Here is a 48346-nt window from a genome sequence, read left to right as displayed (position 1 = left end):
CTGATGCTCTATCATGACACCGTACATTTCTCGAAGTACCTGAATGCCAACTTTCTTGGCCTTCCAGTGCTTACATTGTACTAGGCTTAGCTCTCCATCTTTCGTCAACCAAATATCAATGCCGCCGTCAGGCTTTTGTGAAAAAGACTGCTTCACCGCATAGCCTTGATGCTTAAAGTACTCGCCGACATAGGATTCAAACTCTAGCCAGCTTAATTGGTGAAATGGCGTGGTTACTCGTCTCGAACGAATATGTGAAGTGGTCGTCCGATACATCTGCCTTCTCTGAAATTGTTTAAAAAAGGCAATCGGCGCGGGAATGAAAAACAGCAACGCAAAATACGGTGCGAACATGGAAAGGTTTGGGGCTATAGCATTGAAAACAAAGTTGTTACTGCTGGCAGCAAGCCCTGGTAATACGTATGAAAGAGCGACATACACACCTATCGATAAAATCACACTTAACCACCACGGTGCATCCACCAAATGCCAGATGATGCCATCACTTTTCCTTGCCATTAATCTTTCCTTGAATATGCACTAAAGTGCATTTAATCATAGTTTGACTGGCAGGCAAATCATGATGAGCATTAATCGATAAAACAATTCGTTACGGGCTCCAATTGTTATCTTCTACTTTCTACTAATGCAACTTCCCCAAAACATCGTGTCACTCCGAATATTTTTGCCTACTAACGTCACAAAACTGAACTGTTAGAGATAGCCTAAATCCGCTCATATCACTATGCAAAGTGTGAACTTTCAGATTAGAACGTTTAATCTCGCTACCTACTCAACCAAATGCACTATTGAATGCTCAAATTTCCCGTCAAATCACCACAGTGATGAGTATCATAGAGCTTGATACAGTTCGACTATTTAACGTGTGGCGGTGAACCCTTTTCCGCTCATTTCCTCGTTGTTATAAGAGCCGAATGGTATGGTTAATGATGTAAACTTCACCTTTGATGTTTCCGGGTTCTCCGGTGCATTTAAAGTCGAAAGCTTCCGGGTCACGGAAACAGTCTCTTCCCCCTTTGAAATAAACCTGACGGTGTTGTCCGACGACGATGCCATCACGTTTGAAGCCTTAAGTCGAAAAATGGGCGTCCTGAGCCTGTTTGGTCAAGGTGTAGGAACGGCTCGCCAGTTTAACGGCAGTATCTCTGAACTTCGTTACTTAGGCTCTGGCCGCCGCTTCTCGCGTTATCATATTACCTTGGTTCCACACCTCTGGTTTCTCACTCAGCGTCAGGACTGTAGCATCTTTCAGATGCAAGCGGCGCCCGACATCCTTCGTCAGGTATTTGATGATGCAGGCATGAGCGATTACCGCTTTGAACTGTCAGCGCAATATGAAGCGAAAGAGTACGTTCTCCAATATCGTGAGAATGACCAGCACTTTGTGCAGCGATTAATGGCAGAGCATGGGCTTTGGTACTATTTCGAACACAGCGACGCTGGGCATACTATGGTCATTGTAGATAGCAACGATGCGATACCTGAGCTTATCAGTTCACCCACTAATGCTTCTTACCTAGGACCTGTGATTTATCATGCCCAAGGTGGTGGCACGCCAGATCGAGAACATATCTTCGACCTTGAGCAAATCCATCGAACTCGCACTGGGTTAGTGAGCTACGGCGATTACAGCTATCTCACGCCAAAAATTCCGCAAGGTACAAGCGCCGATGAAGGTCCAAACTTTGATTTGCAGCGCTACGACTATCTTGGTCGCTACACAACGCCAGAACTAGGTCAGCAGCGTGCAACAGAGTGGATGTCCGAATACACGGTGGACAGCCATCAGATTGAAGCTGCGAGCGACATCATGCGTCTCACCGCAGGTTACAGCTTCGATATCAGCCAGCATCCTCGTTCCAACATCAACCGTGATTACCTCATGTTGACGGTGATGCACACGGGCTTTAACCCTCGTGTGCACGAAGAAGAATCGAGCGATGAGCCTACGACTTATCACAATCAGTTTGTCTGCTTACCACGAGACGTAACATTCCGTGCACCTAAAATGGCGTCACCTGTCGTTGATGGTCCTCAAACTGCGGTTGTGGTTGGTCCTGCGGGTGAAGAAATCTACACCGATGAATATGGACGCATCAAAGTTCAGTTCCATTGGGACCGCTATGCGCAAAGTGATGAGCATAGTTCATGTTGGCTACGTGTTAGTCAATCAATGGCAGCACCCAACTGGGGAGCAGTCTATCTACCTCGCATTGGGCATGAAGTGATTGTGACCTTCCTAGAGGGTGACCCAGACCGCCCGTTAGTGACGGGCGCGGTGTACAACGGTTTACATACACCACCATACCCATTACCAGAAAACAAAACGCGCACCGTGTTCAGAACCCAAAGCCATAAGGCTGAAGGTTACAACGAAATGTACTTTGAGGATGAGAGTGACCAAGAAGAGGTTCACTTCCGTGCTCAAAAAGACATGAAGACCAAAGTGCTCAATAACCGTTACCGAGATATCGGTAATGATGAAGAGTTAAAAGTCGGCAACAATCAAGAAAACAACATCTTAGGCGACCGTAAAGAAGTCATTGATGGGCATAAAACCTCCATTACTAAGCAAACCTTTATGGAGCAAGTTGAGGAAGATGTTCACGTTACTTACAACGCGAATGAATCCGAGAAAATCGCCAAAAACCGAGATTTATACATCGATGAAAATCGTCAGACCTTGATTGGTAAAGACGATTCATTGGACGTAGGTCAAGACCAAAATACGGTTATAAAAGCATCGCGCTCTATCGATGTAGGCGCAGATGACACGCACAGTGTCGGTAGTAACCTCAGTGTTGAAGTCAACGGCAATACCTCCATCCGCTCTGATGGTGAAACAGCGGTGGTCTCTGCGGATGAAATCAAGGTGCAAGTCGGTGCATCCAGCTTAGTGCTAAAGAGCAGCGGTAATATTCATTTAAACGGCACTTCAATCACGATTGATGGTGCAGGTAACGTTACCGCGACGGGTGGCAAGGTAGACATCAATCCGGGCGGCGCGGCAAACGGCAACAGCAGCGTTTCCACAAGAAGGCCAAAGAAACCATCGTTGGCGATGAAAGCGATGCCTGTGATGTCACCAGCTGCGTATGCCGGATTGGTTGAAGACGGTACGTTACTGCAAGAGATTTGTGATTGTGGGAGTGGAAGAACATGCCAACTGCACAGCTAAACCCTGAATGGGACATACAACTTAACGAGCCGCTATTTCCATCCGCTGATGAAAAGCTTTATGTGCTGCTTGAACCTACGTTGTGGTCGGGCTGGGAGGAAACCCTATCGGAAGGCGAAAGTGTTCCACTTTTTGCTAACACTCGATTCGCAGCCTTGGGGAATGGGCCGGTATTGGCGGAGGTTGTCAGTAAACAAACACTCGAAAGCGTTAAAAGCCACCTAGAAATGACGCCTTCAGGCTCTCTTCTCTTTACCCCTAGCTCGATGGATATGGCGAGTGTGGCCGAGTCCTTGCGCCGACGCCTTGTCGTGCAGCATGGTAAGACACAGGCGATGATGCGTTTTTATGAACCTCGCAAACTGGTCTCCCTCATCGGGTCAATGACAACCCATCAAAGGCAGCAGTTCTTCCCATCGTTGACTCGTGTCCAATGGTTTGACCGCGATTGGCTGGACGCCTCATGGCACATGCCAGAGCAGAGCACGCCATCCATTTGGGATTTAACACCTTCGCAAACTCAACTCATGAACTTAATCTCAGCCCATTGGCAAGGAGTAAACGCCTAATGAGCCAAACTTACACCATCAAATCCGGTGACACATTGCTACAAATTGCGATTGAGCAAGAGGTGGACTTCACCACATTGCTTGAGCTGAATCCTCAATATCAAGCAAACCCTGATTTTATTCGTATCGGTGAGGCGCTTACCTTGCCGGGTGAATCAGCGATTGAACCCGTTGAGCCTACCTACCCGGTAGAGCCTGTATCAGCGATGCGTCCGTGCTCTAACGACGGCACATTGTTTGCGCCTCCGTTGTGTAAGAAGGGAGAGAGTGTTTATGATGTCGTCTTTATTACAGGCGATGGTCCGCTGGAATATTATTTATTAGACGAGAAAGCCAGCAATCAGCTAGAGCATGAAGCAAAGGAAACTGACCGCTTAGTCGAAAGCTATAAAGCGTTGCTAAGCTCTGCCCCTAGCGATAAAGAGACGACCCGAGAAGCACTTGAGCAACATACTTTGAAAAGAACTGCGTGGTTTGAAGATGCCATGCACGCGGGTATCTTCGGCGATAACAGCCGCCCGTTAAGCCCAGCTTCACAACGTGCCGCCGCCATGAGAGCGGCGCAGCCCAAGCCAAACCCGAACCTCGATTTAACTCAAGACAGACTCACTTCACTGCAACAGCGAAAAGCTTTTGTAGAGCAATACCGCTACCGTTGGCTTGAAGAAACCTCGATGGAAACACTGAGAAAAGAAACCCTTCGTCAGTTAGACCGTCAAATTGATGCATTCAAAAAGCTAGAAACGAAAGCAAAACCCAAAGAAGAAAGCCCAACCAAACTTGGCATTGAGGCAGGCAACTTCACCAATGATAAAACTCAGCTTGTAACACAAAAGGCCAAGCGTCATGTCGTTGAAGCCTACTCCATCAATCAAGGTCGTTACGTGTACCTTCGTCACGCCTTTTTTGAACGAGAAAAGCCACGTTGGAGCCAGTCTTACCATCACAGTAATGCCCACGCGGCGCTCAAGCGAGGGGACTTAAATCGTCTGAGTCAGGAGATTGCGAAAGACATCAAAGAGAGCACCAAAGAGTTTAAGGTCGAAGCGAAGTTTGCCGAATGGAAAGCGGACGGCGGTAAATTCCACGAATGGAAGTCCACTCAGAAATACTTAACGGAAAGTGGTGAAACACGATTTGCGATTAGCCCAGAAGCGCAGTTGCTTCGCTGGGGCGCCCAAGCCAGTGTCGCGACAGTGTTTGAACCCACGAACGGGCGAGTCGACATCGGTATTGGCGCAGAGGCCAGTGTATCGCTCGCAGAAGCCAAAGTCGAAGCCAATCTTTACCTTCCGTACGAGAAAGGTTGGCACATCCGACTCACTTACCTCGATGCAAATAAGAAAACGGCGACTCATTCATTTGGTCGCTTCCGTTTTGTCGGCAAAGTGGCAATTGGCTGCTTTACTGGCGCAATGGCGGAAGGCAGAGCAAGCGTCGCCGCGGGTGGGCGTCAACAAAGCAGAGAGGTCAATGAATATGGTGAAAGCGTTGGCGTCATGTATTCACCGAAAGTGAACCTTGCCCAAGGCGCTAAAGGTGACGTCGGTTTTAAGGTGCAAGGGTTTGCTGGTATGCAGGCCAATGGTCAGTTAGTGGGTGGCGTTGAATGGCTACCACCTAAAAATGCCTCTTCTTCAACAGATGAGAAAGGTACTCAAAAGGAAAGCAAAGAGGCTGAGTTTCAAGCATTAGCCGAAGTCAAACCTGAGGGCAATATTGCGTTTGGCGCTGGCGTCAACGCTGAGTTTCAACTGGCTCTAGAGGGCGGTAAATTTTATGTCAAATGCTCAGGGCAGATTGTTTGTGGTTTTGGTGCTGGCGGTGGTTTTGGTGCAATGCTAGACACGACCCAACTCTGGGCATTGACCAAAATTATTTTACAAGGATTGCAGTACGTTGATTATCGGATGCTTAACAATATTAACCCACTTGCTTACGAATATTTAGTGAATTCAACACTGGTTGCATTTGCTAGAGACCTGATTGGCGAACCTTCCCAATCATTTGAAAAAGTATTGACGGCGGGTAAAGATGCTGTGGACGATTGGAGGCAGAGTTATAATGATATTCTTGATCGTCAGGAAAAAGCTAATTCATTAGCTCATCGTATTCTTGATGACTCAACGTTATCCGGTGTGCCATTTGAGCAATTGTTACCCGAGGCTATTGGGGTTATGCTTGATGTCTTGGTTGAAGAGTTTTTGTTTAGTTTTAATGAGCAGCAAGAGAGTGCGATACATAAATTGCTGTGTAAAAGCACTTACAGTTGGCATAAGTTTGAAGAGATTTTGCAACGCATGAACTCAGATGGGCGTGCGATTGCAGGCGAGAAAGCGATGTTTGATAACCTTGCGCGCATAAATGCGATTTTGGACAACATCCAGCAGCATGACTTTAACTTGTGGGTGACGCAGTTAGCAGAGAAAAATAAACTGGATGCTACCAGCATGCCTTACACACCGTTAAGTGGTGAGGATCTTGCACGCAAGAAAGCCCAAATTACCGCGTCTAATGATGAATATCTGCCGTATCGATAAACCTAACAAGCGAGGAAATTGGTTGCTGTGACCGATTTCCTCTTTTTAGGTTAGGCCCATCACTTGGCTGGCACGGTTTGCTGAAGCGCGCAACGAAAGCTTACTGATGGATAATATTTTTTATAGACAGGGAGATGGTGGATACGTGAAAAAACCATGGTCGTTCCTCCTGCATCTCGAAGCGCTTTTTCTGTGCCTGACTCAGGGCCTTGCGGATTATGCTCTGGTGAGACAAGGTAATAATCTTTGGCATACCAATCATTTACCCACTCACTTATTTGGTTCGACATGCCTGCTACACCTAGAGGGTTGGGCGGATACGCATCCACATCTTCGATGCGCTTAGCTGCATTCACCTCTTCATCGGTATACTCAATATAACGATCGGATGCGGGATCAAAGTAATAGCCATCTTGGAGTTGGGCATAGCCATTATTGGTGGCGAAATACACTTTTTTTCCACGACTTCTGGCGGCATACTCCCATTGTGCTTCCGTTGGCAGATCAAATGGTAATGCGCTGACATCACCTAGCCATTGACAATAATCTTTAGCCTCTTGCCATGTTTTCGTTGATGCAGCATTATTTTTTCGCTTAGTTATTAACGCATTATAGAACTTTGTACCTCTCTCAACGTGTCCTCCAGTTTTGGGTAAATTACGTCCAACAGGTAGTCCCGTGAGCTGGCGCATCCACTCCATATCGACAAAACGCGTTTCAAATTTTGCAATCGAGTATGAGTCCAGTGTTACCTTGTGCAGGTTATAAGCACCGGTTTCTCCGGTACTCGGGGAGCTAAAGCACTGTACATCCGGTGACCAATCCATTCGACTTGGTGTGCCGCTTGGAATTTCGCATGGCGCACCAAAGTCCCCCATATCAAAACTTCCACCTTCAACAAATACAAGCTCTTCAATCGCTCGAACGACGGTTTTTGCCGCTCTCAACTTTTGCACTTGAGTTGCTTCTGGATAAAGCTTATTGATGTTCGACACAATCGTATCGATTTGCTTTTGAGATACGGTCTCGCTAGACACTGGGATTGTTGAATTCTCGCTATTGCACGCAACCAATAAAGGAAACACACAAGTCATACCTAACCATCTGTTTTTCATTTGATATCCCTTTTACTTTATGAGCATATTTTACGCAAAAATAAAAGGCGAAAACAGTTTCAAAGACACTGTATGACTAGTTATAACGACTTCGTTCCTGTTTTAGAAAAGACTTTGATGGCTACTAGCAAGAAAGCAAATGTGCGGTCTTGCTCCACTGTATTGTATCGATCCCAAAACTCCCAGTGACTTTGCCTATTGCATCAATTGATGCTTAAATCACACACAGAAACACTGATGTTGGAACGAATATCTGTGTGATTTTGTCCTATACGGGATCGGTTATTGGAGGCTGAAAGTGAAAAAAGTAGAATTAGAGGATGCGCCAAAGATTAATGTGAAAGAAGTCATTGAACAGCGTAGGCTTAGTAAAATAAAGATGGCTAACAAACTCCTCAAGCAGACATCTAGTCAATCTTCTATGACGTACCCAACAGTTACCGTTAAGAAACTGAAATCTTCCTAATACTCGAAATCATGACAAAAGAGTCCGCACTTTTTTAGTGACTAAATCAGGCTCAAGCTCCGGTCTCATTGTTACGCTCACATGCCCTGTAGCCATATCAACAACCGTTATATTCCTATCATTTTTTCCAAAGATAAACGGCTTCGCTGAAAGTAGCGTTCTAAAGTATCAAGATCTGGGTTGGCCTCATAAAACGCTTTGGCTTTTTCTTCTTCTAAAGGTGTTATTGGCATTCCCCGGTTAATCAAGTGAGCATTCTCTATATTTTTGAGTCGTCGGTTTTGTATGTCTTCAACTGTTAGGTAAGTTTCTTTTAATAGTTTATGCGGGGGAAGATAATGTTCGATTTGAAAAAAGCACCCACCCATTTCTTCCAAATAGCGCTCGGCTATTGTTGGTTCGTTTTCAATGTCTGAAATATCTTGATCCCAGCTATGCGAGGCTGATTTGTACGATACACTTTCGTCTGAGTTTTGATTTTGATGATTTGTTCCTCTTTGGAAAGGGGATACAGTAGTGGGTTTTGTTTCTAAAGTATCAACTCTTAAAAATAGCTTGTCGTTAAAATCAACCGAAGAATTAGTTAACTGGTTTCCGGTATTCAATAACATCTGCATCCAGAATACCTCTTTACTGAAGGCCGTTTTTTCATCATGAATGTCCGACTCAAGAACAACCACACTAATCGGCTCATCCGTTTCTGACCAAATCTTCTCTATTCGTTGATGCTTAAGTGAGAAAGTATGCGGCTCATTTAAATGTTCTTTTAATCTGATCCTTACATCGCGTCTTGTGCGTCCAACGTAAAAAATAGTATAGGTCAATGGATCAACTAGTCCATAAACTGTAAACATCGTAACCTCTAACGCTCTGTTAAATAGAATATATTTATCATCCTTCAAGTCTTAACTTCTTGTCAAAAAGATGAGGCTTATGTAAGCTTTGTGCTACGGGGTTCGTGTGTCCCAGTTAGCCACCCAACGGCGAAGGTCGCTTCAGACCAACATCAGACAAGCAAATTCTCTCATTCTTGCAACTTAACTTGAGATGCAGGTGTGTCGGTGGCTACACATTATCCTGTGTTAAGGGGTTAGTTGTGTCTAAATCCAATAAAACCAACCATCTGGTCTTTCCGTCAGGTAGAACAGTGAAAGCCTGCCGTAATGACGTAAAAAAAATTAAGAAAGAAGCTACGTCTTTAGGTTGTAAGCTGAGTACTAGTCGAGCTCTTGATATCATTGCAGAAAAAAATGGGATATCTGGAGGTTGGCACAAGGCTATCAATCAACTGTCCATGGTTGATGCTGTCAATACCTATCCTGTGAATGTATTATATTCCCCCAATGGCAAGGTATATTCCTCAACTATCTACGGTGTGCCCCCATCACTGAAAGATGAGGATGTTAAGAGACTTATATCAAGTAATAATCCTAGTCGCTTATCTGAAAATTTGCGTGCGCGTGTAGGTTTAGACAGAACATTTTTTAGTGCGGTATTGAATGAGAAAGGCCAAGTGTACCGGACAGTAAAAATTGAAAGCTTCGAGGATTCACATGCCTTCCACCATAGTATGCACTCTTTAGGCTACTACCAGTTAGCTGAAGATTTCATCCCGGATAACTACAGACATTACGATATAGTCTTTGCTCCCGAAAGGAGCTTACATTTTCAGTTCCCCGGCTGGAGTAAGCGTCCCATTGATCTAACTGCTTCTCTTCAAATGCGAATGGTACTGTGGCTTGACTATATGGATAGTGAACCACCAATAGATAATAACGAAGATTTTTGCGAACTTAGAAAGTGCCGCCCTAATTGGACGTTTGATATGTGTGCCATTTACTGGAAATTTGCAGTGGAACTGACAGGCCTCCCCTTTAAAGAGACTCCTGATGCAGATATTCAAAAGATCGTTCAGTATGCAACTCTCTCTGCGGTAAAAGGGTTTCATGCCCTTATAGATAAAAGGGAAAAAGTGGCCCAGTCCAACCTTTAACACTTGTTCAAGGGTTCTAATTACATCACTGACAAGCTCAAAGAGGGAGCTGATTACTCATAGACATCGCGTGAAAGTTCCGGGGGCTCCTGCACAATTGGGCAACAATTTGTTGCCCAAATTATTCTTATTGAGGCTTACTGTGTTCGAAATACACTCTGGGGCATTTTTGATTTTGACTGATTTGTGCAACAGGTTGCGCAATTGGGAAACGGCTTGTTTCACTAACACGCGAGTCTGATTTTAGCCAACAGGTTGTTGACCAAACCTTTCATCGGGAAGGTCTTTCTCATCATCGAACATCACAATGCTTCGACGATGCTCCTTTAGAGCAGATAATGCAACTTGAAAACAACTTTCACACATATCAAGGTGGTGGGTAATACCGTCCATTTTTGACCCAAATCCCCAGTTAGCAGTCAGCTCACCAACCTCTTCTAACTTAACGCCATTTGAATCGACCATCACGCTAGTACCACAGATATCACAACATCGATCAACAACGACCTCTATCGTTTTTTGTCCATAAACTTTCATTGTGAACTCCTGTCGCTGATAAGATTAATCATTACTTGGATGTTAACCAGTACCAAATAACAACTAAGCAGTAGCTGAAATTATAGCTGTCCTATAGGCAACTGAGCAATTAACAAAGTCGCTGAATTTTCATTGTTACTCAGCGAAGTATCCTTCTTATGTAAACATGTAAAACGTGTTAGTAAAACTAAGTCATGAGGCAGAGCAACAGGGAACAGGCTCAATTGACGCTGGCACAGAATGGGGCAAAACCTTCTTAGAGTATTCAATATGGAAAACTCACTTAGTGAAGGGTCCAGTTTGGCTGGAGCAGATTACTCCTGATTAGAAATCCAAATTCAGCGCTTTTTTGACGGGTAGCGATAGAATAACGCGCATACCCTCAAGATTTACTTCGCTCAGTTTGTTATTCAGTGCCTCATTCTCTTTTCTGAGCAAACGAACAAGTGCATCAATCTCATCTCTTTTTTTTGCAGCGAGACCATTGGCCTTGTTTTTTCTGTAGGTCTCGACACGGCTCACTTTTCTTTTGGCTAGTTCTCTGTTGCACTTATCCAGAGCCTCACGAAAGTCAGACGACCACTTCACACCGCGCTTTGGGTCTAGGTAGGAAGGCCGAACTCCAATTGTATTAGCAACCTCACTAACCCTAATTTGCCAAAGGCTGTTTTTCTTGAAATCCTCCGGTTTTCGGTGGCTCTTGATGTATGCTTGGCGCTCTTTTTCGAACGTCTTTAGTGCCTGCCAGGCTTCGAGTGATTTATTAGCTGCTGATACCCAAATTGGATGCTCATCTGACTGTCGCTCGAGCTCAGCTTGCAAATGCATTAGGTCTAGACTCATGCTGCGTGCTCCTTCGTGTTTAGCGACGCCTGTAGGGCGTCAATAATCTGCTCGTTCACGGATAGTTTTTTTAGGTGCTTGAGAGCGTTTTTAACTGTTGCGAGTGCAGGCTCACGCCATGCGGCTGGAACACCGGGAGTCTCTAACAGTTTGATGTCATTGCCAATCGCAAGCAAAATACCTTGCACATTGCCCTCTTGAGAGAGGTTGTTCACACAATCAAGGCACAGTCCAGCGCAGGCATTTTGTCTCTGAGGGGCACCTCCAACGGCGCATTTAGCGCGATGCTGGTTACGCTTGAGTAGAATGCAGAAGCCCCACGGATTGGATTTAATGTCTTTGATTTCCTGCTCTGCAAATTGAGCGACTAGGCCATCAATCTTCTCGGTATTAACAACTTGAGTTTTGGCAAAGGCCCTGCGGAGCAGGGTGTTGAGCTTGCCGGCGAAGCCCTTGCCTTTTTTCTTCATATAATTGCTCAGCAGGCTATTGATGGCGCGCCGCTTGACGGTATCATGCTGTCGGCGGTTGTCTTTATTTCGAATGTAAGCAAGCCACATGCTTTGACTGACATGTTTAAATTGTGAACGTATCATCCAGCCCACATCGCCGTCGAAGCGTCGGTATACCGCCTCTGCCCAGATGTGGCGGAGTGCATGGGGGGTAGGATAGAGGCACCCCTCCATCACCTCGTTTACCACTACTTTGGTGTAGCTCGCTGGAAAATCTAAAGATGCTGCGCGAGATTGGATATCTTCTTTTGTTGCATCGCAAAGGTGCTTATCGAGCAGTTGTTGCATTGAGTCTGGCAATTCGCCGCAGCAATAGCGCTCAAGCAGTTTCTGCCGAGAATTTGTTTCAAAAAAGAAAATCACGCGCTCGCGCTCGGCACGTGCTCTGCGATGCGCCTCGATAAGCAGACGGTCATCCAGCAGGCGAGTCCATTCTTCTCTTTCATTTTCCTCAGACAGCTGGGATAGTTGCTGTTGCTCTTCACAAGTTAATACTTGACTTTTCGCTTGCTCGCGCAGTTTGTCGAGTGCTTGCGCTTTGTCTAATTGAACAAAGGGCGGGTAGTAATCAACAAAGTGGCGCCACAGGTTTGAGACACGATACTTGACTGTCTGCGTAGATTTCTCTGCCGCTTTTAGTTTATGACTTGGGTAGAGGGCCGGACAACTGGGGGAAGCTACGACCAACTTGGCCAACTGCTGGGCTGCCAGATAGGTACTTTGAGTAATTTCGCGGTTGAGCTTAGCCTCACCATGTGTCTTTGGTACCACCCATTTTACGCTATAACGAAAAGGCATGGCGTGTTGGTCTAACGCATCACGATTGCGTGTGATGTGGATATCTTGAAGTGACCAACCGTATTCTGATTCACGCCATCCGTTGAGAGCAACCACTTGGGTTAGCCCTGCGTCGGCAACCCTTGCGATAAATTCATGTAAGTAAGTGGATGTTGCCCCCTCTCGTCTCACTAAACCAAGGTATCTAAACCACTCTTCTGTGGGCAAGGCAGTATCGACTTCGTCATGCTGCGCTTTCCAGCGATAGATCAGCCAGTCCTCTAATTTTTTTAAGCCCCCAAGTCGAGGCTCAACGATTTCTGACAGCCATTTGTCGTACAGAGTGATAGTCTCATCCGAGCAAGCGTTATGCTCCGGGTCAAATTTGCACAGAAAAACCATCACAATTTGGCGTAACCAGTCCTGCTCATTGAGCGATGTATCGTCAAGATGGAAATGCTTTGCCATTGCCGCGATTTCCGAGTCACTCAGCATGGCTTCACTGGCCCGAAGAGGGCGAAGGTGACGGTCGTAAATCGTTTGTGTGGTCTGTTGAATCTTGAGTAAGTTGCTGTCGCTCACTCTGCGACGCCCGCTGGTATAGGAGTGAGTGATGCTTCGTGGGAGTTGGGTAACATCTTTGCCTTGCAGAAAGTGGTGGATTGACTGAGTACAGGCAAAGCGGTGAACTCCGCTGAGGTTTATAATGGTATCGACGCTCTCTAAGGTCAGTTTGAGCGCCGTTGCCATCGAGATGTGTTGTGAGAAAAACGTTGTGCAGTGCTCAATGTAGTGGCGGCCGTAATCGAGAGTGAGGTAGTTAAAACTACCTCCTGACTTCCAGTCCGCATACGACAGCTCTCCCCCCGAGACATGTTCAATGACTTCTTTCCAATGTTTGGTTTGTACGTTTTTAGAGAAAGCGCTAGTAAAACCGATAGATTTTAGGCCCAGCTGAGCAAGCGTCCGTCGCCAGTCCCTAATTGCAAAATATTGTTCGACTAAATTAAAACAACAAGGCGTCAAGCGTCGCTCTGGTGCCCCTTCCGCTGACAGCGTATGCATGACAAGGTATCCAAATAATTCTGGGAGGTCATTTTGAGTGATGACGAGCGATCTTTGTTCACGCCCAATGTGTTGTCCGGTATTGTATCGTTCAAACAGCCAGAACAGCCACTTGGCTATTGTATAGAAAGCACTGCGAATTGAAACTGAACTTCTTAAACCACGACACTGTTCAAGGAGTAGTAGCCGAGCCAACCAAGTTGGGCTCATACCTAGCTGAGCGCACCAGTGCTGGTTGTTTTGCTCTAAATGCATTAGCGCTGAAAAATTCAGAGTGGTGCCATCAAAGACCCATTGGCTGGCTGTTATGTCACTAGAGCTTCCGAGGTTTTGGAGCTGTTGTTGCAGCAGCTCGGGCGAAAACTGGTCATGGCTGGCATGCTTTGGTAGCGGTATTATCATGTGCCAACACCTCCGTGTAATTGATTATTAAACAGTGCTGGCAACACGCCACGCAGTCGGTCATATTGCTGACGCCCAGCTCTGACTGTCATTGGACTCAGTCCATTATTCAATAATGAGGACATCCATTCTGCCGTCGGCAAAACCGTGCGTTCAAAGAAAGACAAGGCATGAGCAATAAGCTGATTTGATTGACGCTCGGTTTCTGCTAGGTAATGCAGAAAACACACCACCGTCTCAGGCGTATCCCAGACAATGTATTCATCTGCTTCGCCCACTAACCCTGTATCAGACGGACTCGGTGTGAGAGGCTCTCCCAGCGGGTTAATGCGTACGGATTGTCCTGGTGCTACCTGCATAACCTTGGTTTGCAGACGACGTTCACGTGCCGAAATTACCGCCTGGTCGAGGTTTGGTTTGTAGGCATGATTCTCAATATCAATGAGCACGATGCGCGTTATCCGGCCATTTTGATTCACCCACTCCTTGTTCTGATCAGTCATATAGTGCATTTTTTCAATTGCAGCAGAGTGTGAGTTAACATCCACAAAATCGCCATCACGATACTGGTCGCTGCGCGCTTGAACGGCGCTGGTCTTAATGGCTGAGGCTCCAAAAAGTAATTGTGGTAAAGGTCGAGCGACGGATGCGTGATAGGCGTTGATGCTAGTGGGTTGTTTTAGTTTTTTCTGTCTCGTTTGCCAGGTATTAATGGCTTCACCACCATGGCGTGCACTTGCCATGAACAAACGGCGGAAACGGTCGCTTGCTTTTCGAGTATTCAGCTTTGTTTGAATTTCATGAGAGAGCGTGGTTATTGTCCAGATACGAACTAGACTGCGACAAAAGGTGGTGTATGTACTGTTTGGATGATACTTAACAGTCATTTGGAAATTAGAAAACAAACGTTGATTATCACATGACCATGTGTTGAGAAACTTTATGAGCGCCTTAAATTCGATTTGTTGTGCATCCAGCACTGGTGGCTCTTGGTGGCGACCGCTTCTGCCTTTGTAGTAATTACATTGCAGAGATATAGGGCGGCCTTGCTTGTTGGTGTGGATAGTAAAGTGATGGGGTTTGAGTTTTTTGATATCTGTGACCTGCACGGTCTGCCATGCACAAAGCCAAGCTGCCAGTTGCGACTCGATTTCGCTCGGACTGTCTATGTTTTCAAGTGCAAAGAGAGTTGGTAGAAAGAACGCTTCTTTGTATCGACCGTCTATCCTAGGTGTTAGTGAAACACTCTTGCCTGCCCGTAGAGTACTCCGTAAATACTCGTGTGCCCCAGGCTGGGCAAAATCAGCGAGCAACAAATCAAGGGTACCAGCGGGTAGCGCTGGGTCTCGTGAGGCCAATATCAACAATTCGCGGCAGTAGTGGGCATTACGATCACTTTTGTTCTGTAAATTCTCACCGATGGTGGCGAGGTGAGGATTTTTCTTTACTAACGCTCTGATATCCGACCTGACTTTTTGCACCCACAACAGTGTGCTGGCGATGGTCACGCTAAAGCTTTCCATCAAAAGTTTGGGGCTTTCCATCGCGAGCCAGTCATCATCGCCAACGATTGTGCGTAACCAGTCCATCTGTGAAAACCAGCCAGTGAGTGTATCTGGTATCCGGTTCTCAGTCTCTAGTATCTTAGTGCTGTCAATCAGAGTCTCGATGTAACGATATTGTCCTTCTAATTCACCATGGTCGCAGCCAATTTGTAATAGAGTGAGGATAGGCCGAGCGCCAGTGCTTTGTGGTTTGACATTGCCCTCGTTCACTCTGAAGGCTTGGTAGTCGTTGAGTACGTCAAAGCGGTTACCCTCAGTTAATTGATGGTCTCTCAACCAGTTAAGAAAGGTGGACAGAGAAGATTTATACTGTCTAATACTCTTTTCTGTTAGCATTTCACGCCACCAATCTGAAAGCAGCGCTGTATGAATCGTATGGTAAATCGCTTTTGCATCTCGATGTGGATTGTCCAAGGGGTAGACTTTATCGTCGAGGACCAAGCGAGTCGGTGAGGACAATAGACTTTGTGGCCGCTCAGGTAATGCGATATCGAAGTTATTAGGCGTTTTCTCACTCATGCTGCCCTCCTGTTTCGCGTGATAGCATGACTGTGCGCAGGCGAATATAGCGATGAACGGTTTTACTGCCTTCGGTATGACGAAGTCGCTTACGCACTGTCTCAAGCGCCGCGCTCTCAGAGCGAGTTTCTTGGCCGTTAGAATCGAGCAGTTCTTCATGGAATAGAATGGTGGCAAAGGAGTGGCGAAGGTCGTGGTAACTCAGTGATTGATTGAGGTAAGACAATTGCTTCTTGATGTTCTTGAACATGTTTGACGCATGTTCAACGCTAATACTTTGCCCCTTGCCAGTGTGATCGTATCGAATGAACAGCGTTGTTGCATCAATGCCGGACTCTTCCACCATAGCAGCGCGCTCACCGTCATGATAATCCTTCATTTGCTGAAGTAACTCACGATCAAAATAGATGGCGCCCGTTTTGCTTCCCTTGGTGTATTTTGCGCGAAGAATGTATTCAAATTGCATTTTGCTTGGCGTCGATTCGAGCTCTTCGAACAGTGAGCGTAGGCCTTTGTGCTTTCCGCTGTCATTGAGCTCTAAGCCAATATTTTCAGACGCTCTCAGGCCAACTTCGTAGCCCATTGAAAGGATGAGCTTATCGCGCTTGGAGGTGCATGTGCGCAAGAGATCACTGTATTCATCACTGGTAATATAATTGATTTTCCGAGGCCTGGTATCTTTGTCCGCCATGTATTGTCTTGTTTTGCGGTAAATCGTAGTAGGACGGTTTTGCTCTAGCGGCCAAATCCCGAGGGCGCAAAGAAAGTTACAATACGCAGCAATACCCGCTTGGTGCGCTTTTACAGAGGCGATAGAGTCTAAGCACTCAGGTAAAACATTGTTGAGATAGTCGTTGATGAAACGGGAGGTCAGTTGCTCGGTATAGTGGACGTTAATCAGTGGCTTATCGTTAATGTGGTTTAGTAGCTTGAATACGTGTCCGACGTAGTTGTGAGCAGTATTCTCTGAAATATCACTTTGCGTAAACGCTATCTCTACGTTCTTTGGAGTCCGTTGAGATCTTCTCTTGGTGCCCGTTTTTCGCCAGCCGTATACCGCTTGATTAAGGGACAGATGCAATAGCCATAGATTAGGCAACAATATTGGATCTAAATTATCATCATAGAATGAATGGAGAGTTTCTATCTGGCGACCTTCAAATTCAACGTCGCGACTCAGTATTCTTTTCATGATCATCCATACAGTTGCTGGCAGTATGAATAGCGTAGTAACAGAATTTTGAGTTAGCCAATTTTTCTGTAAAAAAAGTTGCCAATTTTAACGGGTGGGTATTCTGCCGGTGTTCGGCGCGATTTCTGGTTCGTATAGAGCGATATCAAACATGGTATTGAATTAGATTGGTCAAAACAGGCGAGCAGTATATACCCAAGTCACCATGAGAAGCGAGATTCAACACAATGACTGGGTATAGAAGAGGGTAACCTCTCAGCGTGTTGCCCTAATTGTGAGGGATTAACTTAGAGCGCGAGTGTAGTTCTCTTCCACTGCGCGCCAGTTGACCACATTCCACCATGCGTCGATGTATTCGGGACGACGGTTTTGGTAGCTGATGTAGTATGCGTGTTCCCACACATCCAATGCTAGGACTGGTTCACCTTGTACCGCGGCAACGTCCATTAGAGGGTTGTCTTGGTTACTCGTTGACGTAATGTGAATATCGCCATCTTTTACGACCAGCCAAGCAAAGCCAGAGCCGAAAGTATTGATAGCAGCTTGTGCGAACTCATCTTTAAACTTTTCGAAGTCGCCATATTTGTCGTTGATGGCTTGCGCTAGAGCACCTTGAGGTTCACCGCCACCGTTTGGTGACATGCAGTTCCAGTAAATGATGTGATTGTAATAGCCGCCACCGTTGTTGCGGATAGCTGGACTGTGTTGAGAAATGCAAGCGAAGATGTCATCGAGGCTTTGGGTCTCGAGAGCGCTGCCTTTTGCGGCAGCCATGAATTTGTCGTAATAAGTTTTATGGTGTTTGCTGTAGTGAACTTCCATTGTTTTCGCATCGATGTACGGCTCTAACGCATCGTATTCGTATGGAAGCTCTGGGAAAATGTGCGACATTGTAAATCCTCCTTTATGGAGGATTTACTTTAATGTTAATGAAAATCATTATCAACTTTGATCTTTGTAAGGTTATTTGCCTGCGCTGATCAATGGTAGGGTGATGGTGACACGTAAACCGCCGAGTGGGCTACGGCTAGCAACAATCGAACCGCTGTGCTGACGAATCGCACTGTCGGTGATGGTTAATCCTAAGCCAGTACCACCTGAATGGCGATCTCGTGCTGTAGATACACGGTAAAACGGGCGGAAAATTGCTTCCAATTCTTCGTCAGGTACGCCTTCCCCATTGTCGTCAACCACGATGCTGAGGGTATCGAATGAATCCTGAATGTCGATTCTTACTTCATCTTTGCCGTAGTAAATCGCGTTGCGGATGATATTTTCTACCGCGCTCATCAACAATTTAGGATTACCAGAGATACTGCGATCCGGTAAGGTTGAATAGCTAAGGGTTTTACCCATTTGCTCGGCTTCAAACTGCGCGTCTTTGATGATCTCTTCCCATAAGCTGACAATTGGCTGAGTCTCGCGCGTCATGTGACTGTTTACCTGCATGCGCGACAGTTCAAGCAGCTCGGCAATCATCTGCTCTAAGCGCTGCGCTTCGGTATCAATACGAGTTAGCTCTGGGCTTTCACCTTGTTTACGAGTCGCCAACGCACTTGCCATACGCAGGCGAGTGAGTGGGGAACGCAGCTCGTGTGAGATGTCTGAGAGTAAACGCTGCTGACCAGAAATCATTTGATTCACAGCCTCGACCATTTGGTTGAAGCTCGTACCTGCTTGGCGAAACTCGGTGGTGCCTTTCTCTAGATTCGGATCGATGACAAACTCACCTTTAGCAACGCGTTGTGCTGCGGTTTCCAATCGTCGAGCTGGTTGGCTCAATGCCCATGCTAACCATAATAATAGCGGTGTACTCACCAACATAACGGCGAGCAGCAACTGCAATGGGTGGTCAAACAGGCGTAACATGATTGGTGGCGGCTCGTTCCACTTAAAGCCGACGTACATCAGTAGCTCTGAATTAGCGACATTGATTGGCACTGGACCTGCAATCATGTAACGACCGTAGAGTTTTTGTTTCGGCTGTGACTGATCTTCAATACTGGTGACAAAATTTTGCAGTGCACGCAGCTTAAAGTCTTTGTGGCTCGAGGTGCTTAAGACATTCCCTTCGTGATCGGAAAAGAAGATCCTTGGACGTGGGTCATGCTTGCTGCGTCGTTGTCCTTCAAGGCTAAATAAGATTTTGCCGAGGTTATCTTGGTTGCGATACTTCTTCTCAATACCGTCACGTATTTCAAGCATACGTTGATAATGCTCTTTTGGAATGTCGCGCGCTTTCCGTGGATCAAGATGAGGTAGTGACAGCACAGCCATCAGAACCAAAAACATGGTGAACCAGAAGATGGCAAAGATGCGTCCATACAAGCTGTTTATCTTCGGTAGTTTGAAGCGTGGTGCTCGCATTAATCCTCCTCAATCAACATGTAGCCGCGCCCTCGTAGGGTTTTAATGCGTGGCTTACCGTTACTCTGATCTGGCAGTTTCTTCCGTAGGTTGGACACGTGCATATCGATCGCGCGGTCAAAGGCTGCAAGGCGCTTACCAAGCACGTCAAGACTCAGGGTTTCTTTAGTGAGGACTTGCCCCGGATTTTGTACAAAGTGAGTCAACAAGGCGAACTCTGTGGTCGTTAAATCCAGCAGAACCTCTTCACAATAGGCTTCCTGTTTGCCTGGATAGAGTTTGATTTCTTGATACTCAATGCAGTCACCGTTTTTAGTGCTCTTTTGAGTGCTACTTGTGCGGCGTAAAATTGCTCGGATACGTGCCAGTAGTTCGCGGTCGCTGAATGGTTTTGGCAGGTAATCATCCGCACCCAGTTCAAGACCGATCACGCGATCGATTTCTTCGCCTTTAGCTGTCAGCATTAGAACAGGCGTTTCCCAGTTTTCACGCAGGCGCTTTAAGGTTTCCATTCCATTGAGTTTTGGCATCATGACATCGAGCAAAATAAGGTCGATTTCGTCAGTGACTGCCGCGAGACCAGCTTCTCCATCGTTGGCTTCGTTGACGTTAAAACCTTCGAAGCTCAGCACTTCCTTAAGTAGGCTGGTTAGCTCGGTATCGTCATCAATCAAAAGAATGTTCGCCATATGAGTACCTATTTATCATTCGTAGTTGTTTTAATATTACATGGTAATGACGGTGAAGAATGAGTGTAAAAATCACTCTTTACGATTCTTTACGGTCTCTATACGTCGCTTTACCTAGTAGGTCGTATTCTACACTCAAGCGCTGTGAGAACAGCTCAGAAGAATCACTAACCTGTGTAAGGAATCGTATTATGAAAACTGCAAAGAAACTGGTACTAGCGGCTGTTGTTCTACCTCTAACTCTAGGTACAGCGAGTGCATTCGCATTTGGCGGTAAAGACCACAAAGGTCATCGCGGTGAGTGTGGTATGGGTATGGACCGCGGTATCATGCGTCAACTAGACCTAACTGATGCACAAAAAGACCAACTAAAAGAAATGCGTGAAGCGAACAAAGCGGAAATGAAAGCAAAATTCGCGGATGGTAAAGAAGCACGTATGGCTGAGCGTCAAGCGCACCACGAAAAGGTTCAAGCACTGCTATTGGCTGATAACTTCGATGCAGCAGCGGCAAACGACCTAGCAAAAGAGATGGTTGAGAAGCAAACTGAGCGTCGCGTTAAGATGATGGAGAAAAAGCACCAAATGCTGAGTGTTCTGACTCCTGAGCAAAAAACAAAATTTGTTGAGCTACAAAAAGAGCGTCAACAAAAGTGTGGCGAAAAAATGCAAAAACGCATGGAAAAGCACCACAACAGCTAATCGCTGAAAGATAACGTAAGAGAGGTAGCCAGAGTGCTGCCTCTTTTTGATCTTGGCGATTTCATACTCATTAAATCATTCTCAAGGTATACTCAAAGCACGGTTTGAGTTAACTATTTGATTATGAAACAGCAATACGCACGTTTAGTGACGATGGCAGCTTGGACGGCAACCATCGTTGCGACGCTTCTTTTGATTGTCAAAGTCATCACTTGGTGGGTGACGGGGTCAGTCAGCTTACTTGCCTCTTTAATTGACTCCATGCTGGATATTGCCGCTTCGGTGGTGAACCTCATTGTGGTGCGCTATTCCCTACAACCTGCCGACAGAGAACATACTTTTGGTCACGGTAAAGCCGAGTCGTTGGCGGCGCTGGCACAAGCGATGTTTATTTCTGGTTCAGCGGTGTTCTTGATCCTGAACGGTGTCGAGCGCTTCTTCCGCCCACATGAATTAAACGCTCCAGAGCTCGGTGTTTACGTTTCTCTATTTGCTATGGTGGTCACTTTTGGACTTGTGATGTTCCAAAAGCATGTCGTGCGTGTGACGGGCAGTCAGGCGATCGCCGCCGACTCACTGCATTACCAAACAGACCTGTATATGAATGGTGCCATTATGGTGGCATTAGGTTTGAGTTACTTTGGTGTCACGCAAGCCGATGCAGTGTTTGCGGTGGGTATTGGTATCTTTATTTTATACAGCGCATTCAAGATGGTCAGCGAAGCGATTCAGACCTTGTTGGATAGAAAGCTGCCAGATGAAGAGTTGGAACAGATTCGTCAAGAGTGCTTAAAAGTGGAAGGGGTATTGGGTGTGCATCAGTTACGTACACGGATGTCTGGTCCAACGCGCTTTATCCAACTGCACTTAGAATTGGATGATAACTTACGTTTGATCGAGGCCCATCACATTGCCGATAAAGTAGAAGATAATCTACTTGAGCTGTTCCCGGAAGCGGATGTGCTGATCCATCAAGATCCATTGTCAGTGGTGTTTGGTCCAGAAAGAGACCAGAAGGCGCAAGATTGGTAACGGTCGAAAAATCGGGCTGTGCCTGACGACAAATAGGCGCTTATTGACTATCTTTCCATCACTACTTATTAAGAATCGTGATCCTGATGTGAATCAACGAAGTTGCAAAGAGAAACTGTAATACTCTTACATAAGTAGAAAAGTTACATAAAAAAGTGTGTTTTCATTGGTATTCCTGTAGAGGAAATGTAACATAACGCACAGTTCTGGATTATGCAGGTTGCTTGGTAACAAGGGGCCTAAAAGAAAATTAAATAATTGATTGCCAAAGATCGAGGGTGAGCATGATTAAGAAGATCGGTGTTTTAACAAGTGGCGGTGACGCACCTGGTATGAACGCTGCAGTACGCGGCGTAGTTCGTACAGCACTATCTGAGGGATTGGAAGTTTACGGTGTTTACGATGGCTACCTAGGTCTTTACGAAGACCGCATCGAAAGGTTAGATCGTTCTAGCGTTTCTGATGTGATCAACAAGGGTGGTACATTCCTAGGTTCTGCACGTTTCCCTGAATTCAAGGAAGTGGCAGTACGCGAACAAGCGATTGAGAACCTTAAAAAGCACGGTATCGATGCACTAGTTGTTATCGGTGGTGACGGTTCTTACATGGGTGCTAAGAAACTGACTGAGATGGGTTACCCATGTATCGGTCTACCAGGCACAATCGATAACGATATCGCAGGTACAGATTACACAATCGGTTACCTAACAGCGCTAAACACAGTTATCGACGCAATCGACCGTCTACGCGACACGTCTTCTTCTCACCAGCGTATTTCTATCGTAGAAATCATGGGTCGTCACTGTGGTGACCTAACTCTGATGTCTGCAATCGCAGGTGGCTGTGAGTACATCATTACTCCAGAAACTGGTCTAGATAAAGAGAAGCTGATTGGTAACATCCAAGACGGTATCTCTAAAGGTAAGAAGCACGCAATCATCGCGCTAACTGAGCTGATGATGGACGCAAACGAACTAGCGAAAGAGATCGAAGCGGCAACAGGTCGTGAGACTCGTGCAACGGTTCTTGGTCACATCCAACGTGGTGGTCGTCCAACTGCATTTGACCGCGTTCTAGCGTCTCGCATGGGTAACTATGCTGTTCACCTACTAATGGAAGGCCACGGCGGTCGTTGTGTTGGTATCGTGAAAGAGCAACTGGTTCACCACGACATCATCGATGCTATCGAGAACATGAAGCGTCCTGTACGCAACGACCTATACCAAGTTGCTGAAGAGCTATTCTAAGCCTGCTTGATAAAGTCAAAACCTAAAAAAACCGCGGTTATCCGCGGTTTTTTATTATCCGAAACTTGTCTAAGCTGAAGTCCGTCTGAGATTGAAACTGGCTTTATGCGGAACTAAGAGCTCGCGTGCTCTGCTAATGTGATACGACGCTCGCGCAGGGCAAAGAGATACCCTAGCAAACCACCTAGTGTGTTACCCAGAGCAATACCAATGAACAAACCTTCGATGCTATAAAGCTGACTGCCAATCCATGCCGCTGGCAGCGTAAAGACGAACAAGCGCATAAAGCTCCATTGAAAGGCGCGCAGCGGTTTGTGCATCGCGTTATAGCCACTCACCAGCATCATCACAATACCTTGGAAACCATAGCTAAACGGCACGACTAAGAGGTAATGCCACAGCAAGTCTTTTACTGCCGCTTCTTGAGAGAAGAGTGCTGCGAGAGGAATGCTAAGGGGTACCATCATCAAAAAGATAAAGCCTTGGAACACCACCGCAAAGCGCATGCTCAGGAACCAGCCAGCGAATGCACGAGCAGGGTTATTGGCCCCAAAGTTTTGCGCCATAAACGGGGTGAGTGCAGAAGTCAATGACATCAACACCAAAATCAAGATCGACTCAATTCGCTGCGCAGCGCCATAAGCGGCAACCGCTGCGGTGCCATGGTGAGACAAAATCATCATCAGAATCGCACCAGATAGCGGCGTCATCGCATTCGAGAGAGCAGCGGGCGTACCGATCTTGAGCGTTTGTTGCCAATCTTGTTTGATGCACTGCCATTGTGGGGCCGCAAGCAGCTTTTCGCGTTTGATCAATACATAGAAAGAACCGCACAAAGCACCAAACCAACTGAATGCACTAGCAATCGCAGCGCCTTGAATGCCGAGCTCAGGAAAAGGACCGTAGCCAAAGATGAGTAATGGATCGAGTATGCCGTTAATCAATCCAGCGAGCATCATTATCTTCGCCGGAGTCTTGGTATCACCAGTCGCCCGAATAGCGCTATTGCCTGCCATTGGGATCACCAGCAGGGGAATTGTCAGATACCAGACTTGCATGTACTGCTTGATCAGTGGAATGGAATCTTCTTTTGCGCCAAGGAAGCTGAATAATGGCTCGATGGTAAACAAACCTAGCGTTGAAGCAATCGTAACTAGAGCAACTGCCAGTAATAAACCATGGCTAGTAAAACGTGCTGCTTGAGAAGACTCTCCTTGACCCAACAGGCGACCGATATTGGTCGACAGACCCATACCAATGCCCATAGTGATGCAGTTCACCGCAAAGGTTACTGGGAAGGTATAACTGATTGCCGCGAGCGCTTCGGTACCCAATAGCGAGATGAAAAAGGTATCGACCAAGTTAAACATCAAAATCGCGATCATGCCCATGGTCATGGGGACGGTCATTTTGCGTAAGGTGTCAGGAATGGGCGCGGTCAACAAACCATGCTTGTCTTGAGTCTGATTGTCCGGCTTATTCTTTTCCAGCATTTTTGACATCTATCTGGTGAGGGAAGGGCAAGGATACAAGAAAGCCGTTGCCTCGGCGAGTGAGCATTTCGCGCGCAAACCGTTGCTTAGCTGCCGGTTATTTTAACTAAGTCACAAAAAATTCACGTCTACCCCTTGGGATCCTTAGCTTTGCCCCTTATATAGTGATCACGTGCCCCTGCGCGGGCAATTATCAAATAAACATGGAAATTTTCAGGAGAGACGACCGATGAACATTCGTCCATTACATGACCGAGTTATCGTTGAACGTAAAGAAGTTGAATCAAAGTCAGCTGGTGGCATCGTTTTAACTGGTTCTGCTGCGGAAAAATCGACTCGCGGTGTTGTTCTAGCTGTGGGTAAAGGCCGCATCCTAGAGAACGGCACAGTGCTACCGCTGGACGTTAAAGTTGGTGATACTGTTATCTTCGCTGAAGGTTACGGTACTAAAACTGAAAAAATCGACGGTAAAGAAGTGCTAGTAATGTCTGAAAACGACATCATGGCTATTGTCGACTAATAGCAATCGTTGAGTAATTTTTTGCTCTGATTCAAAAACGAAATCGAAAACAGAATTTAGAAAGGAAATCAAAGATGGCTGCTAAAGACGTTAAATTTGGTAATGACGCACGAGTTAAAATGCTAGAAGGCGTAAACGTTCTAGCTGACGCAGTAAAAGTAACACTGGGTCCTAAAGGTCGTAACGTAGTTCTAGACAAATCTTTTGGTGCACCAACGATCACTAAAGATGGTGTATCAGTAGCGCGTGAAATTGAACTGGAAGATAAATTCCAGAACATGGGCGCACAAATGGTTAAAGAAGTTGCGTCTAAAGCAAACGACGCAGCGGGTGACGGTACAACAACAGCAACCGTACTAGCGCAAGCAATCGTAAATGAAGGTCTAAAAGCAGTAGCAGCGGGTATGAACCCAATGGACCTTAAGCGCGGTATCGACAAAGCAGTTATCGCAGCAGTTGAGCAACTAAAAGAGCTATCTGTTGAGTGTAACGACACCAAAGCAATCGCACAGGTTGGTACTATCTCTGCGAACTCTGACTCAAGCGTAGGTAACATCATTGCTGAAGCAATGGAAAAAGTTGGTCGCGACGGTGTTATCACTGTTGAAGAAGGTCAAGCACTACAAGATGAGCTAGATGTAGTTGAAGGTATGCAGTTCGACCGCGGTTACCTATCTCCTTACTTCATCAACAACCAAGAAGCAGGTTCTGTTGATCTAGAAAACCCATTCATCCTTCTGATCGATAAGAAAGTATCGAACATCCGTGAACTTCTTCCAGCACTAGAAGCAGTAGCAAAAGCATCTCGCCCACTACTTATCATCGCTGAAGACGTAGAAGGTGAAGCACTAGCAACACTTGTTGTGAACAACATGCGTGGCATCGTGAAAGTAGCAGCAGTGAAAGCGCCTGGTTTCGGTGACCGTCGTAAAGCAATGCTACAAGACATCGCTATCCTAACTGGCGGTATCGTGATTTCTGAAGAAGTTGGTCTAGAGCTAGAAAAAGTAGCACTAGAAGACCTAGGTCAGGCGAAGCGCGTTGCAATCACAAAAGAAAACACAACCATCATCGATGGCGTGGGTGAAGAAGCAATGATCCAAGGTCGTGTTGCTCAAATCCGTCAGCAAATCGAAGATGCAACTTCAGACTACGACAAAGAGAAACTACAAGAGCGCGTTGCTAAGCTAGCAGGCGGTGTTGCAGTAATCAAAGTTGGTGCAGCAACTGAAGTTGAGATGAAAGAGAAGAAAGACCGCGTAGAAGATGCACTGCATGCAACTCGCGCAGCGGTTGAAGAAGGCGTTGTTGCTGGTGGTGGTGTAGCACTAATCCGTGCAGCATCTAAGATTGTTGACCTAGAAGGCGACAACGAAGAGCAAAACGTTGGTATCCGCGTTGCACTACGTGCAATGGAAGCGCCAATCCGTCAAATCACGAAGAACGCAGGTGATGAAGAGTCAGTAGTAGCGAACAACGTGAAAGCAGGTGAAGGTTCTTACGGCTACAACGCAGCAACAGGCGAGTACGGCGACATGCTAGAGATGGGTATCCTAGATCCAACTAAAGTAACGCGTTCTGCTCTACAATTTGCAGCATCAGTTGCAGGTCTAATGATCACAACTGAAGCGATGGTTACTGACCTACCACAAAAAGAAGGCGCAGGTATGCCTGACATGGGTGGTATGGGCGGTATGGGTGGTATGGGCGGCATGATGTAATTTGCTGCTTGTCTTGTCGCTCTAACGCCTTATAGCTGCATCGAAAGTGCTCATTTACGTGCGTAAACTCCGTGCTTTCTCTTTGCTCTAAGACGTTATAGCTTAAAGACAACCGACCAAACCAAACTAGGAAGCCGAGGTGAATGCCTCGGCTTTTTTATGTTTGTGAATTGAGGCTGTTTGTGGGTGAGATTGAGTTGTAGGGAAATTCTGATTCTTCTTCGTTAGACATAGCAGAGCAAGGTGTTATTGGGTTGAGCTGAGTGCTGAGAACATTGACGGAAACACTCGAAATTGAGTGGTTACTAATCATCAGAGTTTAGGAAAAAAGCGGATAAATAATGTGTGTGAATTATTGGGTTAAATATTCACTCAGTTAAATATGACTTAGCGCTAACATTCATCAACTAAAAATAGCGCAAACTCTGAACACTACACTATGTTGTAAAAGACAAATCCCCATGGAGATGAAAATGAAAAAGCTAATGACGTCACTGGCTGTTGCAGCCGTTATCGCTTCACCTGTTGCTCTTGCTGACAGCTCACCAGTTATGTTCTCTACAATCGACAACACGAACGCGCCTTCTAACTCCTCAGTTGGTGGTGTGCGTCTTGCTGTTCTTCACGGTCAGGTGAACGAAGTGAAAGGTGTCGATTTCTCTCTACTTGGTATGTCTGAAACAGATCGTACAACCGGTGTGAACTTCGGTCTTTTCTTTGGTGCATCAAAAGTAAATCAAGAAATGACAGGCGCTTCTCTGGGTCTATTTAACTGGAACCAAGGTCAGACGAACGGTGTTAACTTGGGTGCAGTGAACGTAACAAACAATGTGAAAGGTTTGAACTGGAGTGCGGTGAACTACTCTGAAGGTTACACAATGGCAGACATTGGTCTGGCAAGTATCTCTAAAAAATCTAACTTCCAGCTTGGTGTCTTCAACATGACTGACCAAATCGATGGTGTTCAAATTGGTCTTCTAAACTGTGCGGACAACGGTTTCTTCAAGTGTTTCCCTATCGTGAACTTTGCGAAATAAGTTCCGCGACCTTCCACGATAAATGCCAGATACAAAAAGACCCCGGCGAGACGTCAGGGTCTTTTTATTGAATGGATTATTTGATCAAACGTGTAGATGTTTTTCGCTGCTGCATTTTCTGGTGCACACCGCGGCGCAAAGCTTTGACGCGGTTTTCTGCCCGGTCTACACCGAGCAAAACGGTCAATGCCAACACGGTAATAATGATCGACTGCGATAAGTAACCTAAGCCAATCATCAAGCCCAAGCCTGCCAATACCCAAATTACTGCTGCTGAAGTCACACCGTGGATTTTGCCGTCTTGAGTCATCATCACACCTGCACCTAAAAAGCCAACACCAGTAATGATCTGCCCAAGAACACGAGCTTGGTCTAATGTGTTCGGTGAGAGCGAAACCGCCATTGACATAAATAGGTAAGTACCTGATATGACGAGAATTGCAGTACGAATACCAACGGGCTTACCTCGAGTTTGACGCTCAATGCCAATCATCAAACCATTGATTGCGCAGCAAAGTAATGCCGCCCAACTGAATGGGCCAAGATCGAAATAGTGTTCAAAAGTTGCTTGCATCTTAACCTCCAAATTTGCGGAGTATGCATAGATAAGACCGCCTGAGCGAACAAAAGCTTTTACTCGTAACGACAATCTTTATACGGCAAGCAACTTACTCTAGATGCAGATCCAGTGGTGTTTTACTTGGTCGACCACCAATTTCACGGGTCAATTTAGGCACTAAATATCCAGACACTCGCGTGATTACGCCACGCATGAGCTCTTTCGCTTCTTCATCGGAAACAAAGTAGTGTGCTGCGCCTTGGACTTTATCTAAAACGTGCAAGTAGTAAGGCAAAATGCCAGCATCAAATAACGCTTCGTTCAGTGCAACTTGTGCTTCAACGCTGTTGTTAACGTCTTTCAGCAGTACCCCCTGGTTTAGCAAGGTAACGCCAGCCTGCTTCAACTTCGCCATTTGAGCGGCAAACTCAGCGTTGATTTCGTTGGCGTGGTTGATATGAGTCACCAAGATGATTTGCAGACGAGAAGCGCGAAGTAGGTGACATAGCTCATCAGTAATACGAGCAGGAATCACGACAGGCAAACGGCTGTGAATACGCAGGCGTTTGATATGTGGAATTTGTGCGATGTGCTCCAATAGCCAGTGGATCTCATCGTCTTTTGCCATCAAAGGATCGCCACCAGAGAAGATCACTTCGTTTAGCTCAGGTTGTTGTGCCATGTACTCAAGGCACTTAGTCCATGCTTGCTTGCCGCTTTTGTTTTCTTGATAAGGGAAGTGGCGGCGGAAGCAGTAACGGCAATTCACCGCGCAGCCGCCTTTCACAATCATCAAGGCGCGGTTGCGATACTTGTGCAGCAATCCCGGAATGTCATTGTCTTGCTCTTCTAGCGGATCATTGGAATACCCTTCATGGACCTCAAATTCTTCGCTCAAAGGTAATACTTGGCGTAAAAGTGGATCGTAAGGATTGCCTTTTTCCATCCTATCGACAAAACTTTGCGGTACACGCTGTGCAAACAGCTTGCGCGCAGCAAACCCGTCCAGCCATGGCGATGGATCAATTTCCAACATTTCCAGCAATTTTGCAGGATCAGAGATCCCATTCGCTAACTGTTTGAGCCAGTTTTGCTCAACAGATTCGACTTTTCGGGTTATTATGTGCGGCATTGAATTTAGCTCTAAGAATGTAAGAGGAAAAAATGGCTACAGTTAGCACCAATGAATTTAAAGGCGGCCTTAAGTTAATGCTTGATAACGAGCCTTGTGTAATTCTGGAAAACGAATACGTTAAACCAGGTAAAGGCCAAGCGTTCAACCGCGTTAAAATTCGTAAACTTCTTTCTGGTAAAGTGCTAGAGAAAACATTCAAGTCTGGTGACACTTGTGAAGTGGCAGACGTAATGGATATCGACCTAGATTATCTATATTCAGACGGCGAATTCTACCACTTTATGAACAACGAAACTTTCGAGCAGATCGCTGCAGACGCGAAAGCAGTTGGCGACAACGCTAAGTGGTTGGTAGAAAACAACACTTGTATGATCACGCTTTGGAACGGTAACCCAATTACTGTTACTCCACCAAACTTCGTTGAGCTAGAAGTTACAGATACAGATCCAGGTCTGAAAGGTGATACTCAAGGTACAGGTGGTAAACCAGCTACGCTATCAACTGGCGCTGTTGTACGTGTTCCACTATTCATCGCAATCGGTGAAGTGATCAAAGTTGACACTCGTACTGCTGAATACGTAGGTCGTGTGAAGTAATTCACTCAAACGTATTTGATGAAAAAGGTCGCTTCGGCGGCCTTTTTTATTGTCTGCAATTCCCCTCCCTTTAATGCTTCTGTGCAAAACATCGATATCCTCCGCAAATTTTTAATGATTTTGTATTATTCGTAAAAATCTTATTTATTTCATGAATCTTTCGATTATTTCTTAATGTCACAATTTGATACATTAGTCCTCGTTGTCAGCGAGTTGTATAGCAATTTGATTTTTATCGATTTAACTCAATGACAACCTAAAAAGGAGAACAAAATGGAAAGCAGAGGCTTAGGAAGAGGTTTAAAAGTGGAAGAGAGACGTCAGTTACTACATAAAGGATTGAAAGCAGCCGTATTTGGTATCCCGCTGCTGGCCATAGGCTTAACAATTAACAGCTCAGTGCTAATGACCGATGCGGGTTACAGCTATGTGCATCAGAACAACATCACCGGTGAATTGGATGTATTCACGGAGCCGGGCATTCATTTTCGTATGCCGTTCCTGTCTAAGATCACCAAGTATGACCAAGTGATCACCGTGTCATTTGGTAACAGCAAGGGCGAGGATTTTTATCAACGCCTTGATGCGGTGCAGGTTCGCTTTGCCGATACCTACATTGGTCAGATTCCGGTGACATTCCGCTTTAAGCTCAGCAATGATCCTGAAGCGGTTAAGAAGATGCACAAAGAGTTCCGCAACAACAGCAACCTTATCGATGCCCTGTTGGTGAAGAACGCACGTAACGTGACAGTGATTACCGCGACCCAGTACACGGGGGAAGAGTTCTTCCAAGGTGGTTTGAACCAGTTCAAATCCAAACTGGGTGATCAACTGCGTGAAGGCATTTATCTGACTGAGCGTCGTCAGGTAGAAGTGGAAGAGCTAGACCTTGCTCCAGTAGGTGCTAACCAATCGAATGCGAACCAACTGCAACGCACTAACCAATTGGTGTGGAAGACGGTTCCGGTTGTGGATGGAACAGGGCAACCAATCCGACAGGATAACCCGCTACAGCAATACGGTATTCAAGTGACGCAGGTGACCATCGGTGACCCGCAGCCAGAGAAACAGCTTGATCAGTTGTTGGCAGATAAAAAGCGTCTAGTTGCCGACCGTATTCGTGCGATTCAGGAGCAAGAGACCTCCAAAGCACAAGCAGAGACTGAGCAGTTACGTAAAGAGATTCAACGTACTCGTGAAGTACAAGATGCTCAGCGTAGCAAAGAGCTCGCGATCATCGCACAGCAAAAAGAAGTCGAAGTTGCGCGTCAAATTGCGGAGCGTGAAATTGTTGAAGTAGAGAAAACTAAGCGACTGGCTGAGGTGGAAAAAGAGAAAGAGCTAGCAGTAGCGGAAGCTAACCTAGCGATTCAAAAAGCCAATGCTTTGTCTGCGGAATTTGAAGCAAAAGCGATTCTTGAAAAAGGTCGTGCAGAAGCGGAAGTCTTGAAAGCGAAGTATGCGGCATTGGGCGCAAACAGAGAAGTGTACTTGGCCGAGTTGAATCGAGACGTGGCGAACTCGCTGTACAACAACCTGCAAAACTTCCAAGTGCAGATGCCACAAAACTACATTGGTGGTGGTGAAGAAACAGGTCTGAAAACCAACCTCGATGTGATTACTGGCTTTGGCGCGTTGGGCTTAATGGACCAAACTAAGAAGGTCACACAGCAATAAGATCATAGATGGTCAAAAGCTCAAAAAGCAAAAAGATCATAGGTGACTAAAAGCTCTGATAACTGTACAAATCAGAGTAATTCAGAGGCTGATACGAGTTATCAGCCTCTCTTTTTTGTTGGTGAAATACGGCTGAATATTTGCACTTTATCTCAATATCACATTGATTTTATGAAGATAAAAAGGCGAGGGTGAAATTTGTGGCTATAGTGAATCAACACCCAACAAGCGCAAGGAAGCACTATGTCGAACCAAGAGCAACACCATCCACTCAATGATTTTGTGGAATACCCTCCGCAAGAAATGGCAGCAAGAGCTGTACATAATCTTGAGCAACTCCAGCGCCGTCATTCCATTCGAAGTTTCTCTGATCGCCCAGTTGCGAAAGAAGTGATTGAGCACTGTATTCGAGCGGCAGGTACGGCACCTAGTGGGGCAAACCATCAACCTTGGCATTTCGTTGCGATTAACAGTGCGGAAGTGAAAGGGCAGATCCGCCAAGCCGCTGAAGAATTAGAACGTTCTTTCTATGAAGGTCGAGCTGGGCAAGAATGGTTAGATGCACTGAAACCACTCGGCACGAATGCCAGTAAGCCGTATTTGGAAAAAGCGCCGTGGCTGATCGCTGTGTTTTCGCAAAAGAAAGGTGGCATGAGCAATGATGGGGAACAAACCAATTATTACGTACACGAGTCAGTAGGGATTGCCACAGGCTTTTTGCTTCAAGCATTGCATAACGCCGGTTTGGGTACCTTGACTCACACGCCAAAGCCGATGAGTTTCTTGAGTAAGATTTGTGGGCGAGACAACGATGTTGACCGTCCGTACATGTTGATTGTGACCGGTTATCCGGAAGAAAACGCAACCATTCCAGAACATGCGATGCACAAAAAGTCGCTGGATGAAATCGCGACCTTTATTGAATAGTGTCTGAAACGAATAGCGCTGACGATAAACACAAATAACAGGCAATAAAAAAGCTGGCGAGGTGCCAGCTTTTTCATTTTCCGTCAGCGTCTTAAATCATGAAGATAAAGACAACAGCCAGTGCAGAGATAAGACCTGCAAACGCGTAACATGCGATCTTACCTACCACACCCGTGTGGAATTTAAGGTCGTGCATGCCGTGGTGTACACGGTGCATTGCATGCCACATTGGCAGTGCTAGCGTACCGATGATGAACAGTGCACCAATGATGCTGGTTGCGAATTCAGATACGCGCTCGTAGCTCATTGCTTCCGCATCAATCACACCTAGTGGAACTAGGATGCCGAGTACGAGTACCGTGATTGGTGTGATCATTGCGAACCAAGTACCACCGGCACCAAATAGACCCCACCAGATTGGCTCATCAGAACGTTTCGGTGCTGTATTAACACTATAATTTGGTTTCATTACTCAAGCTCCTTACATCACGATGAGAACGATCAGTGAGATGAACGCAACTGCTGCCCACTGAGTCAGAACGATGATTTTCTTATCCACTTGTTTGCCTTTCAGACGAATTGGCATAACCTGTGGCATCATGCTGAAGAAAGTTTGTGCGTGGAATAGGCTACCTAGTAGTGCAACGATGTTGATCGCGACCACGATAGGGTTTGCCATGAACTCCAACCAACCTTGCCAAGCTTCAGGACCTTTCACTAGAGAACCTAGACCGAAAGTCAGGAAGATAGTGAACAGGATTAGAGGAAGCACAGTTGCTTCACGTAGCATGTAGAAGCGGTAGAAAGGATGGTTCTTCCACCAAGTGCGTTTTACTTCACGAACGTAAGGTTTACGGTTGCTCATCCTTATGCCTCCACTTTTTTCGGTGAACCATCAGGTTTCAACATAGCAATTACGAAGTCCATAGAAGACTCTACTTTGCCTTGGTTTACTGCCGCTGCAGGATCTACGCTCTTCGGACAAACTTCAGAACAGTAACCTACGAACGTACAACCCCAAGCGCCGTTTTCACCGTTGATCAGCTTCATGCGCTCATCTTTACCGTTGTCACGGCTGTCTAGGTTGTAACGGTGTGCCAGAGTTAGAGCAGCAGGACCGATGAACTCAGGGTTCAAACCAAACTGAGGACATGCTGCGTAGCACAGACCACAGTTGATACAGCCAGCAAACTGCTTGTATTTCGCCATTTGCTCAGGCGTTTGCAGGTTTGTGCCGTCTTCTGGTTTGCGGTCGTTACCAATGATGTAAGGTTTGATAGCTTCTAAGCGCTCGATGAACGGCGTCATGTCCACGATCAAGTCTTTCTCGATTGGGAAGTTTGCTAGTGGCTCGATAGTCACGCCATTCGGGTAATCACGTAGGAAGCTCTTACAAGCTAGCTTAGGCACGTTGTTTACCATGATGCCGCAAGAACCACAGATCGCCATTCGACAAGACCAGCGGTAAGACAGATCTTTGTCTAGGTGATCTTTGATGTAACCAAGCGCATCAAGCACAGACATGGTTTCATCAAAAGGTACTTCGAACGTTTGAGTATATGGTTCTGCGTCCTTCTCTGGGTCGTAACGCAGAATGTCGACTTTTTGAATGCGGTTTGATGACATTATGCTTGCTCCTCTGCCTTCTTCGCTTCTGCTTCAGCAGCTTTTTCAGCTGCTGCTGCTTTCTCTGCTGCTTCACCGTATAGACGCGCTTTAGGCTGTGACTTAGTAATCGTCACGTTGCTGTAGTCGATACTTGGTGCTGCATCTTCTTTGAAGAAAGCAAGCGAGTGTTTCAGGAAGTTCACGTCATCACGCTCTGTACAACCATCGTCTAGACGTTGGTGGGCACCACGAGATTCTTTACGCAGGATTGCAGAGTGAACCATCGCTTCTGCTACCTCTAGACCGTAGCCCACTTCAATAGCGTAAAGAAGGTCAGTGTTGAACACTTTGCCTTTGTCTTTGATGCTGATTTTCTTGTAACGCTCTTTCAGCTCAGTGATTTTCTCGATGGTTGCTTGCATCAAGTCTTCTTGGCGGTAGATACCACAACCTGCTTCCATGGTGTGACCCATTTCAGTACGGATATCTGCCCAGTTTTCATCACCTTCTTGGTTCATTAGAGCGGCAATGCGGTCTTCAACTGCTTTCACCTGAGTCGCGATAGACTCTTCGTTCCAGCCTTTGAATTCTGCAGCACGTTTCACCGCTTGTTCACCCGCAACGCGACCAAATACCACGAACTCAGCCAGCGAGTTAGAACCTAGACGGTTTGCACCGTGAAGACCAACAGACGCACATTCGCCAACCGCGAATAGACCTTTAATGCGAGTTTCACATTCGCCGTTAGTCTCAATACCACCCATGGTGTAGTGAACCGTTGGACGAATTGGAATTGGCTCTTTTGCAGGGTCAACGTTCACGTAAGCTTTCGCTAGCTCACAAATGAATGGTAGACGCTCTTGTAGATACTCTTCACCTAGGTGGCGAAGGTCTAGATGCACCACATCACCAAGAGGGTGTTTGATGGTGTTGCCTTTCTGTTGTTCGTGCCAGAAAGCTTGAGAAACTTTGTCACGAGGACCCAGTTCCATGTATTTGTTCTTAGGTTGACCCACTGGAGTCTCAGGACCCATACCGTAGTCTTGTAGGTAACGGTAACCGTCTTTGTTGACGATGATACCGCCTTCACCACGACAACCTTCAGTCATTAGGATACCTGTGCCAGGAAGACCTGTTGGGTGGTACTGAACGAATTCCATATCACGTAGAGGAACGCCGTGACGGTAAGCCATCGCCATGCCGTCGCCCGTTACGATACCACCGTTGGTGTTACAGTGGTAAACGCGACCTGCGCCACCCGTTGCTAGTACGACAGACTTCGCCTTAATCGTAACCAGTTCACCTTCAGACATGTGGATTGCAATCAGACCTTGTACTTCACCTTCATCAACAAGCAAGTCGACAACAAAGTACTCATCAAAGCGCTTGATGTTGTCGTACTTCATCGACGTCTGGAATAGCGTGTGAAGCATGTGGAAGCCAGTTTTATCTGCAGCGAACCAAGTACGTTCAACCTTCATACCACCAAAGCGGCGTACGTTGACTTCACCGTTCTCTTTACGACTCCATGGGCAACCCCATTGCTCCATTTGGATCATTTCGCGAGTCGCGTTCTCTACAAAGTATTCAACAACGTCCTGTTCACATAGCCAGTCACCACCGCCAACAGTGTCGTTGAAGTGGTTGTCTAAGCTATCTTCATCCTTGATAACTGCTGCTGAGCCACCTTCTGCAGCAACCGTGTGGGAGCGCATTGGGTAAACTTTAGAAATAAGTGCTACTTCTAAGTCCGGGTTTGCTTCAGCCGCTGCAATAGCAGTACGAAGACCAGCGCCGCCTGCGCCGATGACTGCGATATCTGTGGTGATAATTTGCACAGTTATCCTCCAGTGTGTGATTGCGGAAATCCGCTTGTTATTGTGAGTGTGAGGGAAGGGTTTTAAGGCAATCCCTCAAAAGTAGTAGGGTTAGTGTAGGGGAGCCTTATGGCAGAAAAATTGATGTATTTGGGTTTTTTCTCCGGTAATGCACACAAGAGCATAGAAATTCTAGGTTATGTGACTGCTATCACGGCACGAAACGGTTGAGGGATAAACGTAAACTCGGTCAATGTTACATAGGTGTTGCACGACATTACCCTCATTGATAATAGGATTAATTGTGAGTGTTTTTTGTACTGTGGAACGTGAAATGCTTGCTTCAGTTTTAATCGAGTTTTATTCGTATTTAGACGGATGAAATTAAGAGGAATCCCCTATCGATGAACTAGGCAAAGCGTGCCAAAATTGCTATTTTCCTCGCTCACCAATGTATTGAGACTCTTGTTATGCAAACGACCTGGCAACCTACCGCTTCTATGGAACAACTTCGTCAACGTGCTGCGTTGATCACCTCTATTCGTCAATTCTTTGCCGAGCGACAGGTGATGGAAGTTGACACGCCAGCCATGAGCCACGCCACGGTGACCGACATTCATTTGCATACCTTCCAAACAGAGTTTGTTGGACCGGGTTATGCCGACGGCAGCAAACTGTTCTTTATGACCAGCCCTGAATTCCATATGAAGCGCTTACTTGCTGCAGGCAGTGGTTGCATCTACCAAATCAACAAAGCGTTTCGTAATGAAGAGAATGGTCGTCACCACAATCCTGAATTCACTATGTTGGAGTGGTACCGGATTGGTTTTGATCACCATAAGTTGATGGATGAGATGAATGACCTACTTCAACTGGTGCTGAAGTGTGGTGCGGCAGAACGTATGACTTACCAGCAAGCTTTTATTGATGTGCTAGGCGTGTGCCCTTTAGAAGGCTCGATGCAAGAGCTAAAAGTGGTCGCGGCTAAGCTAGGGCTAAGTGATATTGCTGAGCCAGAGGAGGATCGCGATACCTTGCTGCAACTACTTTTCAGTATTGGTGTCGAAGCTAAGATTGGTCAACAAGCGCCTGCATTTGTGTATGACTTCCCTGCATCGCAAGCGGCGCTGGCAAAGATCAATCCGCAAGACAACCGAGTGGCGGATCGTTTCGAGGTGTACTTCAAAGGCATTGAGCTGGCGAACGGTTTCCACGAGCTGGATAACCCGAAAGAGCAATTGGCGCGTTTTGAACAAGATAATGCTAAGCGTCTGGAAATGGGTTTGAAACCACAGCCGATTGATTACCATTTGATTGGCGCATTAGAAGCAGGTTTGCCGGATTGCGCAGGTGTGGCGTTAGGCGTTGATCGCCTGATCATGTTGGCGCTGGGTTGTGACCATATCGACCAAGTGACCGCTTTTCCATTCCCTATTGCTTAAGGATAAATAATGAACCTGACTGCTGGACGTTTGGTGCTGCTTAGTTATGCGACTTTGATTGCGTACTTGTCTCTGAGCTCGGGAGAGTTGCAAGATTGGGGCAACATTGCATATTTGGATAAGATGCAGCATGCGATGGCGTACAGTGGTTTTGGCTTTTTGGGCTGCTTCTGTGTAGCAAGTTGGCGTCAGCGTTGGATTGTGGCACTGAGTATTCTTTTATTCAGCGCTGTGATTGAAGTTTTACAAGGTTATGTGGGGCGCCAAACCTCTTGGCTCGACTTGATTGCGAACTCGATTGGTATTCTAACTGGTCTGCTATGTTACCGTATTTGGAGCCTCTATCGACCTAGGTTGGTGAAGTCGCTATACTCGATTCGTTAATGAAGAGGGAATACGATAACCATGAAAACGCGCGACAAAATAGTCTATGCCGCACTGGAGTTGTTCAACCAACATGGTGAGCGCAATATCACAACCAATCACATTGCTGACCATATTGAAATTAGCCCAGGCAACCTTTACTACCACTTCCGTAATAAGCAGGAAATTGTGCGTGAGATCTTCGCGCTATACTCTGCGGAACTGCTAGAACGCTTTACCCCTATTCAAGGTTCTCAAGAGAGCCTGACCATGCTGAAAAGCTACCTCGACTCGATCTTCACTTTGATGTGGAAGTACCGTTTTTTCTACGCGAATCTTCCCGAAATCCTTTCTCGAGACGAACAACTGCATGATGAATACATTGATGTTCAAGAGAAGCTGCAAGCCAACCTGATCGCGATCATGCAAGAGTTTGTGTCTTTGAAACTATTGAATGTTGATCAAGAGCAGTTGAAATCATTGGTTTGTACACTGCACCTTATCGCGTGTAGTTGGTTAGCTTACCAGTCAGCGATGTCACCAAAGACCGAAATTACCGAGCAAATGGTAAAACAAGGTATGCTGCAAATGCTCAATGTCGTTAAACCAGTGGCAACCGAGCAAGGTATGGAGCAATTGCTACTGCTTGAAGAAGCGGTGAGCCGACTGCACAGTTAATACTATTTTCCCTCCTTATTAAATCTAGAAAATGAGAGTATGGTTCTACGCTTAAAGTTTAGAGCGCAGCTCTCATTTTCAACTCCCTCCTTGAGTTGACTTGCTGTGCTCATTTCGCACAATAGGATTCATGCACCCTAAAAGCATCCGTTGGGGTATGACTCTCGATAAAGGAACTATCGTTCAATGAATTACGACATTTTTAATGGCGATGCCGACGGCATCATCGCATTGCTGCAATTGCGTTTAGCGGATCCTATCAACGCTGAGTTGGTGACGGGCGTAAAGCGCGACATCAAGCTGGTGGAGAAAGTGGATGTGCAAGCGGGTGATGAACTGACGGTGTTGGACATTTCAATGGAAAAGAACATGGTAGGTTTAGAGCAAGCTTTAGCTCAAGGCGCGCATGTTTTCTACGCCGATCACCACAAAGCGGGTGAGATCCCTCAGCATGGTAATTTGGACGCGCACATCGACCTCGATGCTAATATGTGTACTGCTTTGATTGTCGATAAGTTGTTGGAAGGACGTTTCCATACTTGGGCAATCACTGCTGCTTATGGCGATAACTTGATTGCTAAGGCGGATGTGTTGGCGGATAAAGCCGGACTCAATGAAACGCAAAAAGCGCAGTTAAAAGAGCTCGGGACGTTGATTAATTACAACGGTTATGGCTCGAAAGTAGACGACCTTCATTTCCATCCTGCGGACTTGTATCAAGCATTAAAGCAATACGCTTCACCATTCGATGCGATAGCAGATAAAGCGTCACCTTACTATCAATTACAATCGGCTTATCAGCAAGATATGGACGCAGCACTCGCCGTCCCTGCGACTCACGAAAGCACTAAGCTCAAGCTGTTTGAACTGCCAGACAATGCGGCATCACGCCGAATCAGTGGTGTTTATGGCAACTGGCTTGCAAACCAAACTCCAGACTCTGCGCATGCGGTGTTAACGGAAAACGCTGACGGCACTTACACTGTTTCTCTTCGTGCGCCACTGAATAACAAGCAAGGTGCGGTGGCAGTGTGTGGGCAGTTCCCAACAGGTGGGGGGCGAGAAGCCGCAGCAGGCATTAATGCATTAAGCAAAGACGATGTCAGTGCTTTCATCGACGCAGTAGAGACTTACTACGCCTAGCATTTTTCTGAATGCGAATACGACAAAGGAGCCGAGTGGCTCCTTTGTTTTTTGTGTCGCGATAGTGCAGTTTAAAACTGCGATGATAAACGGCAGTTATAAACGCTTTAACCAAGATTTCGGGTTTTGCGCTTCACTGTTACGGCGAATTTCGAAGTACAGTGAAGGTCTGTCTTGACCACCGGTATCACCTGCAAGTGCAATCACTTCACCTGCGGTCACCTTATCACCTTCTTTCTTGGTCAAAGCTTGGTTGTAACCGTAAAGCGTCATGTCGCCTTTCCCGTGATCAAGCAGCACGACTAAGCCGTAGCCTCGCAGGTATTCAGCAAATACCACGGTGCCTGGGTAAACGGCTTTGACTTGCTGACCGTATCTGGCAGACAACACCATGCCTTTCCAGTTTACCTGTCCTGTTTGTTTGGTACCGAAGCTGTGCAGTACGCGACCTTTCAACGGCCACGGTAGTTTTCCACGTTGTTTTGCAATACCGTCCATCGGTACTGCATTACGTTTTGCTGCTTTCGCTATCTCGGCCTTTAGACGGGTTTCGTTACGTTGCAGTTCTGCTAAGTAACGTTTGTCATCTTTGATGCTCTTTTGAATCTTGCTCAGCGTACCTTTACGTTTCGACTGCGTGCTTGCTAAAGACGAACGTTTTTCTGATTGCTGTTTGAGCAAGGTTTCAATTTGGTCTTTTTCCAGTTCGAGTTGGTTCTTGTTGTGCGCCAACTCTTGAGTGGTTTTGGTAATCGCATCAATGACTTCCGCGCGAGCTTTGGCAAGATGTTGAAAGTATTGGCTGATGCGATCTTCTTCTACGCCTTCGTTAAGGAGATGCCCATTGGCTTTCGCACGCTCCGTGACGTAGTAGGTTTGAATCAGTTGTTTGAGCTCTTCTTCTTGTGCTTGGCGTTGAGCTTCTTGCAGCGCAATCTTCTCTTCCAACTTACTGATGTTTTGATCCGCTTGTGCCAAGTCTGCTTTGGTTTGTTTGATCTCGCGTTCTAACTTGGAGATACCGAGTTCTTGGCTTTTCAGCGATTTTTGCAGATCGTTGAGCTGTTTTTCTTGAGAAGTTAGCGATTTTTTCTGGCGATTGATTTCGCTAGATACGCCTTTGAGCTCTTGTTGGCTTGCGGCGAAAGAGGTGAGGGGATATGTGGCAGATAAAGCACAAGTTAATAAAATAGCCGAGCGTAGCACTGGGTGATTTTGTTTTCGCACTTGAGAGTTACCTACCACATTATTGTCAAAGGATCAGATGACGATTAAATACCATCCCCATGGATAAAGCTTTGCGATTTACCGTTAAAGCCTTGATCCATATCGAGAGAAGGTTTGTCCGTTTTCGGACGACCAACAATTTTTGCAGGCACACCAGCCACGGTTGTGTGTGGCGGCACTGCTTGCAATACCACAGAGCAAGAGCCAATTTTTGCGCCTTCGCCCACTTCGATATTGCCAAGAATTTTAGCACCAGCTCCGATCATTACACCTTCACGAATTTTCGGGTGACGGTCACCGCATTCTTTACCGGTACCACCTAGAGTGACATCTTGCAGAATAGATACGTCGTTTTCGACAACGGCGGTTTCACCAATCACGATGCCAGTTGCATGGTCTAGCATGATACCACTACCAATACGCGCTGCAGGGTGAATATCGACCTGACATGCTACAGAAATCTGATTTTGCAGGTAAGTCGCAAGAGCGTGACGACCTTGCTTCCATAACCAGTTTGCCACTCGGTACCCTTGCAGAGCATGGTAGCCTTTCAGGTACAACAATGGCATTGAGTACATTGAAACAGCAGGGTCGCGATTAACCGTGGCACAAATGTCACAAGCCGCGCCGTCGGTGATGGTTGGATCGGCGGCAAAGGCTTCTTCAACCACTTCACGCACTGCCATTGCTGGCATGGAAGCGGTGTTCAATTTGTTGGCCAGAATGTAGCTCAATGCGGCACATAGACTTTCATGCTTGATGATGGTCGCATGATAAAAGCTCGCCAGCATAGGCTCTTGCTCTGACATCTCACGGGCTTCTGAAACAATTTTGTTCCAGACTTTTTGTTTTTCGCAGTGTTTCATTCTCAATATCCTGAGTGGTTCTTCCGTGACCCGACAACTTCTATTCTTCTCAGATGAGGTGCAAAAGGCGGTAGATTGCTACTTTCCTTCGGCTTTTTTGTCACGAGCAAGTAAATCTTGCGCTGCCAGGCGTGCATCCTTTCCTTGATACAATACTTGATAAATTTGGTCAACAATTGGCATCTCTACGCCCATGCGCTGAGAGAGCATCCAAACTTCTTTGGTGTTGCGGTAGCCTTCAACGACTTGACCGATTTCTTCTTGCGCAGTGTCGACGTCTTTACCTTGACCTAGTGCCAAACCAAAACGGCGGTTACGTGATTGGTTATCGGTACAAGTTAAGACGAGGTCGCCCAAGCCAGCCATACCCATAAAGGTTTCTGGTTGTGCGCCTAGTGCGGCACCAAGACGGCTCATTTCTGCCAAACCACGTGTAATCAGTGCTGTACGGGCATTGGCACCAAAACCGATACCATCAGACATACCTGCACCAATGGCAATAACGTTCTTCACCGCACCGCCCAATTGCATGCCGATAAAGTCGTTGTTTGCGTAGACACGGAAGGTTTTGCTGCAGTGGATTTTCTCTTGCAGATCAGCAACAAAGTTCGCATCTGGAGAAGCTACAGAAATTGCTGTTGGCATTCCCATCGCAAGCTCTTTAGCAAATGTAGGACCGGATAGAACTGCCAACGAGTAGCTGTCACCGATGATATCGAATGCTACTTCTTTTAGTAGACGACCCGTTTCTGGCTCAAGACCTTTGGTTGCCCAACAAATACGAGAATCTTCACGTAAGAAAGGCTTACAGCTGTTCAGTACGATGCCAAAAACGTGGCTAGGAACCACAACTAACAAGTCACGGCTTGCTTGAACGGCTTTTTCTAAATCCGATTCAATAATCAAGCTCTCTGGGAAATCAATACCAGGTAGGAATTCGTGGTTGGCACGGTCTGCTTCAAGGCGTGCCATATGCTCTGGCTCGTGACCCCATAGGATGACGTTTGCGCCGTTACGAGCAAGGGAGATTGCCAAAGAAGTGCCGTATGAGCCTGCACCAATCACAGTCATTGCGATGTCTTTACCGTAAGCATTGTTTGTATTTGCTTGTGTCATGCTACCGCCTAATTGCCTTTCTACTAGTAGAATCTAGTTCATAATCGCCAGAGTTTACGCTCTCTAGGGGTTAGGAACTAGGAACTTTTATCAGAAATAAAAAATGCACATTGCATCGCAGAGAGGACGCTTTGTGCATTTTCTTCAGGTATATGACGTGAGCTCGTTCTTAGGAAGGGCAACACGTCACTTACAAAACGTGAATTACGCTTCAGCTTCGCCTTGTTGAGCTTGCTGTTGTAGGTAGTTCATGAATAGCGCGTCGAAGTTAACTGGTGCTAGGTTCAGTTGAGGGAACGTACCTTTAACTACTAGGCTAGAGATAGTTTCACGAGCGTATGGGAATAGGATGTTCGGGCAGAATGCGCCTAGGCAATGTGCAAGTTGACCTGCTTCCATTTGCTCAGCTGTGAAGATACCACCTTGTTGAACTTCACATAGGAACGCTGTTTCTTCTTCGTTCTTAACAGTAACTGTTAGACGTAGAACAACTTCGTAAACACCTTCACCAAGCTCACGGCTTTGAGTGTCTAGGTCTAGTTTAACGTCTGGGTTCCACTCTTTTTGGAAGATTACTGGAGAGTTAGGCGCTTCGAAAGAAACGTCTTTTAGGAAGATGCGTTGAATTGCAAAGTTTTGTTGTGCGTCTTGTGGTGCTGCTTCAGCCATTTTTAAATCCTTAATAAACATTTGTTGGGTCTAGGATTTTCTAAACCCAGAAATATGGTTTGTCCTGAGACTAACTGAGCAAATCTACCTTGACTAGATGAAGCGCGTATTACGTGCAAAGCATCACAACTTAGTGCTTCAACTGCTTTCTATTTGCTCAGTTTATATAAACGAGGCTGGCAAAATTGTTTTACCGCGACCTTATTTCTTACCACGTACTAGTGGAAGGTTCGCTTCGTTCCATGCAATCAAACCGTTCTTCAGTAGGCTTACGTTTTCGAAGCCTGCTTTCGCTAGTAGGTTTGCACTTTCTTGAGCGGTTTGACCCGTTTTGCATACCACAATGATTGGGTCTGATTTACGGTTTTCAAGGCTACCAAAGTTACCTGCTTTGATATCAGACGGCAAAATGTGAAGTGCGTCGGTGATGTGACCTTGTTTGAACTCATCTTTAGAGCGGATATCCACCACAACGCCGTTTTCACGGTTCATAAGGTGAGTCAATTGGTTTACGTTAATCTCTTTGTATGCTGCCGTCGCAGATTTCACGATGTTCATGATGAATGCGACAAGAAGACCTACCCAAACCAAAGATAGAATCATGTTCTGTTGGAAAAAATCAATGTACTCTTGCATGTCCTGAGCTCTTACACTGTTGGCGGAAAAATAAAGCAGGAGTATAGCGGGGATAGCCGCCTTAGGCGAGAGGGTTAAAATTTTCTAACGAATAATTGAGATCTAAGCGCTCCCAGCAAACTGGTTGAAGCTAGTCATTCATGCAATCTTATTATCACTTCCTCCTATCAATTCAATCGGCGTAATTGACTTCACTTCTGGTCGAAAAAGCGCACAATGGGTTACAACAAAAAGTTTTTCACCAAAGTATTTCGGTGGTCGTACAAAGCATCTTGAAAGTGACTATGCTTGTGGAACACGTTTGCTGACTAGGTCGGATTGCTTGCTAACTTGTAAGATAGCAACAATAAATCGCAAACATTATTTGATCTTAACCTACAGTTTTGGTTAAAAAGTGTAGTAAAATTACGCTAGTTTTGTTTCAAGGTTAGATGGAGCAGCGAAGCTCTACACCGAAAGTTACTTAAATTTGATGAGGTCATCACTATGTCTGCTAAGAAGCCATTGGCTCTAGTTATCCTTGACGGTTACGGTTACCGTGAAGACACAGCAAGTAACGCAATTGCAAATGCTAAAACACCAGTAATGGATGCACTGATTGCGAATAACCCACACACTCTTATCTCTGCTTCAGGCATGGACGTTGGCCTACCTGATGGTCAAATGGGTAACTCAGAAGTTGGTCACACCAACATCGGTGCAGGTCGCGTTGTATACCAAGATCTAACTCGCATCACTAAGTCTATCGCTGATGGTGAATTTGCTGAGACAGCTGCACTAGTAGAAGCTATCGATTCTGCAGTAAAAGCTGAAAAAGCAGTACACATCATGGGTCTTATGTCTCCAGGTGGTGTTCACTCTCACGAAGACCACATCTACGCAGCCGTTGAAATGGCAGCAGCTCGTGGCGCTGAAAAGATCTACCTACACTGCTTCCTAGACGGTCGTGATACGCCACCACGTAGTGCCGAAAACTCACTACAACGTTTCCAAGATCTATTTGCGAAACTAGGTAAAGGTCGTGTTGCTTCTCTAGTAGGTCGTTACTACGCAATGGACCGTGACAACAACTGGGATCGTGTTCAAGTTGCTTACGATCTTCTAACTCAAGCGAAAGCTGAGTTCACTGCAGAAACAGCGGTTGCTGGTCTAGAAGCGGCTTACGCTCGTGACGAAAACGATGAGTTCGTTAAAGCAACAGCTATTAAAGCGGAAGGTCAAGAAGACGCAATCATGCAAGATGGCGATGCAGTTATCTTCATGAACTACCGTGCTGACCGTGCGCGTCAAATCACGCGTGCATTCGTTCCTGCATTTGACGGCTTCGAGCGTGCTGCATTCCCAGCAATCAACTTTGTAATGCTGACTCAATACGCGGCTGATATCCCTCTAGCAATCGCATTCCCACCTGCGTCTCTAGAAAACACTTACGGTGAGTGGCTATCTAAGCAAGGTCAAACTCAGCTACGTATCTCTGAAACAGAGAAATACGCACACGTGACTTTCTTCTTCAACGGTGGTGTTGAGAACGAATTTGAAGGTGAAGAGCGTCAACTTGTTGCTTCTCCAAAAGTAGCAACTTACGACATGCAGCCAGAAATGAGCTCTCCAGAGCTAACAGAGAAGATGGTTGCTGCTATCAAGTCTGGTAAGTTCGATACTATCATCTGTAACTACCCGAACGCAGATATGGTTGGTCACACTGGTGTTTACGAAGCTGCAGAGAAAGCAATCGAAGCTCTAGATGAAAGCGTTGGTAAAGTGGTTGAAGCGATCAAAGAAGTTGGCGGTCAACTGTTGATCACGGCAGACCACGGTAACGCGGAAATGATGATCGACCCTGAAACTGGCGGCATCCACACTGCTCACACTAACCTACCAGTACCTCTAATCTACGTAGGTGACAAAGCGGTTGAGTTCAAAGAAGGCGGTAAACTGTCTGACCTTGCGCCAACAATGCTTTCTCTAGCAGGTCTAGAAATCCCTGCAGAAATGTCTGGTGAAGTGCTAGTTAAGTAATTAACTGACGATTCAGAATGATAAAAGCCCGAGTTTGACTCGGGCTTTTTTGTGTCTGCGATCCTGTGTTGAGTAAGGCGAAGAGTTATTAAGGTCAATAGACCCTAATTGAACCTGAACTATTGCACTAGGATGCCCGTACCAATAACCGCTAGTGCAGCACCTAACCAAGCAAATCGATTTGGGCGTTTCTTGGTATAAATCCACAGTAGTGGCAACAACATGATAGGTGTTGTTGAAGAAAGCAGCGCTACCATTCCCACGTTACCCTCACGCAGGGCGTAAAGAATCAATGTCATACCAATCGCCATAGCCAAAAAGCCATTTAATGCTGTAATGCCAAAGACTTTCCATGTGATGGTTTGAGTCGCGCGAGCGACTTTGGCGCCAATTAACCAAAGTGCACAATGTGCGACGAAAGCACTGATCATACGAATGGCAGAGGCGGCGACAGGGTCAACAGTGGTTTGCATGACAGGTTTAGCGATGATGCCTCCCAGAGCCTGACACATAGCGGCGGTTAAACCGAGCCCGATACCAATCCAAACGTTGCCTTTGATCTCTTCTAGCGCGTTGCTAGCTTGCCCGCGTCGACCATAGAAAATCGCCATTACGACACCGCTGAAGACTAAGGTTGCACCAATCAACTCCGTGCCAGTCATGCTTTCGCTAAATAGGAAGTAACCCAAGATGGCAGAGAACACCGCATGGCAAGAAAACAACAAGCCTGCTTGGCGTGGTCCCATGCGATTCAAACAGGCGAACAACGCGGTATCGCCAATAAAGATGCCAATTAAACCGGACGCCATCATTGGCGTAATATGTTCGGTGGAGACACTTAGCCAGCCCCCCGTGATCCACGCCATCGTGGAGAGGATGACCGCGGTACAGCCCATACGCCATCGACTATAAGCAAACGCCCCAAGATGTTGAGCGGGAACAACAGAAATTAAGCTAGAAACAGCCCATAAGAAAGCAGCGCACAGCGCCAGCCATTCATAACCCATGATTGCGAGACATCCTTGTAGAGCAGGGGAGAGGCTTTAATATGCATGAATTTATAAAGATCTAAAAGCGCATATTTATGCCAATAAAAAAGCAGCTCGTTGAGCTGCTTTTGATGGGGAGGATTACACTTTAAAGCGACTGATGTTTTCACGCATCGTATTGGCGGTATCGTACATCTGACGTGAACCTTCACTGCTCTTAAGTGATTGCTCGGCAATCATATCGGCATCGTCTTTAATGCCTTGCGTGTTACGGCTGATGTCTTCGCTTACCGCGCGTTGCTCTTCTGCTGCGCTTGCGATTTGCATTGCCATGTCGTTGATCTCAGTGATCGAGTTAGTAATGCTGGTTAAGCTGTCGTGTGCTTGCTGAGCATAATCCACGCTAGTATCTGCCAAACTGGTACTGGTTTGCATGCTATTTACTGCCAGTTTGGTGTTGTTTTGCAACGTTTCGATCATGGTGCGGATTTCTTCCGTCGAACCATGGGTGCGTTGGCTAAGTACGCGTACTTCATCGGCAACCACGGCAAAGCCGCGACCTTGCTCACCAGCACGAGCCGCTTCAATGGCTGCATTAAGTGCCAACAAGTTAGTTTGTTCGGCAATACCTTGGATCGTCGATAGGATTTGGTTGATGCTTTGCGTGTTTGCTTCTAGCTCCGAAATTACGCTGGCGGCATCGCTAACTTGCTCTGCGAGCTCTACGATCGCTTCACGATTCTTCTGGATGACGTTTTGTCCTTCCATACAAGCAGAC

General features: G+C 46.2%; 44 protein-coding genes (1 of these 44 running past the window's edge). 19 read left to right on the top strand and 25 right to left on the bottom strand.

Going from position 1 to position 48346, the window contains the following annotated elements:
• The coding region (locus OH459_RS20060) for a restriction endonuclease (protein ID WP_269988335.1) at positions 1-519 on the bottom strand (519 nt) is incomplete at its 3' end.
• 421 nt (positions 520-940) lie between these two features.
• On the opposite strand from OH459_RS20060, the gene tssI reads away from it, so the two are divergent.
• Genes tssI through OH459_RS20045 form a run of 3 tightly spaced genes read left to right on the top strand, consistent with a single transcriptional unit; the run spans position 941 to position 6308 of the window.
• Positions 941-3199, top strand: a complete 2259-nt coding sequence (tssI, locus tag OH459_RS20055; RefSeq protein WP_269988334.1) for a type VI secretion system Vgr family protein — start codon at positions 941-943, stop codon at positions 3197-3199.
• Positions 3181-3768, top strand: coding sequence for a DUF4123 domain-containing protein (locus tag OH459_RS20050; protein WP_269988332.1), 588 nt, complete (start codon positions 3181-3183; stop codon positions 3766-3768). The genes tssI and OH459_RS20050 overlap by 19 nt, the downstream gene beginning before the upstream one ends.
• Complete coding sequence (locus tag OH459_RS20045; protein ID WP_269988330.1) at positions 3768-6308, top strand: LysM peptidoglycan-binding domain-containing protein; 2541 nt, start codon at positions 3768-3770, stop codon at positions 6306-6308. The genes OH459_RS20050 and OH459_RS20045 overlap by 1 nt, the downstream gene beginning before the upstream one ends.
• A 59-nt stretch (positions 6309-6367) precedes the next feature.
• On the opposite strand, the gene OH459_RS20040 is transcribed toward OH459_RS20045, so the two are convergent.
• Positions 6368-7423: a formylglycine-generating enzyme family protein gene (locus OH459_RS20040; RefSeq protein WP_258476967.1), complete on the bottom strand. Its 1056-nt coding sequence runs from the start codon at positions 7421-7423 to the stop codon at positions 6368-6370.
• Between the two features lie 298 nt (positions 7424-7721).
• Between OH459_RS20040 and OH459_RS20035 the strand changes: the two genes are divergently transcribed.
• Complete coding sequence (locus OH459_RS20035; RefSeq protein ID WP_153645163.1) at positions 7722-7889, top strand: hypothetical protein; 168 nt, start codon at positions 7722-7724, stop codon at positions 7887-7889.
• 107 nt (positions 7890-7996) lie between these two features.
• Here OH459_RS20035 and OH459_RS20030 read toward each other — a convergent pair whose 3' ends face one another.
• Entirely contained in the window at positions 7997-8743 is a 747-nt protein-coding gene (locus OH459_RS20030) for a hypothetical protein (protein ID WP_122045075.1), read from the bottom strand.
• 242 nt (positions 8744-8985) lie between these two features.
• Between OH459_RS20030 and OH459_RS20025 the strand changes: the two genes are divergently transcribed.
• Complete coding sequence (locus OH459_RS20025) at positions 8986-9882, top strand: hypothetical protein (RefSeq protein ID WP_269988325.1); 897 nt, start codon at positions 8986-8988, stop codon at positions 9880-9882.
• A gap of 243 nt (positions 9883-10125) precedes the next feature.
• Here OH459_RS20025 and OH459_RS20020 read toward each other — a convergent pair whose 3' ends face one another.
• From OH459_RS20020 to OH459_RS19985, 8 genes are all read right to left on the bottom strand, one after another.
• A complete protein-coding gene (locus tag OH459_RS20020) occupies positions 10126-10419 on the bottom strand; it encodes a hypothetical protein (protein WP_269988323.1) in 294 nt (97 codons plus the stop codon).
• Positions 10420-10743: 324 nt separating this feature from the next.
• Complete coding sequence (locus OH459_RS20015) at positions 10744-11262, bottom strand: hypothetical protein (protein WP_269988321.1); 519 nt, start codon at positions 11260-11262, stop codon at positions 10744-10746.
• Positions 11259-14018 carry a hypothetical protein gene (locus tag OH459_RS20010; protein WP_269988320.1) on the bottom strand — a complete coding sequence of 920 codons (2760 nt, stop codon included), beginning with the start codon at positions 14016-14018 and terminating at the stop codon, positions 11259-11261. Before OH459_RS20010 ends, OH459_RS20015 begins: the two co-directional genes overlap by 4 nt.
• Complete coding sequence (locus tag OH459_RS20005; RefSeq protein ID WP_269988318.1) at positions 14015-16102, bottom strand: hypothetical protein; 2088 nt, start codon at positions 16100-16102, stop codon at positions 14015-14017. The genes OH459_RS20010 and OH459_RS20005 overlap by 4 nt, the downstream gene beginning before the upstream one ends.
• The gene (locus tag OH459_RS20000) at positions 16095-17294 is read right to left on the bottom strand and encodes a tyrosine-type recombinase/integrase (protein ID WP_258476975.1); all 1200 of its coding nucleotides are present in this window, start codon (positions 17292-17294) and stop codon (positions 16095-16097) included. Before OH459_RS20000 ends, OH459_RS20005 begins: the two co-directional genes overlap by 8 nt.
• 282 nt (positions 17295-17576) lie before the next feature.
• Positions 17577-18185, bottom strand: coding sequence for a superoxide dismutase (locus OH459_RS19995; protein ID WP_047517344.1), 609 nt, complete (start codon positions 18183-18185; stop codon positions 17577-17579).
• 72 nt (positions 18186-18257) lie between these two features.
• Complete coding sequence (gene cpxA / locus OH459_RS19990; RefSeq protein ID WP_029789519.1) at positions 18258-19661, bottom strand: envelope stress sensor histidine kinase CpxA; 1404 nt, start codon at positions 19659-19661, stop codon at positions 18258-18260.
• Positions 19661-20350 carry a response regulator gene (locus OH459_RS19985; protein ID WP_005448283.1) on the bottom strand — a complete coding sequence of 230 codons (690 nt, stop codon included), beginning with the start codon at positions 20348-20350 and terminating at the stop codon, positions 19661-19663. The genes cpxA and OH459_RS19985 overlap by 1 nt, the downstream gene beginning before the upstream one ends.
• Positions 20351-20541: 191 nt before the next feature.
• On the opposite strand from OH459_RS19985, the gene OH459_RS19980 reads away from it, so the two are divergent.
• The 3 genes from OH459_RS19980 to pfkA all read left to right on the top strand — a co-directional run bounded on the left by OH459_RS19980 (position 20542) and on the right by pfkA (position 23330).
• Positions 20542-21051, top strand: coding sequence for a CpxP family protein (locus OH459_RS19980; protein WP_005448285.1), 510 nt, complete (start codon positions 20542-20544; stop codon positions 21049-21051).
• A gap of 123 nt (positions 21052-21174) precedes the next feature.
• Positions 21175-22083 (top strand): CDF family cation-efflux transporter FieF, encoded by a 909-nt coding sequence (gene fieF, locus OH459_RS19975; RefSeq protein WP_005448287.1) that lies wholly within the window; start codon positions 21175-21177, stop codon positions 22081-22083.
• A gap of 284 nt (positions 22084-22367) precedes the next feature.
• Positions 22368-23330 carry a 6-phosphofructokinase gene (pfkA, locus tag OH459_RS19970; RefSeq protein ID WP_005448288.1) on the top strand — a complete coding sequence of 321 codons (963 nt, stop codon included), beginning with the start codon at positions 22368-22370 and terminating at the stop codon, positions 23328-23330.
• Between the two features lie 113 nt (positions 23331-23443).
• Here pfkA and OH459_RS19965 read toward each other — a convergent pair whose 3' ends face one another.
• The gene (locus tag OH459_RS19965) at positions 23444-24823 is read right to left on the bottom strand and encodes an MATE family efflux transporter (RefSeq protein WP_005448289.1); all 1380 of its coding nucleotides are present in this window, start codon (positions 24821-24823) and stop codon (positions 23444-23446) included.
• Between the two features lie 229 nt (positions 24824-25052).
• Between OH459_RS19965 and OH459_RS19960 the strand changes: the two genes are divergently transcribed.
• From OH459_RS19960 to OH459_RS19950, 3 genes are all read left to right on the top strand, one after another.
• Positions 25053-25343 (top strand): co-chaperone GroES, encoded by a 291-nt coding sequence (locus tag OH459_RS19960; protein WP_005448290.1) that lies wholly within the window; start codon positions 25053-25055, stop codon positions 25341-25343.
• Between the two features lie 74 nt (positions 25344-25417).
• Positions 25418-27064: a chaperonin GroEL gene (groL, locus tag OH459_RS19955; RefSeq protein ID WP_009698895.1), complete on the top strand. Its 1647-nt coding sequence runs from the start codon at positions 25418-25420 to the stop codon at positions 27062-27064.
• A gap of 473 nt (positions 27065-27537) precedes the next feature.
• Entirely contained in the window at positions 27538-28101 is a 564-nt protein-coding gene (locus tag OH459_RS19950; protein WP_005448292.1) for a VC2662 family protein, read from the top strand.
• Between the two features lie 76 nt (positions 28102-28177).
• On the opposite strand, the gene OH459_RS19945 is transcribed toward OH459_RS19950, so the two are convergent.
• Both OH459_RS19945 and epmB read right to left on the bottom strand, forming a co-directional pair.
• On the bottom strand, positions 28178-28675 hold the full coding sequence (locus OH459_RS19945; protein ID WP_005425045.1) for an MgtC/SapB family protein: 498 nt from the start codon (positions 28673-28675) through the stop codon (positions 28178-28180).
• A gap of 94 nt (positions 28676-28769) precedes the next feature.
• Entirely contained in the window at positions 28770-29792 is a 1023-nt protein-coding gene (gene epmB / locus OH459_RS19940) for an EF-P beta-lysylation protein EpmB (protein WP_009698894.1), read from the bottom strand.
• A gap of 32 nt (positions 29793-29824) precedes the next feature.
• On the opposite strand from epmB, the gene efp reads away from it, so the two are divergent.
• The 3 genes from efp to OH459_RS19925 all read left to right on the top strand — a co-directional run bounded on the left by efp (position 29825) and on the right by OH459_RS19925 (position 32995).
• Complete coding sequence (gene efp / locus OH459_RS19935; protein WP_005425036.1) at positions 29825-30391, top strand: elongation factor P; 567 nt, start codon at positions 29825-29827, stop codon at positions 30389-30391.
• A 273-nt stretch (positions 30392-30664) separates the two neighbouring features.
• Complete coding sequence (locus OH459_RS19930; RefSeq protein ID WP_005425046.1) at positions 30665-32068, top strand: SPFH domain-containing protein; 1404 nt, start codon at positions 30665-30667, stop codon at positions 32066-32068.
• A 243-nt stretch (positions 32069-32311) separates the two neighbouring features.
• On the top strand, positions 32312-32995 hold the full coding sequence (locus OH459_RS19925; RefSeq protein WP_187992649.1) for a nitroreductase family protein: 684 nt from the start codon (positions 32312-32314) through the stop codon (positions 32993-32995).
• A gap of 91 nt (positions 32996-33086) precedes the next feature.
• On the opposite strand, the gene frdD is transcribed toward OH459_RS19925, so the two are convergent.
• From frdD to frdA, 4 genes are read right to left on the bottom strand one after another with little or no spacing between them, the layout of a single operon-like run.
• Entirely contained in the window at positions 33087-33464 is a 378-nt protein-coding gene (gene frdD, locus OH459_RS19920) for a fumarate reductase subunit FrdD (RefSeq protein WP_005425034.1), read from the bottom strand.
• 12 nt (positions 33465-33476) lie between these two features.
• Entirely contained in the window at positions 33477-33860 is a 384-nt protein-coding gene (gene frdC / locus OH459_RS19915) for a fumarate reductase subunit FrdC (RefSeq protein ID WP_269988306.1), read from the bottom strand.
• Positions 33861-33862: 2 nt separating this feature from the next.
• Positions 33863-34621, bottom strand: coding sequence for a succinate dehydrogenase/fumarate reductase iron-sulfur subunit (locus OH459_RS19910; RefSeq protein ID WP_005425032.1), 759 nt, complete (start codon positions 34619-34621; stop codon positions 33863-33865).
• Entirely contained in the window at positions 34621-36441 is a 1821-nt protein-coding gene (gene frdA, locus OH459_RS19905; protein WP_005448312.1) for a fumarate reductase (quinol) flavoprotein subunit, read from the bottom strand. The genes OH459_RS19910 and frdA overlap by 1 nt, the downstream gene beginning before the upstream one ends.
• A gap of 449 nt (positions 36442-36890) precedes the next feature.
• Between frdA and epmA the strand changes: the two genes are divergently transcribed.
• From epmA to OH459_RS19885, 4 genes are all read left to right on the top strand, one after another.
• Positions 36891-37862, top strand: a complete 972-nt coding sequence (gene epmA, locus OH459_RS19900; protein WP_269988303.1) for an elongation factor P--(R)-beta-lysine ligase — start codon at positions 36891-36893, stop codon at positions 37860-37862.
• Between the two features lie 9 nt (positions 37863-37871).
• Positions 37872-38246 (top strand): VanZ family protein, encoded by a 375-nt coding sequence (locus tag OH459_RS19895; protein WP_005448316.1) that lies wholly within the window; start codon positions 37872-37874, stop codon positions 38244-38246.
• 21 nt (positions 38247-38267) lie between these two features.
• Positions 38268-38903: a TetR/AcrR family transcriptional regulator gene (locus OH459_RS19890; RefSeq protein ID WP_005448317.1), complete on the top strand. Its 636-nt coding sequence runs from the start codon at positions 38268-38270 to the stop codon at positions 38901-38903.
• Between the two features lie 186 nt (positions 38904-39089).
• On the top strand, positions 39090-40046 hold the full coding sequence (locus OH459_RS19885) for an acetyltransferase (RefSeq protein WP_074050885.1): 957 nt from the start codon (positions 39090-39092) through the stop codon (positions 40044-40046).
• A gap of 96 nt (positions 40047-40142) precedes the next feature.
• Here the strand turns inward: OH459_RS19885 and OH459_RS19880 are convergent, their stop codons facing one another.
• The 5 genes from OH459_RS19880 to OH459_RS19860 all read right to left on the bottom strand — a co-directional run bounded on the left by OH459_RS19880 (position 40143) and on the right by OH459_RS19860 (position 44560).
• On the bottom strand, positions 40143-41291 hold the full coding sequence (locus tag OH459_RS19880; RefSeq protein WP_005448319.1) for a murein hydrolase activator EnvC family protein: 1149 nt from the start codon (positions 41289-41291) through the stop codon (positions 40143-40145).
• Positions 41292-41317: 26 nt separating this feature from the next.
• The gene (cysE, locus tag OH459_RS19875) at positions 41318-42139 is read right to left on the bottom strand and encodes a serine O-acetyltransferase (RefSeq protein ID WP_005381475.1); all 822 of its coding nucleotides are present in this window, start codon (positions 42137-42139) and stop codon (positions 41318-41320) included.
• Positions 42140-42217: 78 nt separating this feature from the next.
• A complete protein-coding gene (gpsA, locus tag OH459_RS19870; protein ID WP_005448320.1) occupies positions 42218-43255 on the bottom strand; it encodes an NAD(P)H-dependent glycerol-3-phosphate dehydrogenase in 1038 nt (345 codons plus the stop codon).
• Positions 43256-43459: 204 nt separating this feature from the next.
• Positions 43460-43924, bottom strand: coding sequence for a protein-export chaperone SecB (secB, locus tag OH459_RS19865; protein WP_005386410.1), 465 nt, complete (start codon positions 43922-43924; stop codon positions 43460-43462).
• A gap of 201 nt (positions 43925-44125) precedes the next feature.
• Complete coding sequence (locus OH459_RS19860) at positions 44126-44560, bottom strand: rhodanese-like domain-containing protein (protein WP_005448321.1); 435 nt, start codon at positions 44558-44560, stop codon at positions 44126-44128.
• A 486-nt stretch (positions 44561-45046) separates the two neighbouring features.
• Between OH459_RS19860 and gpmM the strand changes: the two genes are divergently transcribed.
• Positions 45047-46579 carry a 2,3-bisphosphoglycerate-independent phosphoglycerate mutase gene (gpmM, locus tag OH459_RS19855; RefSeq protein ID WP_005448323.1) on the top strand — a complete coding sequence of 511 codons (1533 nt, stop codon included), beginning with the start codon at positions 45047-45049 and terminating at the stop codon, positions 46577-46579.
• 119 nt (positions 46580-46698) lie between these two features.
• Here the strand turns inward: gpmM and OH459_RS19850 are convergent, their stop codons facing one another.
• Together OH459_RS19850 and OH459_RS19845 are read right to left on the bottom strand one after the other, a co-directional pair.
• On the bottom strand, positions 46699-47586 hold the full coding sequence (locus OH459_RS19850) for a DMT family transporter (RefSeq protein ID WP_049538031.1): 888 nt from the start codon (positions 47584-47586) through the stop codon (positions 46699-46701).
• A 123-nt stretch (positions 47587-47709) separates the two neighbouring features.
• Positions 47710-48346 carry the 3' end of a methyl-accepting chemotaxis protein gene (locus tag OH459_RS19845; protein WP_017190943.1) on the bottom strand. The gene runs 1244 nt beyond the window's last position, so only the last 637 of its 1881 coding nucleotides appear in the window; its start codon lies off the right edge, out of view; its stop codon occupies positions 47710-47712.

It is taken from the genome of Vibrio sp. MM46 (assembly GCF_027587135.1).
GTDB lineage: Bacteria > Pseudomonadota > Gammaproteobacteria > Enterobacterales > Vibrionaceae > Vibrio > Vibrio harveyi.
Note: the sequence above shows the minus strand (reverse complement) of the source record. Positions and strands in the feature narration are given on the sequence as shown.

Excerpts from the sequence above, each read along its gene's own strand:
- gpsA (WP_005448320.1), bottom strand. The coding sequence starts at position 43,255 with ATGACACAAGCAAATACAAACAATGCTTACGGTAAAGACATCGCAATG.
- cysE (WP_005381475.1), bottom strand. The coding sequence starts at position 42,139 with ATGAAACACTGCGAAAAACAAAAAGTCTGGAACAAAATTGTTTCAGAA.
- secB (WP_005386410.1), bottom strand. The coding sequence starts at position 43,924 with ATGGCTGAAGCAGCACCACAAGACGCACAACAAAACTTTGCAATTCAA.
- OH459_RS20050 (WP_269988332.1), top strand. The coding sequence starts at position 3,181 with ATGCCAACTGCACAGCTAAACCCTGAATGGGACATACAACTTAACGAG.
- OH459_RS19945 (WP_005425045.1), bottom strand. The coding sequence starts at position 28,675 with ATGCAAGCAACTTTTGAACACTATTTCGATCTTGGCCCATTCAGTTGG.
- pfkA (WP_005448288.1), top strand. The coding sequence starts at position 22,368 with ATGATTAAGAAGATCGGTGTTTTAACAAGTGGCGGTGACGCACCTGGT.
- OH459_RS19895 (WP_005448316.1), top strand. The coding sequence starts at position 37,872 with ATGAACCTGACTGCTGGACGTTTGGTGCTGCTTAGTTATGCGACTTTG.
- OH459_RS20020 (WP_269988323.1), bottom strand. The coding sequence starts at position 10,419 with ATGAAAGTTTATGGACAAAAAACGATAGAGGTCGTTGTTGATCGATGT.
- OH459_RS19950 (WP_005448292.1), top strand. The coding sequence starts at position 27,538 with ATGAAAAAGCTAATGACGTCACTGGCTGTTGCAGCCGTTATCGCTTCA.
- fieF (WP_005448287.1), top strand. The coding sequence starts at position 21,175 with ATGAAACAGCAATACGCACGTTTAGTGACGATGGCAGCTTGGACGGCA.
- OH459_RS19860 (WP_005448321.1), bottom strand. The coding sequence starts at position 44,560 with ATGCAAGAGTACATTGATTTTTTCCAACAGAACATGATTCTATCTTTG.
- OH459_RS19850 (WP_049538031.1), bottom strand. The coding sequence starts at position 47,586 with ATGGGTTATGAATGGCTGGCGCTGTGCGCTGCTTTCTTATGGGCTGTT.
- OH459_RS19930 (WP_005425046.1), top strand. The coding sequence starts at position 30,665 with ATGGAAAGCAGAGGCTTAGGAAGAGGTTTAAAAGTGGAAGAGAGACGT.
- epmA (WP_269988303.1), top strand. The coding sequence starts at position 36,891 with ATGCAAACGACCTGGCAACCTACCGCTTCTATGGAACAACTTCGTCAA.
- OH459_RS19960 (WP_005448290.1), top strand. The coding sequence starts at position 25,053 with ATGAACATTCGTCCATTACATGACCGAGTTATCGTTGAACGTAAAGAA.
- OH459_RS20045 (WP_269988330.1), top strand. The coding sequence starts at position 3,768 with ATGAGCCAAACTTACACCATCAAATCCGGTGACACATTGCTACAAATT.
- OH459_RS19995 (WP_047517344.1), bottom strand. The coding sequence starts at position 18,185 with ATGTCGCACATTTTCCCAGAGCTTCCATACGAATACGATGCGTTAGAG.
- cpxA (WP_029789519.1), bottom strand. The coding sequence starts at position 19,661 with ATGCGAGCACCACGCTTCAAACTACCGAAGATAAACAGCTTGTATGGA.
- OH459_RS19910 (WP_005425032.1), bottom strand. The coding sequence starts at position 34,621 with ATGTCATCAAACCGCATTCAAAAAGTCGACATTCTGCGTTACGACCCA.
- OH459_RS19890 (WP_005448317.1), top strand. The coding sequence starts at position 38,268 with ATGAAAACGCGCGACAAAATAGTCTATGCCGCACTGGAGTTGTTCAAC.
- OH459_RS20000 (WP_258476975.1), bottom strand. The coding sequence starts at position 17,294 with ATGAAAAGAATACTGAGTCGCGACGTTGAATTTGAAGGTCGCCAGATA.
- OH459_RS19985 (WP_005448283.1), bottom strand. The coding sequence starts at position 20,350 with ATGGCGAACATTCTTTTGATTGATGACGATACCGAGCTAACCAGCCTA.
- OH459_RS19965 (WP_005448289.1), bottom strand. The coding sequence starts at position 24,823 with ATGCTGGAAAAGAATAAGCCGGACAATCAGACTCAAGACAAGCATGGT.
- OH459_RS20015 (WP_269988321.1), bottom strand. The coding sequence starts at position 11,262 with ATGAGTCTAGACCTAATGCATTTGCAAGCTGAGCTCGAGCGACAGTCA.
- epmB (WP_009698894.1), bottom strand. The coding sequence starts at position 29,792 with ATGCCGCACATAATAACCCGAAAAGTCGAATCTGTTGAGCAAAACTGG.
- OH459_RS20030 (WP_122045075.1), bottom strand. The coding sequence starts at position 8,743 with ATGTTTACAGTTTATGGACTAGTTGATCCATTGACCTATACTATTTTT.
- tssI (WP_269988334.1), top strand. The coding sequence starts at position 941 with ATGGTTAATGATGTAAACTTCACCTTTGATGTTTCCGGGTTCTCCGGT.
- OH459_RS19980 (WP_005448285.1), top strand. The coding sequence starts at position 20,542 with ATGAAAACTGCAAAGAAACTGGTACTAGCGGCTGTTGTTCTACCTCTA.
- frdD (WP_005425034.1), bottom strand. The coding sequence starts at position 33,464 with ATGAAACCAAATTATAGTGTTAATACAGCACCGAAACGTTCTGATGAG.
- frdC (WP_269988306.1), bottom strand. The coding sequence starts at position 33,860 with ATGAGCAACCGTAAACCTTACGTTCGTGAAGTAAAACGCACTTGGTGG.
- gpmM (WP_005448323.1), top strand. The coding sequence starts at position 45,047 with ATGTCTGCTAAGAAGCCATTGGCTCTAGTTATCCTTGACGGTTACGGT.
- efp (WP_005425036.1), top strand. The coding sequence starts at position 29,825 with ATGGCTACAGTTAGCACCAATGAATTTAAAGGCGGCCTTAAGTTAATG.
- OH459_RS19925 (WP_187992649.1), top strand. The coding sequence starts at position 32,312 with ATGTCGAACCAAGAGCAACACCATCCACTCAATGATTTTGTGGAATAC.
- OH459_RS20040 (WP_258476967.1), bottom strand. The coding sequence starts at position 7,423 with ATGAAAAACAGATGGTTAGGTATGACTTGTGTGTTTCCTTTATTGGTT.
- OH459_RS20010 (WP_269988320.1), bottom strand. The coding sequence starts at position 14,018 with ATGATAATACCGCTACCAAAGCATGCCAGCCATGACCAGTTTTCGCCC.
- OH459_RS19885 (WP_074050885.1), top strand. The coding sequence starts at position 39,090 with ATGAATTACGACATTTTTAATGGCGATGCCGACGGCATCATCGCATTG.
- OH459_RS20005 (WP_269988318.1), bottom strand. The coding sequence starts at position 16,102 with ATGAGTGAGAAAACGCCTAATAACTTCGATATCGCATTACCTGAGCGG.
- groL (WP_009698895.1), top strand. The coding sequence starts at position 25,418 with ATGGCTGCTAAAGACGTTAAATTTGGTAATGACGCACGAGTTAAAATG.